The 57671-nt window shown below is 47.3% G+C and carries 59 protein-coding genes (2 of these 59 only partly in view); 33 read left to right on the top strand and 26 right to left on the bottom strand.

Annotated elements, in window-relative coordinates; all coding sequences use genetic code 11:
- Window positions 1-144, top strand: the 3' end of a protein-coding gene (locus tag N7U64_RS12765) for a class F sortase (RefSeq protein WP_318929983.1). It extends 477 nt beyond the left edge of the window; 144 of the gene's 621 nt are visible here — the last part of the coding sequence; the start codon falls outside the window, past its left edge; it ends in the stop codon at window positions 142-144.
- Between the two features lie 53 nt (window positions 145-197).
- Here N7U64_RS12765 and N7U64_RS12770 read toward each other — a convergent pair whose 3' ends face one another.
- From N7U64_RS12770 to N7U64_RS12810, 9 genes are all read right to left on the bottom strand, one after another.
- Window positions 198-1505, bottom strand: coding sequence for a globin-coupled sensor protein (locus tag N7U64_RS12770; RefSeq protein ID WP_012369165.1), 1308 nt, complete (start codon window positions 1503-1505; stop codon window positions 198-200).
- A gap of 207 nt (window positions 1506-1712) precedes the next feature.
- On the bottom strand, window positions 1713-1937 hold the full coding sequence (locus N7U64_RS12775; RefSeq protein ID WP_012369166.1) for a hypothetical protein: 225 nt from the start codon (window positions 1935-1937) through the stop codon (window positions 1713-1715).
- A gap of 84 nt (window positions 1938-2021) precedes the next feature.
- Complete coding sequence (locus N7U64_RS12780) at window positions 2022-2228, bottom strand: cation transporter (protein ID WP_214767056.1); 207 nt, start codon at window positions 2226-2228, stop codon at window positions 2022-2024.
- A complete protein-coding gene (locus tag N7U64_RS12785; RefSeq protein ID WP_318929984.1) occupies window positions 2225-4357 on the bottom strand; it encodes a heavy metal translocating P-type ATPase in 2133 nt (710 codons plus the stop codon). The genes N7U64_RS12780 and N7U64_RS12785 overlap by 4 nt, the downstream gene beginning before the upstream one ends.
- Before the next feature lie 12 nt (window positions 4358-4369).
- A complete protein-coding gene (locus N7U64_RS12790) occupies window positions 4370-4666 on the bottom strand; it encodes a metal-sensitive transcriptional regulator (protein WP_012369170.1) in 297 nt (98 codons plus the stop codon).
- 161 nt (window positions 4667-4827) lie between these two features.
- Window positions 4828-6360, bottom strand: coding sequence for a DHA2 family efflux MFS transporter permease subunit (locus tag N7U64_RS12795; RefSeq protein ID WP_318091234.1), 1533 nt, complete (start codon window positions 6358-6360; stop codon window positions 4828-4830).
- 231 nt (window positions 6361-6591) lie between these two features.
- Window positions 6592-6918, bottom strand: coding sequence for a bacillithiol system redox-active protein YtxJ (gene ytxJ / locus N7U64_RS12800; RefSeq protein ID WP_012369172.1), 327 nt, complete (start codon window positions 6916-6918; stop codon window positions 6592-6594).
- Between the two features lie 5 nt (window positions 6919-6923).
- Window positions 6924-8549 carry an acetolactate synthase large subunit gene (locus tag N7U64_RS12805; protein WP_318929985.1) on the bottom strand — a complete coding sequence of 542 codons (1626 nt, stop codon included), beginning with the start codon at window positions 8547-8549 and terminating at the stop codon, window positions 6924-6926.
- Window positions 8546-9985 carry an NAD-dependent succinate-semialdehyde dehydrogenase gene (locus tag N7U64_RS12810; protein WP_318929986.1) on the bottom strand — a complete coding sequence of 480 codons (1440 nt, stop codon included), beginning with the start codon at window positions 9983-9985 and terminating at the stop codon, window positions 8546-8548. Before N7U64_RS12810 ends, N7U64_RS12805 begins: the two co-directional genes overlap by 4 nt.
- 357 nt (window positions 9986-10342) lie before the next feature.
- On the opposite strand from N7U64_RS12810, the gene N7U64_RS12815 reads away from it, so the two are divergent.
- From N7U64_RS12815 to N7U64_RS12865, 11 genes are all read left to right on the top strand, one after another.
- A complete protein-coding gene (locus tag N7U64_RS12815; protein WP_318929987.1) occupies window positions 10343-12043 on the top strand; it encodes an alpha-glucosidase in 1701 nt (566 codons plus the stop codon).
- A 111-nt stretch (window positions 12044-12154) separates the two neighbouring features.
- A complete protein-coding gene (locus N7U64_RS12820; RefSeq protein WP_290829229.1) occupies window positions 12155-12577 on the top strand; it encodes a DUF1934 domain-containing protein in 423 nt (140 codons plus the stop codon).
- The gene (locus N7U64_RS12825) at window positions 12567-12986 is read left to right on the top strand and encodes a hypothetical protein (protein ID WP_290829231.1); all 420 of its coding nucleotides are present in this window, start codon (window positions 12567-12569) and stop codon (window positions 12984-12986) included. Before N7U64_RS12820 ends, N7U64_RS12825 begins: the two co-directional genes overlap by 11 nt.
- 72 nt (window positions 12987-13058) lie before the next feature.
- Window positions 13059-13499: an NUDIX hydrolase gene (locus N7U64_RS12830; protein ID WP_318091238.1), complete on the top strand. Its 441-nt coding sequence runs from the start codon at window positions 13059-13061 to the stop codon at window positions 13497-13499.
- 42 nt (window positions 13500-13541) lie between these two features.
- Window positions 13542-14597, top strand: a complete 1056-nt coding sequence (locus N7U64_RS12835; RefSeq protein WP_318929988.1) for a zinc-binding dehydrogenase — start codon at window positions 13542-13544, stop codon at window positions 14595-14597.
- 271 nt (window positions 14598-14868) lie between these two features.
- Window positions 14869-17001 (top strand): (Fe-S)-binding protein, encoded by a 2133-nt coding sequence (locus N7U64_RS12840; RefSeq protein ID WP_318929989.1) that lies wholly within the window; start codon window positions 14869-14871, stop codon window positions 16999-17001.
- A 160-nt stretch (window positions 17002-17161) separates the two neighbouring features.
- Entirely contained in the window at window positions 17162-17539 is a 378-nt protein-coding gene (locus N7U64_RS12845; protein WP_318929990.1) for a MerR family transcriptional regulator, read from the top strand.
- Window positions 17540-17573: 34 nt separating this feature from the next.
- Window positions 17574-18887: a hemolysin family protein gene (locus N7U64_RS12850; RefSeq protein WP_318929991.1), complete on the top strand. Its 1314-nt coding sequence runs from the start codon at window positions 17574-17576 to the stop codon at window positions 18885-18887.
- A 176-nt stretch (window positions 18888-19063) separates the two neighbouring features.
- Window positions 19064-20746: a LytS/YhcK type 5TM receptor domain-containing protein gene (locus N7U64_RS12855; protein WP_318929992.1), complete on the top strand. Its 1683-nt coding sequence runs from the start codon at window positions 19064-19066 to the stop codon at window positions 20744-20746.
- A 102-nt stretch (window positions 20747-20848) separates the two neighbouring features.
- The gene (locus N7U64_RS12860; RefSeq protein ID WP_318929993.1) at window positions 20849-21877 is read left to right on the top strand and encodes an aldose epimerase family protein; all 1029 of its coding nucleotides are present in this window, start codon (window positions 20849-20851) and stop codon (window positions 21875-21877) included.
- 71 nt (window positions 21878-21948) lie between these two features.
- On the top strand, window positions 21949-22803 hold the full coding sequence (locus N7U64_RS12865; RefSeq protein WP_290829247.1) for a DegV family protein: 855 nt from the start codon (window positions 21949-21951) through the stop codon (window positions 22801-22803).
- A gap of 64 nt (window positions 22804-22867) precedes the next feature.
- Here the strand turns inward: N7U64_RS12865 and crcB (N7U64_RS12870) are convergent, their stop codons facing one another.
- Together crcB (N7U64_RS12870) and crcB (N7U64_RS12875) are read right to left on the bottom strand one after the other, a co-directional pair.
- On the bottom strand, window positions 22868-23224 hold the full coding sequence (crcB, locus tag N7U64_RS12870) for a fluoride efflux transporter CrcB (protein ID WP_318929994.1): 357 nt from the start codon (window positions 23222-23224) through the stop codon (window positions 22868-22870).
- Entirely contained in the window at window positions 23221-23622 is a 402-nt protein-coding gene (crcB, locus tag N7U64_RS12875) for a fluoride efflux transporter CrcB (RefSeq protein ID WP_318929995.1), read from the bottom strand. Before crcB (N7U64_RS12875) ends, crcB (N7U64_RS12870) begins: the two co-directional genes overlap by 4 nt.
- Before the next feature lie 261 nt (window positions 23623-23883).
- Between crcB (N7U64_RS12875) and N7U64_RS12880 the strand changes: the two genes are divergently transcribed.
- Together N7U64_RS12880 and N7U64_RS12885 are read left to right on the top strand one after the other, a co-directional pair.
- Window positions 23884-25242: a methyl-accepting chemotaxis protein gene (locus N7U64_RS12880; protein WP_318929996.1), complete on the top strand. Its 1359-nt coding sequence runs from the start codon at window positions 23884-23886 to the stop codon at window positions 25240-25242.
- A 101-nt stretch (window positions 25243-25343) separates the two neighbouring features.
- Window positions 25344-26273: an NADP-dependent oxidoreductase gene (locus N7U64_RS12885; RefSeq protein WP_318929997.1), complete on the top strand. Its 930-nt coding sequence runs from the start codon at window positions 25344-25346 to the stop codon at window positions 26271-26273.
- A 53-nt stretch (window positions 26274-26326) separates the two neighbouring features.
- On the opposite strand, the gene N7U64_RS12890 is transcribed toward N7U64_RS12885, so the two are convergent.
- Together N7U64_RS12890 and N7U64_RS12895 are read right to left on the bottom strand one after the other, a co-directional pair.
- Complete coding sequence (locus N7U64_RS12890; protein ID WP_318929998.1) at window positions 26327-27097, bottom strand: nucleotidyltransferase domain-containing protein; 771 nt, start codon at window positions 27095-27097, stop codon at window positions 26327-26329.
- Between the two features lie 81 nt (window positions 27098-27178).
- Window positions 27179-27550, bottom strand: a complete 372-nt coding sequence (locus N7U64_RS12895) for a helix-turn-helix domain-containing protein (RefSeq protein WP_318929999.1) — start codon at window positions 27548-27550, stop codon at window positions 27179-27181.
- 120 nt (window positions 27551-27670) lie between these two features.
- Here N7U64_RS12895 and N7U64_RS12900 point away from each other — a divergent pair, with 120 nt between their 5' ends.
- The gene (locus N7U64_RS12900) at window positions 27671-28525 is read left to right on the top strand and encodes a VOC family protein (RefSeq protein ID WP_318930000.1); all 855 of its coding nucleotides are present in this window, start codon (window positions 27671-27673) and stop codon (window positions 28523-28525) included.
- Between the two features lie 54 nt (window positions 28526-28579).
- Here the strand turns inward: N7U64_RS12900 and N7U64_RS12905 are convergent, their stop codons facing one another.
- A complete protein-coding gene (locus tag N7U64_RS12905) occupies window positions 28580-29374 on the bottom strand; it encodes an NUDIX domain-containing protein (RefSeq protein ID WP_318930001.1) in 795 nt (264 codons plus the stop codon).
- Between the two features lie 193 nt (window positions 29375-29567).
- Here N7U64_RS12905 and N7U64_RS12910 point away from each other — a divergent pair, with 193 nt between their 5' ends.
- A complete protein-coding gene (locus tag N7U64_RS12910) occupies window positions 29568-30158 on the top strand; it encodes a DedA family protein (protein ID WP_318930002.1) in 591 nt (196 codons plus the stop codon).
- A gap of 111 nt (window positions 30159-30269) precedes the next feature.
- On the opposite strand, the gene N7U64_RS12915 is transcribed toward N7U64_RS12910, so the two are convergent.
- Window positions 30270-31640 carry a copper amine oxidase gene (locus N7U64_RS12915; RefSeq protein WP_290828361.1) on the bottom strand — a complete coding sequence of 457 codons (1371 nt, stop codon included), beginning with the start codon at window positions 31638-31640 and terminating at the stop codon, window positions 30270-30272.
- Between the two features lie 488 nt (window positions 31641-32128).
- Here N7U64_RS12915 and N7U64_RS12920 point away from each other — a divergent pair, with 488 nt between their 5' ends.
- Both N7U64_RS12920 and N7U64_RS12925 read left to right on the top strand, forming a co-directional pair.
- Window positions 32129-33508, top strand: a complete 1380-nt coding sequence (locus N7U64_RS12920; protein ID WP_318930003.1) for a PepSY domain-containing protein — start codon at window positions 32129-32131, stop codon at window positions 33506-33508.
- Entirely contained in the window at window positions 33501-33986 is a 486-nt protein-coding gene (locus N7U64_RS12925) for a FixH family protein (protein WP_318930004.1), read from the top strand. The genes N7U64_RS12920 and N7U64_RS12925 overlap by 8 nt, the downstream gene beginning before the upstream one ends.
- A gap of 72 nt (window positions 33987-34058) precedes the next feature.
- Here the strand turns inward: N7U64_RS12925 and N7U64_RS12930 are convergent, their stop codons facing one another.
- Window positions 34059-35072 carry a hypothetical protein gene (locus tag N7U64_RS12930; protein WP_318930005.1) on the bottom strand — a complete coding sequence of 338 codons (1014 nt, stop codon included), beginning with the start codon at window positions 35070-35072 and terminating at the stop codon, window positions 34059-34061.
- A gap of 257 nt (window positions 35073-35329) precedes the next feature.
- On the opposite strand from N7U64_RS12930, the gene N7U64_RS12935 reads away from it, so the two are divergent.
- From N7U64_RS12935 to N7U64_RS12960, 6 genes are all read left to right on the top strand, one after another.
- Window positions 35330-36703, top strand: coding sequence for a copper amine oxidase (locus N7U64_RS12935; protein WP_318930006.1), 1374 nt, complete (start codon window positions 35330-35332; stop codon window positions 36701-36703).
- 70 nt (window positions 36704-36773) lie between these two features.
- Window positions 36774-37349, top strand: a complete 576-nt coding sequence (locus tag N7U64_RS12940) for a copper resistance protein CopC (RefSeq protein ID WP_318930007.1) — start codon at window positions 36774-36776, stop codon at window positions 37347-37349.
- Window positions 37330-38349 (top strand): copper resistance D family protein, encoded by a 1020-nt coding sequence (locus tag N7U64_RS12945; RefSeq protein ID WP_318930008.1) that lies wholly within the window; start codon window positions 37330-37332, stop codon window positions 38347-38349. Before N7U64_RS12940 ends, N7U64_RS12945 begins: the two co-directional genes overlap by 20 nt.
- A 176-nt stretch (window positions 38350-38525) precedes the next feature.
- Window positions 38526-39578 carry a bifunctional transcriptional activator/DNA repair enzyme AdaA gene (locus N7U64_RS12950; protein ID WP_214767198.1) on the top strand — a complete coding sequence of 351 codons (1053 nt, stop codon included), beginning with the start codon at window positions 38526-38528 and terminating at the stop codon, window positions 39576-39578.
- Window positions 39575-40630: a DNA alkylation repair protein gene (locus N7U64_RS12955; RefSeq protein ID WP_318930009.1), complete on the top strand. Its 1056-nt coding sequence runs from the start codon at window positions 39575-39577 to the stop codon at window positions 40628-40630. Before N7U64_RS12950 ends, N7U64_RS12955 begins: the two co-directional genes overlap by 4 nt.
- The gene (locus tag N7U64_RS12960; protein WP_318930010.1) at window positions 40627-40956 is read left to right on the top strand and encodes a hypothetical protein; all 330 of its coding nucleotides are present in this window, start codon (window positions 40627-40629) and stop codon (window positions 40954-40956) included. Before N7U64_RS12955 ends, N7U64_RS12960 begins: the two co-directional genes overlap by 4 nt.
- Window positions 40957-41019: 63 nt before the next feature.
- Here N7U64_RS12960 and N7U64_RS12965 read toward each other — a convergent pair whose 3' ends face one another.
- Both N7U64_RS12965 and N7U64_RS12970 read right to left on the bottom strand, forming a co-directional pair.
- A complete protein-coding gene (locus N7U64_RS12965; RefSeq protein ID WP_012369206.1) occupies window positions 41020-41316 on the bottom strand; it encodes a hypothetical protein in 297 nt (98 codons plus the stop codon).
- Window positions 41313-41897 (bottom strand): shikimate kinase, encoded by a 585-nt coding sequence (locus tag N7U64_RS12970; protein WP_318930011.1) that lies wholly within the window; start codon window positions 41895-41897, stop codon window positions 41313-41315. The genes N7U64_RS12965 and N7U64_RS12970 overlap by 4 nt, the downstream gene beginning before the upstream one ends.
- 139 nt (window positions 41898-42036) lie before the next feature.
- Between N7U64_RS12970 and N7U64_RS12975 the strand changes: the two genes are divergently transcribed.
- On the top strand, window positions 42037-42561 hold the full coding sequence (locus tag N7U64_RS12975) for an NUMOD4 domain-containing protein (RefSeq protein ID WP_318930012.1): 525 nt from the start codon (window positions 42037-42039) through the stop codon (window positions 42559-42561).
- 164 nt (window positions 42562-42725) lie between these two features.
- Window positions 42726-43898, top strand: a complete 1173-nt coding sequence (gene tnpB / locus N7U64_RS12980; protein ID WP_318930042.1) for an IS200/IS605 family element RNA-guided endonuclease TnpB — start codon at window positions 42726-42728, stop codon at window positions 43896-43898.
- A gap of 81 nt (window positions 43899-43979) precedes the next feature.
- On the opposite strand, the gene N7U64_RS12985 is transcribed toward tnpB, so the two are convergent.
- A complete protein-coding gene (locus tag N7U64_RS12985; protein WP_012369209.1) occupies window positions 43980-44165 on the bottom strand; it encodes a hypothetical protein in 186 nt (61 codons plus the stop codon).
- 157 nt (window positions 44166-44322) lie between these two features.
- Here N7U64_RS12985 and N7U64_RS12990 point away from each other — a divergent pair, with 157 nt between their 5' ends.
- Window positions 44323-45408, top strand: a complete 1086-nt coding sequence (locus N7U64_RS12990; protein ID WP_318930013.1) for a diguanylate cyclase — start codon at window positions 44323-44325, stop codon at window positions 45406-45408.
- A gap of 54 nt (window positions 45409-45462) precedes the next feature.
- Here N7U64_RS12990 and N7U64_RS12995 read toward each other — a convergent pair whose 3' ends face one another.
- From N7U64_RS12995 to N7U64_RS13020, 6 genes are all read right to left on the bottom strand, one after another.
- Window positions 45463-46455 carry a DNA/RNA non-specific endonuclease gene (locus N7U64_RS12995; protein WP_318930014.1) on the bottom strand — a complete coding sequence of 331 codons (993 nt, stop codon included), beginning with the start codon at window positions 46453-46455 and terminating at the stop codon, window positions 45463-45465.
- A 233-nt stretch (window positions 46456-46688) separates the two neighbouring features.
- Entirely contained in the window at window positions 46689-47099 is a 411-nt protein-coding gene (locus N7U64_RS13000; RefSeq protein ID WP_318930015.1) for an NUDIX hydrolase, read from the bottom strand.
- The gene (locus N7U64_RS13005; protein ID WP_318930016.1) at window positions 47084-47755 is read right to left on the bottom strand and encodes a Type 1 glutamine amidotransferase-like domain-containing protein; all 672 of its coding nucleotides are present in this window, start codon (window positions 47753-47755) and stop codon (window positions 47084-47086) included. The genes N7U64_RS13000 and N7U64_RS13005 overlap by 16 nt, the downstream gene beginning before the upstream one ends.
- A gap of 147 nt (window positions 47756-47902) precedes the next feature.
- Complete coding sequence (locus N7U64_RS13010) at window positions 47903-49048, bottom strand: S8 family peptidase (RefSeq protein ID WP_318930017.1); 1146 nt, start codon at window positions 49046-49048, stop codon at window positions 47903-47905.
- Window positions 49049-49125: 77 nt separating this feature from the next.
- The gene (locus N7U64_RS13015) at window positions 49126-49545 is read right to left on the bottom strand and encodes a hypothetical protein (protein WP_318930018.1); all 420 of its coding nucleotides are present in this window, start codon (window positions 49543-49545) and stop codon (window positions 49126-49128) included.
- A 49-nt stretch (window positions 49546-49594) separates the two neighbouring features.
- Window positions 49595-50023, bottom strand: coding sequence for a hypothetical protein (locus tag N7U64_RS13020; protein WP_318930019.1), 429 nt, complete (start codon window positions 50021-50023; stop codon window positions 49595-49597).
- A gap of 331 nt (window positions 50024-50354) precedes the next feature.
- On the opposite strand from N7U64_RS13020, the gene N7U64_RS13025 reads away from it, so the two are divergent.
- The 3 genes from N7U64_RS13025 to N7U64_RS13035 are packed head-to-tail and all read left to right on the top strand — an operon-like array spanning window position 50355 to window position 51315.
- Window positions 50355-50657 (top strand): hypothetical protein, encoded by a 303-nt coding sequence (locus tag N7U64_RS13025; RefSeq protein WP_318930020.1) that lies wholly within the window; start codon window positions 50355-50357, stop codon window positions 50655-50657.
- A complete protein-coding gene (locus tag N7U64_RS13030) occupies window positions 50654-51037 on the top strand; it encodes a hypothetical protein (RefSeq protein ID WP_318930021.1) in 384 nt (127 codons plus the stop codon). Before N7U64_RS13025 ends, N7U64_RS13030 begins: the two co-directional genes overlap by 4 nt.
- A 14-nt stretch (window positions 51038-51051) precedes the next feature.
- Window positions 51052-51315 (top strand): hypothetical protein, encoded by a 264-nt coding sequence (locus N7U64_RS13035; RefSeq protein ID WP_318930022.1) that lies wholly within the window; start codon window positions 51052-51054, stop codon window positions 51313-51315.
- A gap of 37 nt (window positions 51316-51352) precedes the next feature.
- On the opposite strand, the gene N7U64_RS13040 is transcribed toward N7U64_RS13035, so the two are convergent.
- Window positions 51353-51742, bottom strand: a complete 390-nt coding sequence (locus tag N7U64_RS13040) for a RidA family protein (protein ID WP_318930023.1) — start codon at window positions 51740-51742, stop codon at window positions 51353-51355.
- 110 nt (window positions 51743-51852) lie between these two features.
- On the opposite strand from N7U64_RS13040, the gene N7U64_RS13045 reads away from it, so the two are divergent.
- From N7U64_RS13045 to N7U64_RS13055, 3 genes are all read left to right on the top strand, one after another.
- The gene (locus N7U64_RS13045) at window positions 51853-52176 is read left to right on the top strand and encodes a nucleoside triphosphate pyrophosphohydrolase (protein ID WP_318930024.1); all 324 of its coding nucleotides are present in this window, start codon (window positions 51853-51855) and stop codon (window positions 52174-52176) included.
- Window positions 52173-54485, top strand: a complete 2313-nt coding sequence (locus tag N7U64_RS13050) for a DEAD/DEAH box helicase family protein (protein ID WP_318930026.1) — start codon at window positions 52173-52175, stop codon at window positions 54483-54485. The genes N7U64_RS13045 and N7U64_RS13050 overlap by 4 nt, the downstream gene beginning before the upstream one ends.
- 182 nt (window positions 54486-54667) lie before the next feature.
- A protein-coding gene (locus N7U64_RS13055; RefSeq protein ID WP_318930027.1) for a DUF499 domain-containing protein crosses the window boundary here: on the top strand, window positions 54668-57671 show its 5' portion. Its footprint extends 95 nt past the window's final position; the window shows 3004 of its 3099 coding nt (coding positions 1-3004); it begins with the start codon at window positions 54668-54670; its stop codon lies off the right edge, out of view.

The following is a 57671-nucleotide window of genomic DNA, read 5'->3' on the forward strand; positions in this document are numbered from 1 at the left end:
TATCCCGTTGATCAGGCACCGGTCGGTTCTATTTTCGGAGCGACACTGGCGCAACGTTTGACGTTAATTACGTGTGTCGGAACGTTTACCCAATCAAAAGGATACGATCAGCGATTGGTTGTGACGGCTGAACAGGAAAAATAAACGAAGGGACCTCTCCGCTGACGGACAGGTCCCTTTTGTATGTGCTATTGGTTTTAAGCATTCACTTCAGAAGCGGCGACCAAATCCGTCGTTAAGGCAGATAACCCTTGCGTCGTCTGGCTGATACCTTGAATCGTTTGTACGATTTGGCTTAAATCATTTTTATTACGGCCGAACATCTCCAAGTAGTTCTCCATTTCCTGTTTGACGGTATGGATGCCGCTCTTGACTTGTTGCAGTTCGTTACGCGAAGCGGAGTTTGATCGTGTGATGTCTTCCATTTGCGAAACGAGTTCATTGATGTTGCCATTATTTTTTTGGATCAGGCTGTTGATGCTGCTGCTGAGCAGTTTTGCGTTTTCCGCCAGGTTCCGGACTTCAATCGCAACGACGGAGAAACCTTTCCCATGCTCTCCGGCACGAGCGGCTTCGATCGAAGCATTCAAGGCGAGTAAGTTCGTCTGGTTAGCGATGTCTTCGATGCCTTGTGTCATTTTGACGATCTCATCTGACGTCGTTTTCAGTTGCTGGATACTTGTTAATGACGTGCTGACTTGTGACGTGGCTTGAGCAAATTGATGTTCCATCTTTTCCATCTGAGTCTCGTTTTCCGAGGTCAGTCCGACCAGATTACGGCTTGTTTTTTCCGTTTGATCGGTTTCAGATAAGATTTGTGTCGCCCGACGACTTGTTTCAGAAATTGCACCTTCCGTCTGTTCGACAGTGCTTGCGACTTCCTGACTGACGCGTACGACATCCTGCAAGAGCCGGCTCCGGGATTCATTTGCTGCACTGACTTCGTGTAAGCGGGCATCGACATACTGGCTCGTCACGATTTGAGCATCAAGATTCATCGCGTGGTTCAGTGCAAGAATCGCATTCGTCAATTGTGCCGGCTCATGTTGAAAATGTTCGACGATTTTCGGAATCAATAACGTATTGAACGCCGCATAGGAAGCGATGAACCAGGTCACCGGGACAAAGTTACGGTTATGGGTTTTGCCCATCCGTGTCCGCATCGCAAGAAATTTATCATCCATGTTTCCCGTCAGTAAACTGCCGAAGTAGTCCGCGAAGACTTTTTTCAGACGTTCACGTGTCGAAGAAGTTTGAGCAATCTGTACCATTTCAGGGTGAAGCAGTAAATGATCAAGGACTTGTTCGAGTACTTCATCGAGGATGCTGTTGACGACAGGCGCCATTGCTTTTAGTGTTTGCAGATGTTCTTCCGTGTAGCCCATGTATTCTAAGCGTCCCGTTAAACTCGGATCACTTGTTTTTGTAATGAGTCGTTTGTCTGGAAATCCGATTGTCGCCTGATAGGCCGACATCGATGATTTAGCTTTAAATGGATTGCGCACGATATGCCCCCGATTTTCTTGGAATTAAGATTTTTAGTGTCTTATTTGTTATCGGTTGTTTTCAGAAATCCGATAATCTTTTTCTTCAAAAAGTACAGCGACAGACAAAATCATTGACTTAAAAACAAAAAACTCATGATCGGGGATCATGAGTGGAATGACCGCTTCTGAAATGAAGGGTACATGCTATATGTGTCACGCGATGAATTAAACAGGTTGATCTTCCTGAAACGCTTTTTGGGCATCGACAATTGATCGCATCCGACTTACACAAGTCTGGACGAATTGAATATCGATGGACGTAAACCGGGTGACAGGTCCTTTGGCTGATTCAGCACTGAATGTGAAGGTTCCGAGATTCCAAAGTTCGATTTTAAATCGTTTTCCTTTGTTGTCATCGAAGTGTTCTACGAATTCGATTTTCGGTACCATACGAACCCCTCCTTGTAGAACCATTCCCGTTTTTTTCAAAATAAAAAAGCCAAACTGCATGTTTCACGCAGTTTGGCTAAAAAATTATGCGGTCGGAACGTCATAGCCGATTTCTTCAATCGCTTCGACAAGACGTTCTGTCGCGACGTCTTCGTGTGTGACGGTGACATTGTTGTCTGCCAGTGAGACGGTTGCATTTGTGACACCGTCGAGTTCGTTTAACGCCGATTCGACGCTTGCTTTACAGTGATTACACGTCATTCCGACGACAGTTAAAGTTGTTTCTTTCATGATTGTTTTCCTCCTTTGGATAGTGGAATACGTTTTAAGCGTAACGCATTTGTGACGACAGAGACAGAGCTGAATGCCATCGCGGCACCTGCGACCCAAGGGGCAAGCAGTCCGAGGCAGGCAACCGGAATCCCGACTGCATTATAACCGAGGGCGAAAAACAGGTTCTGCCGGATGTTCTTCATCGTTTGTTCGCTGAGACGGATGGCTGTAATGACTTGCTGCAAATCATGTCCAAGTAACGTGACGTCTGCCGCTTCAAGAGCGACATCGGTCCCGCTGCCGAGGGCAATTCCGACATCGGCCGTTGCAAGAGCCGGTGCATCATTGATGCCGTCTCCGACCATCGCGACACGCTGTCCGTTTGCTTGAAGCGTTTTGATGTGATCGGCTTTTTCAATCGGCAGGACATCGGAAAAGACATGGGTCTGTGGAATCTGAAGTTCTGTTGCGAGTTGTAAGGCGACTTCGCGACGGTCTCCGGTCAGCAGGTAGACCGCTTTTGTCTGCTGAATCTCCTGAATGACCTGTTTGGTAGTCGGTTTCAATTCATCGCGGATGGCATATCCGGCTTCGATTATACCGTTGACGGTGACATAGACGACCGTTGCACCGCTTGATGTCCAGTCAGGAAGGGAAAGACCGTGCTCCTGCATCATCCGTACCGATCCGACCATGACATCGTGTCCCATAATCGACCCGCGGACACCGCGTCCGGGATCGACGGTGAAATGTTCGATATCAAAGACGACGTCGCGCTCTTCCGTGATCGCATGAGCGAGTGGATGTTCCGATTTTTTTTCAAGAGCCGCTGCAAAATCCAGTGCCTGTTCCTGTCCGAACGTCTCGATGACGACCGGACGTCCGATCGTCAATGTTCCTGTTTTGTCAAAGACAACCGCATCGACGTGCTGCAACGATTCGAGTTGGGCACCGCCCTTGAACAGAACACCGTGTTCCGCACCTTTGCCGGTTCCGACCATGATCGATGTCGGAGTGGCGAGCCCAAGAGCACAAGGACAGGCGATGACAAGAACGGCGATGGCTGGACGAATTGCTTCGGCGAACGAGCCGGTCGTCCACCACCAGACAGCAAGTGTCACAAGGGCGATGGCGACGACGATTGGGACGAAGATTCCGGAAATCCGGTCCGCCTGACGCTGGATAGGAGCTTTTTCCGTCTGCGCTTGTTCGACGACACGGATGATGCCGGCGAGCATCGTCTCCTGACCGACTTTCGTCGCTTCAATCGTCAGGTATCCGTTCGTGTTCAAGGTGCCGCCAATCACGACGTCACCGGTTCCTTTATGAGCCGGAAGCGGTTCGCCGGTCAACATGGATTCATCGAGATAGGCATCACCCGTTGTGATGATGCCGTCGACCGGGATTTTTTGACCGGGTTTGACGATCAACTGCATACCGGGTTGGACCTGATCGAGCGAAACCGTCCGTTCGACACCTTGTTCCAACACGACGGCATCCGTCGCTTGTAAGGAAAGGAGGCTTTTGATGGCACCGGTCGTCTGTTGTTTGGCACGATCCTCCAGTACTTTCCCGAGCAGCACGAGCGTAATCAGGACGGCACTCGTCTCGAAGTAGAGATTCGGCATCAATGGGTGAATCATCATTTCCGCAACGGAATAGAAATAGGCTGCGGACGTTCCGAGTACGACCAGGACATCCATGTTGGCACTTCCACTGCGAAGACTTTTATAAGCGCCGACATAGAACGGTGCACCGATGATGAACTGGACCGGGGTCGCTAGGGCGAACTGGAACCAGGGATTCATCAGCCAAGGCAGATGGACCGGGCTGTTCGGAATGTGCGACACCATGCTGAGCAGTAACGGCAGGGACAAGAAAGCGGCAATCCAAAGGCGGTAAAGCATCCGCCGGTTCTGCACCTGTTCGTGTGGTGCCGTCTTAATGGTGGCACCGTAACCGATTTTTTTGATTTTATCTAAAATCAGTTGTTCATCCATCTCTTCCGGAACGGCAATCCGGGCGGTTTCGAGCGGCAGGTTGACGGTGGCTTCGACTCCGTCCATCCGGTTCAATACCTTTTCAATCCGGGCGGAGCAGGCAGCACACGTCATGCCTTCGATATTCAGTTCCATCTTTTTCGACATGACAATCCCTCCTTACTTCTTAAGACGAGCAATGACGGCCATCAATTCATCAACGTAGACATCCGTATCCTGTTTGCCGGTTGCGGCATCGTGCATACACATTTTGACGTGGCGTTCGATGACCTGCAACTCGACTTGGCGGAGCGCCGCTTGAATCGATGCGGTCTGGGTCAGGATATCGATACAATACCGGTCTTCTGCGACCATGTTGGCAATACCGCGGACCTGACCTTCAATTCGTTTTAATCGTTTCATCAAAGCATCTTGTTCCTCGGGTGAACGGGGAACAAGGGGATGATCGTGTGTCATGAGGACACCTCTTTTCTGAATTAGTTGATACACCGAGTATATCATATAGGTATAGGGGGTACCAGTATAAAGGTTAAAGCTTGAAAAAACCAAATGAAAAAGGACTGACTCAAAAGTCAGTCCCTTGCTCTGGTACGCTGTTGGCTCAACAACGAATCATGTTATTGATTGGAAACTTGCGGTTTAATGATTTGTTCGTTCAATGAACGATTGCTGATGATATCTTCCGCTTGTGTCGACCGTTTGATGAAGAACGAGAGGACAAACGCAAGACCGGCGATGAACGTTGAGATGAAGAACGCATAGTTGATTCCATCAAGCGTTGCCTGCATCACGATTTGTTGTTTCATCGCGGCAGCAGCTTCCGCTGTTGGTTGGCTCGTCATGTTTTTCGCTGCTTCTTGTGCGAGTTCCGTACCACGCGTTTTTGCATGCGTCGACATAATCGTAACGAGCAACGCTGTTCCGATGGCACCCGAGACTTGTTGCAACGTATTATTCATCGCTGTCCCGTGCGGATAGTAACGGGTCGGTAATTGGTTCAAACCGTTTGTTGAGACCGGCATCATAACCATTGACATCCCGAACATCCGGAGGGAATAAAGGACGATGAGATGCGTATACGTCGTATCCATTTTAAGTTGGCTGAAAAGATAGGTTGTGACAACCGTAATGAACAGGCCGGTGATGGCGAGTGGACGACCGCCAATTTTATCGAACAGTTTTCCGTTGATTGGTGACATGACCGCCATTAGGATCGCACCAGGCAGTAACATCAGACCGGCATCAAGCGGAGAAATACCGCGAATCGTCTGAACATAAATCGGTAACAATAACATCCCGGAGAACATGGCGATCGTCACGACGATCGAGATGGCGGACGATAAAGCAAACATCGGATAACGGTAAATCTTGAAGTTGAGCATTGGGCGTTCCATTCTCAATTGACGCATGATGAACGTCACGAGTGCAACGACCCCGATGACTAACGCTAAAATGACTTGGAGACTATCCCAACCTTTTGAACCGGCAGAGCTGAAACCGTACAGAAGACCGCCGAATCCGAATGAAGATAAGACGACGGACATAAAGTCGAGTTTTGCGTCAGAACGTTCTTTGACGTCACGAAGCAGGACGAAGCCGGCAACGAGAACAATCAAAGCAATTGGTGTAATGAAGTGGAACAACATCCGCCAATCGTAATGTTCGATGATCCAACCGGATAGGGTTGGTCCGATTGCAGGAGCCCCCATCATGATGAGACCGAAGAAGCCCATCGCCGTTCCGCGTTTTTCAATCGGGAAGCTGACGAGCATGACGTTCATCAGAAGCGGCATCATGATTGCAGATCCGGAAGCCTGGATCATCCGTCCGGCAAGCAGGACCGGGAAAGCGTCCGCAAATCCGGCAAGAATCGTACCCGCAGAGAACAATGTCATCGCGAGCAGGAACAGACGGCGGACCGAGAATTTTTGAATCAAGAAAGCAGAAGTCGGAATCAAAATCCCGTTGACGAGCATGAAACCGGTCGATAACCACTGGACCGTTGACGTTTCAATCTCCAGATCCTTCATGATCGAAGGTAAGGCGATGTTGAGTAAGGTGTTATTTAAGAATGCAATAAAGGCACCGATCATCAATACGGCAAGGATGCCGTAAGGGGGGCGAGCGGTAGCAGATTTTTCATGTGACATGGTTTTCCTCCTTAATGAACTAACAGTACACAATTCTATACGGTCGTTATATCTGTTGTCTATCTTAATCTGATTTAGCTTGAATTACAAATATTAATAGCTAAGAAAGGTAATTTTATTTTTTGTGAAGGAGACGGGCGTGAATCGAACGTTGGTTCATTAAAAAACGTGCGCTTTCTCCTGTGTAAACTGCAACAGGAGAGAGCGCACGTTTGGCGAAACGGGGTCGGATTACCCGACATGTGTGTGTAAAGCGTCTGATGTGATGTCATAGTGAGAAGTCGTCCAGACTGCTCGTCCGTCTTGAATGTACAAGACCTGCGGTGATTCGTGCCGGACGTTGTAATGTTCTGCGATGTGATTCGATAACGTCCGTGCTTCCTGAATCAATAAATAGGCAGTCGGAACTGCTGTCTCATCCGCATATTTCGTATAGGCGGAAAAACCGGCCGAACTGATCGGGCACGTCGTACTGTGTTTACAAATCACAAATGTTGGGTGTTCGGAAACGAATTGGTCGAAGTCGGAAATCGATTGTAGTTTTCTGAGTTGAGTCATTTTTATCAGCCTCCATAAGTCCGTAGACGGTCACTTAACTTCAGATTTTCCCTGTAATCGACCGGACAGTCAATTAAAACGGGTCCGTCACTCAGAAAAGCCTGTTCGAGACAACTGGATAGAGTACCGTGTTCCCCGACACGCAGACCCAGTGCACCAAAGGCGGTAGCCAGTTGAACGAGATCCGGATTGTCGAATTCGATATAAGGTGCACGACCGTAAGCTTGCTGTTGTTTCCATTCAATCAACCCGTAGGTACCGTCGCGCCAAATGATGACGACGATCGGCAACTTGAGCCGGACAGCCGTCTCGAGATCCTGGCCGTTCATTAAAAAGGCACCGTCTCCTGAAGCGCAGAGGACACGTTGTTCCGGGTGCAACAGTTTAGCGGCAATCGCACTCGACAAGCCGTAGCCCATCGAAGAAAACCCGTTAGAGATGAACAATTGATTGGGACGGGTCGTCTGAAAATGTCGTCCGAGCCATATTTTATGCGCTCCGACATCGGAAAAAATCATGCCGTCCTCGCCGGTTGCCTGCTCGAGTTCACGTACGATGCTTTGAGGATGGAGCGGGAGGGCGAGGGAATACGTCGCCTGGATTTCTTGCCGCAAGCGCTCGCGGTCCTGTTGCCAGCCGGTCCAGGCACGATTCGGAATGCTTTCCGAAAGCAGGTGCAGAATATCCGGGATCGAGCCGATCAAATTTGCAACAACCGGATAAAATTGATCAATTTCATGCGGATTGGTATCAATGTGCAAAACAGGTGTCCGTTCCGGATTCCATTTCGAAGGCGGCAGTTCCGTGATATCGTAGCCGACCGCGATAATTAAATCGCTTTGATCAAGAATCCGTTGATTGTAATCGGCGTTCGGCAAGCCGATCGTATGGGCGGCCAGCTCGTGTAATGAAGACAAGGCGCCTTTTCCCATCATCGTCTCGACGACGGGAGCCCCCAATCGTTCGGCGAAAGCGCGGAAAGCCTCTGTCGCCCCGCTGCGGCTGATTCCGAATCCGGCAATCACGACCGGACGTTCTGCCTGTTCGATTCGTAACAGGACATCACTGTCCGCAACCGATGTCGGATGCAGGAAGGTTGGAGGACTGTCGCGTAAAATCGGTGTCTTGGCATCAACATCGGCTTTTGCGATATCTTCCGGGAACGACAGATGCGTCGCACCGGGCTTTTCGGAAACAGCCTTTGCGAAAGCCTGGCGAACGACTTCAGAAATGACTTCACCGGAAACAATCGATGTACTGGATTTGGTAATCGGCCGGTACATCTCGACCAAATCAAACATCTGATGGGATGCTTTATGCTGGCGCCACGTCGCACCTTGTCCGGTGATGGCGACGACAGGCGAGTGATCCATCGTCGCACTGGCGATTCCCGTCATCATATTGGTTGCGCCGGGACCGAGCGTCGACAGACAGACACCGGGACGTCCGCTTAACCGACCGAACATCGACGCCATGAAGGCGGCGTTTGTCTCATGGCGTGTCGTGATGAACGTGATATCCGATTTACTGATGGCTTCGAGCAGCGTGATGTTCTCTTCACCAGGTACACCGAAGATATGGGTGACGCCTTCGGCTTCCAGACACTGGACAAACCGTTCGGCCGCGTTCATTGGTCGAGTCCGCCAATCGATACATATTTTGTCTCGAGATAGGCTTCGAGACCTTCCGATCCGCCTTCGCGACCGACGCCGGACTGTTTCATGCCGCCGAAAGGAGCCTGGGCAGCTGAAGGCACACCGTCATTCCATCCGACGATCCCGTAATCGAGATGCTCGATAGCTTTAAAAGCGCGGACATAGTTGTTCGTAAAGACATAAGAAGCGAGACCGAACGGCGTTTGATTGGCGTAATGGACGGCTTCTTCGTCTGAACTGACTCGCTGGACAGGTGCAACCGGACCAAACGTTTCTTCGTTCATGATCAGCATGTGCGGCGTGACGTCAGCGAGCACTGTTGCTTCATAGTAGTAGACATCATTGTCGTCGTCGGTTTGTCCGGATCCGCCGGTCACGATACGGGCGCCGGCCGAAGTGGCGTCATCGACATGTTTTTTGACCTTATCGTATCCGGCCTTATTGATCATCGGACCGATTTTTGTGTCTTGGTCGAGTCCGTTGCCGGTTTTCAGTTTTGCTGTTTCCTGACCGAGCTTTTCGACGAATTCATCATAAATCGAGTCCGAGACATAAATCCGGTTACCGCAGACACACGTCTGGCCGCCGTTACGGAACTTCGATTTAATCGTTTCTCTGACGGCAAGATCGAGATCGCAATCGTCAAAGACAAGAATCGGAGCATGTCCACCGAGTTCGAGAGACATCGCTTTGATGGTCTCCGCACCTTGAGCCATCAACGTCCGACCGACTTCCGTCGACCCCGTGAACGTGATTTTGGCGACATGCGGATGTGTCGCTAGCGATTCGCCCAAGTCTTTCCCGCTTCCGGTCACGGCATTGACGACGCCGTCCGGAATCCCGACCTCCTGGCAGAGCTCAAGCAACCGGAGTGCCGTCAACGGAGTAGCCGTTGGTGGTTTCAGGACAAATGTACAGCCTGCGACAAGCGCCGGTGCTAATTTTCGGGTAATCATTGCAGCCGGGAAGTTCCATGGGGTAATCGCGGCGACGACTCCGACCGGTTGTTTGATGACATGGAGGCGTTTCGTTGCATCGTGTGACGGGATGATGCGCCCGTAGGCCCGTTTTCCTTCTTCCGCAAACCATTTGACGAAGTTTGCCGCGTATTCGACTTCACCTTCCGATTCCGCAAGCGGTTTTCCCATCTCGAGTGTCATCAAGCGGGCCAATTCATCTTTTTTCTCAAGCATCTTCGCATACAATTTTTCGAGAAGAGCGGCCCGTTCATAAACGGTTCGCTTCGACCAGTCGGGAAAAGCGTTATGAGCCGCTTCAACGGCATCGTTGACATCGGATTTTGTCCCGTTTGGTACACTGCCGACGATTTCACCTGTCGCCGGATTTTTGACATCCGTCCGTTCACGTCCCTGATCGAGCCATTGTCCGTTGATTAAAAACTTCCCATTCATCTTACAGAATCCCCCTTTTTAATTCGCATTGTTAAGGATATACCCGAAGATTGAAAAAAAGATTCGCTTTTCCGAAAAAGGTTGTGCAAAAGGCTAGAAATTGACCGATAAACAGTGTAGGATAATTCAGTAAATGTAATGTATTTTCTAAATAATAATTCGTAAAGAAATGAAATGTGAAGTGATGGAGAATGTCTCGAATCATTGACATTCCAACTAGGTTTGATAAGATGAATATAGGGTATTTGCGCAATCGGTTGCGCTTAAGTGAAATCTACCGAGAAACGACATAAAACATCGAGGATTACTATAAAAAAACGGACAACAAAGACTGAAATACGAGAGGATTTATCCACAATGACACAAATGATACCGCGCCCGGAAACGGCACAAAAAACACTTACACGAGCTTGGTGGAAAGAAGCCGTTGCTTACCAAATCTATCCACGCAGCTTTTATGATGCAAACAATGATGGAATCGGCGATATCCCGGGTATCATCGCAAAATTGGATTATCTGAAAGATCTCGGAGTCGATGTATTATGGATTTGCCCGATGTTTAAATCACCGAATGATGACAACGGATATGACATCAGTGATTACGAAGACATCATGGACGAATTCGGAACAATGGCCGATTTTGATTTATTAATGAAAGAAGCGCATAAACGTGACATCAAAGTCCTGCTTGATTTGGTCGTCAACCATACGTCGGATGAACACCCGTGGTTCCTTGAATCGCGTTCATCAAAAGACAACGACAAACGCGATTGGTACATCTGGAAAGATGCCGTCAACGGCGGCGAACCAAACAATTGGGAAAGTATCTTCGGCGGTTCCGCTTGGGAATACGATGAAAAGACCGAGCAGTACTTCCTCCACGTCTTCTCACGCCGTCAGCCGGACTTGAACTGGCGGAATAAAGACATGCGTCAAGCTGTTTATACGATGATCAACTGGTGGCTCGACAAAGGCGTCGACGGTTTCCGGATTGATGCCATCAGCCATATCAACAAAGATCAATCGTACGCGGATCTCCCGAACCCACTCGGGATGCCGCATGTACCGTCGTTTGAGATGCACATGAACGTCGAAGGTATCCACGAATACCTTGAAGAATTGAAAAACGAGACGTTTTCGAAATACGACATCATGACGGTCGGTGAAGCGAACGGTGTGACACCGGAAGAAGCGGATCTTTGGGTCGGCGAAGAAAACGGTAAGATGAACATGGTCTTCCAGTTCGAGCACATGGATCTTTGGCGGGCGGATGCTGAAAAAGGTGTCGACGTCGTCAAGCTGAAAAATGTCTTAACAAAATGGCAAAAAGGGCTCGAAGAAACGGGCTGGAATGCGCTTTATCTTGAAAACCACGATAAAGTCCGTTCCGTTTCACTTTGGGGAGATGAAGGGCAGTACTGGAAGCAGAGTGCGAAGTCGCTTGCGATGATGTACTTCTTCATGCAGGGCACACCGTTCATCTATCAAGGGCAGGAAATCGGGATGACGAACGTTCAGTTCCCGGATATCTCCGACTACGATGATGTCGCGACGAAAAACATGTATGACATGCAGCTCGCGTCAGGGAAAACCCATGAAGAAATCATGGAAGTCATCTGGAACTCGTCACGTGATAATTCACGGACACCGATGCAGTGGACGAATGAACAAAACGGCGGATTCTCGGAGCAATCGCCATGGTTCGGCGTCAATCCGAACTTTGCCGACATTAACGTCGCATCGCAACAAGCCGATGAAGATTCGATTCTGAACTTCTATAAACGGATGATTCAAATCCGGAAGATGGAAGAAACATTGATTTACGGAGAATACGATCTCATTCTTCCGGAAGATACAAAAGTCTACGGGTACACACGGACGCTCGGAAATGAACAGTTCCTGATCGTCACGAACCTGAAAGACGAAGTGGCGGAAGTCGATACCGACATCATTCTTCATTCGGATAATATCGTACTGGCAAACTATGAGACGACATACCACGAAGGAACAGAATTGACGCTTCAACCGTTTGAAGCCCGTCTGTACCGCGTACGTTAAAACAAAGCTGGATTTGGCAGACGCCAAATCCAGCTTTTGCTGTCGCGAAAAGAAATCAAGAAGATGCAGGACAGAAGAAAATCGTGTACGCTAGACGATGAGGTGATAGAAGTGAAACCAGTACGTTACCCGGTCCGCCTGCGCCAAGTGACATCGATTCAAGATGACGCGATGCGGGAGTCCGTTGAATTAGAAGCAGAAGGGACCTTGTTTGAAACAAAAGACGGGTTTGCTCTGAAATTCATGCAAGAAGAGGAACAACCGATTGATACGACCATCAAGTGGTCGCACGATCAGGTTGCCCTGAACCGGAAAGGTCCGGTCTCGATGCACCACGTCTTCATTTTGGGTCAAAAAACCAAAAGCGGTTACGAGAGCCAGTTTGGCCAAATGGTGATGGAGACGGAAACAGCTACCATCGAAATGACAGAACAACGGATGCAATTCCAGTACGATCTGATGATGAACCATCAGCCGGTCGGCCTGTATACGATTGAATTAACTTGGGAACGGAGTGAAACACATGGCGTTTGAACAAACCGTAAAAGAAATGGAACAGATGCTCGAAGAAGATTGGTTCGAGTGGCTCGAAAATGACGAGCCGAAATACAATGAATGGCGCGATCAGCTCGAAGCATTGGCAGAACAGGTCATGACAGAATACAATTCGAAGGTCGATTCCGACGCGATTGATTCGTTGCTGTTGATCAACGAAGACTTACCGGTCCTGTACGGAGAAGATACGGTCATGCTCTATACGGCATTGCTTCATGCCCGTAAAGAAGATGATTCGGTCTACGAACGGTACTTGACGATTTTAGGAGCGTTTTCGGAAGAAAATCATCCGGCCATCCGCGAAGTCGAACAGGCTGTCGCAAAAAAAGATTACAAAACGGCGTATGCGCGTGCTGTAAAATTACCGCAATCGCTTGGATTAGAATAAGTATGTGCCACGGCAGTTCCATTCAAAGAAATTTTGAAGGGAACTGCTTTTTTTAATAAAAGGAGGTTTCTCATGAGAACGTTATACCGGATTGTAGTCGGGATTGTCAGACAGCAGAACCAGCTTTTACTCGTTCAAAACCAGGCGGAAGGAGCGGAAGCCGTCTGGAGTCTACCGGGTGGTGTGATTGAAGACGGTGAGACGCTGAAAGAAGCCTTGGAACGGGAGATGAAAGAAGAGACCGGCCTGTCTGTTGAAACGTTCGAACTGGCTTACGTCACGGAAAATTTCATCGAACAGTTTAACGCTCACAGTCTCGTCACCTATTTTGAGTGCACAGTCAGAGGCGAGTTGTTACCAGATGATCCTGACCGGGAAGTCGTCGCTAATCAGTGGGTACCGATTGAGCAGCTCGGAGAGTATATCCTGAACCGTGACGTACTGGAACCGTTAAAAGATTATTTGAGCGGAACATCGAAATCTTATTATCTGTATGAACAAATGGTTTGGTAACGGGGTAAGAGAGTAGAGAAAGTAAGAGACGGAGGCGATAAGATGAAAACTGTTCAAGTCAACGGATACGGCGGTGTCGAGCAACTCGAAGTTGTGGAACGTCCGATGCCGAAACCGGATGCCGGGGAAGTACTGGTCGAGGTTAAGGCCTGCGGGATCAACAATACGGAAATCTGGATGCGCGAAGGGGCATACGGAACGGACCGTGAGTCGGGCTGGAAACCGGAAGGCGTTCAATTTCCGCGTGTCCCGGGTTCTGATATTAGCGGACGGATCATTGAAGTCGGGAACGGTGTTGATAAATCACGAATCGGTCAAGACGTTGTCCTATTTCCCTTTACCTCGGGCGGCGCAGACGGGACGGAACATATCAGTGAAGATATGGCGTTCATCGGATCGGAATATGACGGAGGATACGCCGAGTATGTCGTCTGGCCGGCAGCGCTCTGTTACGAGATGCCGCTTGACGATTACGTCAAAAGTGCTGTTTTCTCCGTCAGTGGCTTGACGGCATGGCATATGAACGAGCAACTCCAGCTGCAACCGGGACAAACTGTTCTCGTAACGGGAGCAAGCGGCGGTGTCGGCTCGTTGAACGTTCAAATCGCTTCGCGGGTTTTCGGGGCGGACGTCATTGCGGTTGTCGGCGACATGAAGATGGAACAGGAATTGAAGCGTCTTGGGGCGAAACACGTCGTGTCTTACCGTTCCGATCAATTGACAGAAGACATCCTTGCTAACAGCGGACCAGTTGACGCCGTACTCGATGTCGTCGGGGATGCGTTATTCAAGACGACTCTGGCGGTCCTGAAAAACGGCGGCAAGTTCTGTATTTCCGGCTCGGCCGGTGGACAACAGACGAAACTCGATTTCCGGACGCTGTATCTGAAGCATTTGACGTTTTACGGTTCAGTGCTTGGTACACGGGCTGAATTCGGACGGATGCTTAAAGCAATTGCGGACGGGAAGCTCGAACCGGTCATTGATCGGACGTTTCCGCTTGAAGAAGCGGCAGCAGCACAAAGCTACTTTAAAAAATCAGGAAAGCTCGGAAAAATCGTGTTGATACCGGATCAAGGTCAGAACAATCTTGCTTGAAAAATGTGTGTACTCACTCGACTCCTACAGGAAACAGCGCGTTTATCCGCGCTGTCAGAGGCAGGTAAGACCCGACTCCAAGTCCTTTGGACAAAGGAGGCGCGGCTTACGCCTCGCCTGAGGAAAGCGAGGGAGGAAACACATTTTTTTGTACGGAAGCTCCCATTCTAAAAGTCTGTCAGAAAAAACAGTAAAATAATGAATGAATAGCCATTCATTATATGCTATACTCATATCAAATAATGGCTTTAGGGGGAAAGGGGCTTGTTTCATGGGGACATTTTTACTGATTAACTGGATCGCCTTCCTGCTCGTCGCAGGGTACGCGGGCTATTTATTCGTCACGCTCGTCAAGAGTCGGTACGAAGCGATTCGCCGGGGGAAAAAAGCGGAATGGACGCTGACGAACAAAGAACGTCTGAACGCGGTTCTCGTCAACGTCTTCGGACAAAAGAAACTGTTGAAGGATAAGAAAAGCGGTACAATTCACGTCATGATGTTTTACGGATTTTTACTCGTCCAATTCGGGGCGGTTGATTTCATCTGGAAGGGACTTGCCGTCGGACAACGGTTCCCGCATATTCCGCTCGGTCCGCTGTATCCGATCTTTACGTTTTTCCAGGAAATCGTCATGCTCGTCATTTTGGTTGCGGTCGTTTGGGGATTCTACCGCCGCTATGTCGAGAAACTAGTCCGTCTGAAACGGAACTTCATGGCCGGTCTGGCCTTGATTTTCATCGGTGGTCTGATGGTCGCCGTGCTGTTCGGAAACGGATTTTTCCTGGTCTATGAAAATCATTCGACGTTCGGTGAACCGGTCGCGTCAGCAATTGCCTTCCTGTTCAGTTGGGTACCGGAGCAAGTCGCTTTCGGATTGTTTGTCTTCTTCTGGTGGGCGCATCTCTTGTTCTTACTCAGCTTCATGGTCTACATCCCGCAAGGTAAACACGCCCACTTGATTGCCGGAACTGCCAACGTCTGGCTCGGCCGGACATCAAAAGTCGGGCGTCTCGCACCGATCGATCTGTCGGTGATGGAAGAAGCGGAAGACGACGAAGCGGAATTCAGCTTCGGGGTGAACCGGATTGAAGATTTCAACCAAAAGCAACTCGTTGATTTATATGCCTGTGTTGAATGCGGCCGCTGTACGAATATGTGTCCAGCGAGCGGAACCGGAAAAATGCTGTCACCGATGGACCTGATTGTTAAACTGCGCGATCATCTCAATATGAAAACAGCCGCCATCACCCAAAAATCACCGTGGGCACCGGCGTTCGCCTTCGAAGGATCACAAGGCAATCAAATCGCGTCACTTGCCGCAGCCGGGCAGATGGATATCGTACCGGATTCATTAATCGGCAACGTCATCACGGAAGAAGAAATTTGGGCTTGCACGACATGCCGGAACTGTGAAGATCAATGTCCGGTCATGAACGAGCACGTCGATAAAATCATCGACCTCCGACGTCACCTCGTGATGATGGAAGGAAAGATGGACCCGGAAATGCAACGGACGATGGCCAACATCGAACGTCAAGGAAATCCGTGGGGAATGAACCGGAAAGAACGTGAAAACTGGCGCAAGACGCGCGAAGAGCTGGTCGTGCCGACGGCAAAAGAGAAGAAAAAAGCCGGCGAAGAGTTCGAATACCTCTTTTGGGTCGGAGCAATGGGGTCGTACGACAGCCGGAGCCAAAAAATTGCGATGGCGTTTGCGCGGATCCTGAACGAAGCGAACATCTCGTTTGCGATTCTCGGAAACGATGAGAAAAACTCAGGCGATACACCACGGCGGATTGGAAACGAAGTGCTGTTCCAGGAACTGGCAGAGGCGAACATCAAATCGTTTGAGAAATATGATGTTAAAAAGATCGTCACGATCGATCCGCATGCGTATAATACGTTCAAAAACGAGTATCCGGACTTTGGTCTCAGTCCGGACGTCGAAGTCTATCACCATACGGAACTGCTCGCCCGGTTGATTGACGACAAACGGATCACACCGATCCATGAGGTCAGCGAACGGGTCGTCTACCATGATTCGTGTTACCTCGGCCGTTACAATGATATTTACGATGCACCACGCTATATTTTAGAGAAGATTCCGGGCATCACGCTTGTCGAAACGGAACGTAACCGCGAAAAAGGCATGTGTTGCGGAGCCGGCGGCGGGATGATGTGGCAGGAAGAAAAAGTCGGCGCCCGGGTCAACGTCGCCCGGACCGAACAGTTGTTGACGGTCCAGCCGTCCGTCATCGGATCGGCTTGTCCGTACTGCCTGACGATGCTCAGCGACGGAACGAAGGCGAAAGAAGTCGATGAACAGGTCGCGACGTACGATGTCGTCGAGTTGCTCGAACGGTCGATCGTCGGAACACCGGTCAAAGAGGCCGTCACGAACTGATATCTGTGAAATTGAAAGGAAAATCCAAAGCGTATTCTCTCATCGGAGGATACGTTTTTTACTGTCTTCGAATAAGCATAACGTTGTTGTGTACGGTTTAACCGTGATATGATGAAATTACTATCTAACGGAATGGGAGGTGAGGATCTTTGGGAAGGCGTTGCTTAAAATCGGTCAGGTCGCGCAGGCCACCGGCTTATCAAAACGGACCATCGACTACTATACATCGCTCGGTTTACTAACAACAGAGCGGACGGCAGCCGGTTACCGGCTCTATACAGAAGATGTCATCCAGCATATTCAAAAGATTGAATATTTGAAGACACAACGGCTGTCCCTGCAAGAGATTCTTGCTTTCTTCACGGAGCGTGAAGTCAAAACGGGTGATGCCATTTATCAAGAAGTGCAGCAGCTTCAAGAGAGCGTCAACGGACTCGAACAGCGTTTATTGCAATCGACCGACTACGAGAAACAGGAGATTCGTCTCGAACTGTCTCAACGTCTGACATTGATTGCTTCCCTGATTGCGCAGCTGTAACAATAAAATGGAGGTGACCCCTGTTTAGGGGATTTTGGATACTATATTATTTATCAATTTATTTTTAGTGGTGTTATTGATTGTGTTGACAGCGTTTTTCGTCGGATCAGAGTTTGCAGTCGTTAAGGTACGGATGTCCCGGTTGGATCAGATGATTCAGGAAGGGAACAAGAGTGCCATCCTGGCGAAGAAGATTGCCGGGGACCTCGATTATTACTTGTCGGCCTGTCAGCTGGGAATTACAGTGACGGCACTTGGTCTTGGGGCACTCGGTGAACCGACCGTTGAAAAAATCCTGCATCCGGTGTTTGATGAATTCGGTGTTTCGGCTGCCGTCTCGACCTTGTTGTCATTCGGGATTGCCTTTATTTCCGTGACATTCCTGCACGTCGTCATCGGAGAACTTGCTCCGAAGACGCTGGCGATTCAATATGCGGAAAAAATGACGTTGCTGTTTGCCCGTCCGTTGTATATCTTCGGGAAAATCATGTATCCGTTCATTTGGTTACTCAATGGTTCAGCCCGATTGTTCCTTGGATTATTCGGTGTCAAACCGGCGGGTCACGAACAAGCCCACTCAGAAGATGAATTGAAGATCATCATGGCACAAAGTTTTCAAAGCGGTGAAATCAATCAGACGGAACTTGCGCTCATGCAGAACGTATTTGCGTTTGACGAGCACGTCGTCAAAGACTTGATGGTACCGCGGATGCGGATGGCAACGATTTCTGAAAGGTTGTCTAAAGACGAACTGATGGAAATTTTCATGGACAATCCCTTCACCCGTTATCCGGTGACGGAAGAAAATGATAAAGACCGGATTCTCGGTTACATCAACGTTAAAGAGATGTTGACGGACTTCGCCAATGGAAACAATCATCCGGTCACGCATTATGTGAAGGATTTACCGGTCGTCTCGGAAGTGACGTCGCTGCAAGATACGTTGCGGAAGATGAAGAAGACGCGTTCGCACATTGTGCTTGTCGTTGACGAATACGGCGGAACGGCCGGAATCGTCGCGATGGAAGACTTACTCGAAGAAATCGTCGGTGAAATCCGGGACGAGTTTGATACGGATGAAGTCGAAGAAATCCAGGAGTTGCCGAACAATGAATACCTCGTTGCCGGTACCGTGTTGCTTGAAGATCTCGAAGCCCGATTCGGTTTGACGTTTACGAACGATGAAGACGTCGATACGATCGGCGGCTGGATCCAGATGCACAACATCGATCTGCAACCGGGAGAACACATTGATACGGAATCCTTCTCGGTCGAAGTGATGGAGATGGAGAACTATCAAATCAACCAGATCAAATTGTGGTTACACCCGCTCGAACGAGCGGAATGAATGACAGCACCTTTCGTCCTCTACGAAAGGTGCTTTTTTTCTGGACAAATCATCAGGTGAAAACTTAAAAACCGACTGATTGTGTAAAGAAGGCAAATCGTAGTAGGGAAACGGGGGCGGGAGCGGGAAAGAGTAAGGAGAGGAAAAATTATTTTTTCTGAGAAGGGAGACGTCCAGTGCTCGAGCAAATCCCGTTTTTACTCAGCCGCTTAGGCATGTTAGCCCTATTGGCTTTTTTATTGTCACAATGGCGCATATCACGCCATTTGTTTCAAACGTCATCGCGCCGCAGTCATCGTTTTATTTTACTGAGTGTGTTTGTAGTATCGGGTATTTTGATGAACTATGCCGGAATCGGTCTTTCGACGGACGAAACGATTGATCCGTTACTCGGGTTAGCCGTTTCACCGGAGCAATGGATTGTCGACACCCGATTGACGATCATCGTCACCAGCGGTCTGCTCGGTGGTCCGCTCATCGGCGGTCTGACCGGAGTACTCGTCGGATTTCACCGCTACTATCTCGGTGCATCCGGTGCGGAATCGGCCTGGATCATTGCGGTCGGAACCGGATTGTTGAGTGGATTGTACAGCCGCCAGTGGCGCAGGAAAGACGGCTATTCCTTGCTCCAACCGATTGGCATCGTCTTAAGTGCCGTCATTCTGGATATCGGAGTGGCATTGATTTTGGCACCAGACCAGGCACGTGTCCTGGAGTTGACGCGTCAAGCTGTTTTCCCGATGTTGTTTACGAATGCAGTCGGAATCAGTGTCTTCATCGCCATCCTACGGACGCAATTGAAGCTCGAGAACGAATTGTTCGTTCGCGAATCCGCACGTTCCTATCGTTTACTGGATGCGATTCGTCCGCTACGTAAAAATGGCATGACGGTTGATGTCGCCCGGCAAATCGGATCGACCATCCTGGAAGAAACGAAAATCAATCGGGTCGTTTTGCTTGGACCGGATGGGATTTTGGCTGATGTCCGGACGGGACACGATACAGCCGATTTGTTCCGGCATCAGACGATTTTGGACTGGGTGGAGTCGGGGGTCGTCTACCGGTCGGAAGACGAGTTGACGCGTCAAATCGTCTCGTTTCATCCTTTACTGATCGAGGGCAAAAAGGCTGGTATCGTCTGCTGGTTTCCGGCCCATCTGTTCGACGATACGATGGAACGGACGATGGAACAGCTGGTGGAGCTCTTGGCACGCGAACTCGTTGTTCATCAAGAGGAGCAACTGAATCAATTTCCGAACACGAGCATTAAACCGATTCTGAGTCCGAACTACCTGCTCGGTATCGTCGATGAAATCCATCAGACAGCGGATCCGGATAGCCCGGTCAAACATCAGCTCGGTGCTTTGCGGCAGCTGCTCACGACGGCACGGCGAACCGATTTGTATCCTTTGCGTGAAGAATTACTGACCTTAAAATCGTACTTGTCGTTAGAAGGAATCCGCCGCCACCATCCATTGACACCGGCAGCGGTCACGATTGATTTAGACATCGAGACGACCGTTGAAGAACATTTTGTTTTTCCGTTGCTCGTGACACAGCTGGTCGATAATGCATTACGTCATGCTTTTCCACAAAACGGTCCGTATCACCGGATTGATGTCCGGGCATTTCAGGAAGACACACACTGGGTGCTTGAAGTATCGGACAACGGAGTCGGCGTACCGGCTGAATTCCTGAAGCGCTGGGAGCAGGATAAAAAAATGGATACAAGTAATTTATTTTTATTACGACGTGCCCTTCACCGGCGATACGGTGAACAGGCGAGTTGTATGATTCATTCCCGTCCCGGTGGAACACGGCTGAAACTAGTGCTGCCTCTTACGACTGACCAGGTGTAACAATCGTTTGATTCGGATTACCGGAATTGAACGATTGTTTTTTTTTAGCCAATCCTGGGTAAAAATGAAAGCAAGAGTAGATCGATACAGGAGGATAAGCGCGTGATTACAACAAAAGAAGTCGGTTTTTCCGGCGAACAGCCGATCATCGCTTTTACATTGATGAATCGTAACGGACACAGCGTGGAATTACTCAATCTGGGCGGGAAAATCACGGCAATCCGTGTTCCGGATCAACACGGGACAATTGAGAACGTCGTCTTGGCCTTTGATGATATGGAAGAATATTTAGAGGATCCCCATCACTTAGGGGCAACCATCGGCCGGGTTGGCGGCCGGATTGCCAACGGTGCGTTTGCATTAGAAGGGATGAACTACATTCTGGAACAAAATGAAGGCGAACATCACCTTCACGGAGGAAGCATCAACTGGTCGAACCGCTTTTTCGATTATGAAATCGACGGCGAACGGTTGCATCTGCTTTTGACGAGTCCGGAGGGGGAAAACGGTTATCCGGGCCAACTCGATGTCCGATTGACGATTGAGTGGACGGATGACGACGCGTTGATCATCACGTACCACGCGACGACGACGGCCTCGACACCGTTCAGTCCGACGAACCACACGTATTTTAATTTGACGGGAAATGCGAAAACGACGATTGAGCAGCACCGTCTCCGGATGGATGCTCCGTTTTATGTTCCATTGAATGCAGAGTCCGTTCCGACCGGCGAGATTTTATCCGTCAATGAGACCGTCTTTGACTTCCGGACAGCCCGACCGTTGTATGAAGTGACACATGCAAGTGACGAAGCGTTGCGTCAGGCCGGCAGCGGTGTCGACCATCCTTTTTTACTGAAAGAAGGCGGCGAGATTGTCTTAGAAGAGCCGGTCAGCGGCCGGGTGTTACGTGTTAAGACCGATCAACCGGGTGTCGTCGTCTATACCGGAAATCATTTGGGCGGTGATTTTACGATTGCCGGACGCCGGGCGACGCCGTATCTCGGGATTTGTCTTGAGACGCAAGGGTTGCCCGATGCCATCAATCAACCGGATTTTCCGTCTGTTGTCTTGCGGGCCGGCGAAGTCTATAAAAAGCGGACAACCTTCCAATTTAGTCGCGTGCAGTAACGTTTTTTTGCGAACATCCGAAGCGAATGTGGTAGGATAAAGCGAGAAGAATCTAACGGAGGCATAGGAAAATGACTAAAATAGCATGGGTGACCGATAGTATGGCCTATTTCAAAAAGGAAGAAGCGGAAGCCATCGGTGTCAATGTCGTACCAATTCAAATTTTACTTGGTGAGACAGCCTACAATGAAGACACGATTACCGTCGAACGGTTATTTCGGGCGCTTGAGGCAGACAAGAAGTTAGTCGCCAAAACCTCACAACCGATTTTCGGGGAATTCGTCGGAACGTATGAACGCCTGAAAGAAGAAGGATACGACTGTGCGATTGCGGTTCACTGTACGAACGGTCTGTCGAGTACAGTCCAAAGTTCCGCTTCAGCAGCGGAAGCAGCAAGCTTCCCGGTCCATATCATCGATTCCCATACGGCGTTTGAGAACCAGCAGGAATTCATCCGGATCGGAATGGCGCTTGAAGCAGAAGGCAAGTCAGTCGAGGAAATCACAACGGCTTTACATGAACTGGCGAAGAAAACCCACTTTTATATGATCGTCGGAAACATGGAGACGATGCGCCGCGGTGGACGCGTTTCGTCCGGTGATTTGTTCCTTGCGAACCTGCTCAGCATCAAACCAATCATTACGACGGATGAAGCGGGGAAAGTCGTTCCGTTTAAAAAAGCGCGCTCTCTGAAAAAAGCCTACATCGAAATCATTAAACAGGTCGAAGAAGCGATGCGTCAGCATACGTTTTACAAAAACCGGATTTATGTGGCGACGACGATGGCACCTGAGATGGCAGCTGATTTACGGACACAAGTCGCAACAAAATTCCCGGAACTGACGGTCCTCGATGGAACGTTTGGTCCGGCCATCGGCACACATGCCGGTGCAGAAACGGTCGGCTTGTTCTGGCTGAACGACTAAAAATAAGAACGAACAAGAATCAGGAATTGTTCCCGTGTGCCGGGGCAAGTCCTGGTTCTTTTTTTTAGCTATTCGATGAAACAATGATACCTGAAAAGGCGGCACTGATGCCAAGAAGATAGCTGAGTCCGAGGTAAAGGACCAGTGTTTTTCTGTTTTGATTCTGAACGAGCTGCAACGTCTCGAGCTTAAACGTCGAAAACGTCGTAAAGGAGCCGAGAAAACCCGTTCCGAGCAGTAACGTCCATGTCGAATCGAGATGCGAACCGATGACGAGACCAAGTAAAAAGGAACCGAGAATATTAATGCCGAATGTCGCGAGCGGAAAATCCTTTTTCCAAAATGTTTTCATCCATTGGCTGAGAGCAAATCGGCTGATGGCACCAAAAAAAGCACCAGTCGCAAGCGCAAGAAGATTCATGAAGCCTCCTCCTTTTGGAACAGACGTAACCGTCTCGTCCCGAGAGCGTAGCCGAAGTAAGACATCAATAATCCGCCGAACAAACTGATGAGGATATATATCAAGGCGTAACCGTAAAAGCCGGCCCGTAACAGTTCAACCGATTCGACACTGAACGTCGAAAAGGTCGTAAAGGAACCGACGAATCCGGTCCCGAGTGCCGTCATGGCGTATTGATGAAGCAACGTCGTCTTAAACAAAAAGTGCGTCGCATACCCCAAGACGAAACAGCCGAGCAGATTGATGCTTACCGTCGCCCATGGGAATGTTCCAGCAGCAAAATGAGTGATAAGAAGACTGAGACCGTACCGGGCAGAGGCGCCAAGGATCCCGGCCAGTCCGACTAAGACATATAACATCTGAAGCCGCCTTTCTGTCAGTTTTGTATTTACCATACGCTTTTCTGAAAACAAGCGTCAAGTTATGAAAGTTAGACGGAACGCTTCACGTCTGCTCCGAAACAGACGATAAGAAAGGGTACGAATCCAACAGAAGGAGTTTTGCAGATGGTCTCACCGCTTGAACGATTGAGTACGAAAATCCTCTCTCGTCTTATTGCCTCATTAATTACAATCGCACATCCCTTAATTTTCATTTTTGTTCAATTGGACTATGTCCCCATGAGTGTGTTTTATCAATTTTTAGCCGGAGGTCTCTTACTAACCATCGCCTTGTTGGCCGGAAACCGTTTTTTTGGCGATCAGCTCAGCGGAAAATATATTCAAATCGTCTTGACCTACCTGGTGCTGGCACTTGTCCTTGTGACCTTACCGTCTCAAAGTATCTGGACGATTGCTTATCTGTATTTGACGATTTCAGTCGTCTATCTTATTCCCCATTTAGTTGTATGGGCGGGATTGCTCGGATTACTGGAACTGATTCTCTTTACGGTTTTTGGAACGATTCAGTTTCCGAATCTGTTTGATATGATTGTCGCATTTGTCATCTACCTGATGGTCTTTTCGGCAGCTGCGTTTGTTGCTGTTTTCGGTCGAAATGTCATGCGGGAAGTCAAACGGCAACAAGAGAAAGCGGAGCATTACGCTACAAGCTCGCAATTGACGCTCGAGCAATCAGCTGCGACCGCGACTGATGTGACGACGTTTACGGAAGAAATGAGCGAAACCGTCGATACGGCCAAAGGGTCATTTGAAAAAATTGATCAGGCGATGCAGATGTTAGCCGCTAACTCGTCGAAAAATGCTCAATCCGTCCGACAGATTAAACAGATGAATACGGATAATGTCACGTTGATGACGGATGTGACGACAGCAGTCGACCGGGCACTGGCGCTCAGTTCTTCATCGAAGACTACAGCGGAAAAAAGCCGCGAGACGATCAGTGAAGCCGGTGAGTCGTTGCAGCAACTGACAGAAAGCATGGACGAATCCGTTACGGCGTTTGGTCAGCTGGCGGGACGTTTCAAAGAGATCGTCACCATCACTTCAAGCATCAATGCGATCGCGACGCAAACCAATCTACTCAGTTTAAACGCCTCGATTGAAGCGGCACGTGCCGGTGAGTTCGGGAAAGGATTCACCGTCGTCGCGCAGGAAATCCGTAATTTATCGGCACAGACAGCAGCCGCTTCAACGGAAATCAATCAAATCATCGAACGGGTCGATCGTGATGTCATGCAGACCGGCAATTCGATTGATGCCAGTACGAGCTTGTTGCGGGAGCAGGAAGCCCGGATGCAACGCAGCCAAGATGCTCTGCAGACGATTGCGACGGATTCGAACGATTCCGTGCAAGCAATCAGCGGAGCACAGCAACAATTCGTGACGATTACCAATAGTCTTTCGAATATTGCGCAGGCAACGGAACAACTCGATGCCTTCATGGATCTATTATTGACGAGCAGTGATCAACTCTCCGGTTTGACGCGTTCACAAGTCGAACAGATTAATGACCTGCAACAGGCCATTCATACATTAAATGCAACGGCCTTGACGCTTCAACAGACCGCTCATGCCTGACACATGTGTACCGATTCTGACGAGTCGGTACACTTTTTTCGTTTGTCACAAGTCTTGAAGGGGAACAGTTAAAAGGTAAAACAATCAGAGGAGGAAATGACATGAAAGCAGCTTATATTGAACAGTATGGCGGATCGGAACAATTTAAAGTGGGGGAACTCGAGCGTCCGGTCGTCGGCGCAGATGATGTATTGATTGCGGTTCATGCGGCAAGCGTCAATCCTGTTGATTGGAAACTGCGTGAAGGATACTTAAAGGAAATGCTCAGTTATGATATGCCGCTGATTATCGGTTGGGATGTCTCTGGTGTGATCGAAGAAGTCGGGGCGAACGTGACGGATTTCAAAGTCGGCGATGAAGTCTTCAGTCGTCCGGATATTGCCCGTCAAGGAACGTATGCCGAGTATGTGGCAGTCGACGCCCATCTGGTCGTCAAGAAACCGGAAGCCCTGACATTTGAAGAAGCCGCGTCGTTGCCACTCGTCGCGCATACAGCTTGGCAGGTCATGTTTGAAGTGATGGATGCAAAAGCAGGAGATAAAATCTTTATCGGGGCCGGTTCAGGTGGTGTCGGGACAGTCGCCATCCAGCTCGCAAAAGCACACGGTCTGCACGTCATTACATCAACCAGCACCAAAAACGTCGACTGGGTCAAAGCGCTCGGAGCGGATGAAGTCATTGATTACAAACAACAAGATCCGGCAGAAACTGTCCGTGATCTGGACTTTGTGTTTGATACGATGGGCGGCGACGGACAAGCAAAATTGTATCAAATGCTGAAACCGAACGGCATGCTTGTCTCCATCTCGACACCGCCGGATGAAGAACAGGCAAAACAGGCGGACGCGCGTGTCGCGTATGTCTTCATGCAACCGACAGGCGAGCGGCTGCAACATATCGCACAAGCCGTTGAACGCGGGGAATTAAAACCGGTTGTCGATCGGATTTTTGATTTGGATCAAATCAAAGAAGCACACGATTACGGTGAAGAAGGTCATGCGAAAGGGAAAATTGTCATTAAAGTGAAGTGAGCCAGATGAAAAGCCGGTTTCCTTTTTGAAGGAACCGGCTTTTTGTGTGTCATTTAACAGACTTGTTCGGATTCGAGCAAGCGGTCGAGTAACTGTAATGTGTCCGGATGCTCAATCAGCATCTGTTGCAAGTGTGGCAATTCAGCCTGTAACGATTCCCGGTAAAGACGAGCCGCTTCGTGATGCGTTGCTGGAACGAGGACGTTATAAATCGCTTCAAGACGCAGGCGCGGCGTGTCCGGTAAATAGTCAGCCACTGTTTTTAAGCCGAGTTGCGCCCGCTCGGGAACATACCGGTGCAATAAGACTTTCGCGAATTTAAGCAGAGCGCTGCGTAACATCTCGACCGCCCATAAGGCATTCCCGCGACCGGCTGCTTTTTGATACTGGAACAGGAACCAGACAGCATCAATCGCTTCATCAGCGGCTTCTTGTGTCCCGAGTGCCAAAGAAGAGGTCTCGACGTACGCATCGAGTTGTCTTTTCGGATCATACAGGACACGAATCGTATCGGAATGGTTCAACGATTCGCGGGTGACGGTAAACAGATCGACATGCAGGAGATCGTCGTACACGACAATCAGTTGCGGCGCGACAATGAAGATGTCGTCTTTCCAGATGATCGGACGATAGACGGACAGATGCGTCAACCTACGGGTTAGAAATTTCGCCATCCGCTCTTCGGATACTAAACAGTAAAGGTCGATATCCGAATAGACATCTTCTTCACCGCGTCCAAATGAACCTTTCAGAAAAATCGCTTCGACAGCCGGATCTTGCTTTAAGCGTGCTACTAACTGTTCAATCGCATGAAGTTGATGCATGGGTTTCGCTCCCTTATGTTAGTCTATTCCGTCAGTATACGTGAAATAAGGCAGAATATCCCATAAAAAAGAGCGATTCATTTAAAATGAATCGCTGGTACTAGAAATAGTGACATCTTGAAGCATGTCTTTCTGAGCCAAATGCTCGACATGCTTTTCACCCCAGGCATTGATGGCATTTAAAACAGGAATCAGTGTTTTACCGTAGTCCGTCAGCGAATACTCGACGCGGGGCGGGACGACCTGATAGATTTCCCGGTGGACGATATCGTTCACCTCGAGTTCCCGGAGCTGAGCGGTTAACATTTTTTGCGTGATGTTCGGGAGATTCCGTTTTAATTCACTGAACCGGAGCGTGTCGTGTGTAATCAATTCGAGTAAAATCGAGGGTTTCCATTTCCCGGTCAAAATCTCGAGTGCCGTCTCGACACGGCAGCTTGGTGTCTTTTCCATGGCGGTTCCTCCTTCATGGTATCGTTTAGGATACTATACCACTTCTTTGTGCCTACTTCCGTTCCTGTCACTTCTGACTGATAATGAAGATACGAAGCGAACTTATGAGGAGGAAGCAAGATGAACATCAATCCAAACATTACATTAGGACCGGTCAGCTTACGGATTACCAATCTGGAACAATCGATTGCATTTTACCGCGATGCACTGGGCTTAACGGTTTTAACACAAGACGAACAAACGGCAACACTCGGAGCGAAGACGACACCGCTCGTCATTCTGGAGCAACACAGTACGGCAAAACAACTTCCAAAAAATTCGGTAGCAGGCCTGTATCATTTCGCGATTTTATTACCGAACCGGAAAGAACTCGGGTTTGTCATCCGCAACTTAATTGCTCAAGGGATCGAACTCGGACAAGGCGATCATCTCGTCAGCGAAGCGTTTTATTTATCTGATCCGGACGGAAACGGGATTGAGATTTATGCCGATCGTCCGCGTGATACGTGGACGTATGAAGCAAATGGGGATGTCAAAATGACGACGGATCCGGTCGACTGGCAAAGTATGCTCGTCGAGGCGGGAGAGGAAGACTGGTACGGCATGCCGGCAGATACCGTTATGGGACATGTCCATTTCCATGTGAAGTCACTTGAAGCAGCGCGGAAGTTTTATGTGGAAACACTCGGATTTGATGTCGCAGCGGATGCTTCCCGGATGCGGGCATTGTTCCTTGCTGCCGGCGGCTACCACCACCATATTGGAACAAATGTCTGGGCGGGTGTCGATGCACCGAAAACACCATCTGATGCTGTTGGCCTGACCTACTGGACACTGATTTATCCGGATGCGGCTTCGCGCGAAACAGCAGTCGCAGCACTGGAGCAATCACCGTATGAAGTGACGCGGCAAGCAGACGCGATTTACGTGACAGATGATGCCGGTATTACCGCTCGTTTAATGGCTCAAACCTGATGATTCCATAGAAAAAAGCGATTTCGTCATCGAAATCGCTTTTTTTGACGTCTTTTAATTTTGACCGGATAAAGCTGATGGGGCATTGCCGTCATAACGGCTGATCAGTTCGTAAGGACGGACTTTATAAAGGGCATGCGGGAAGTAATGCGGATCCATCGCGTCAAGCGTCCGCAATTGGAAGTGTTCCCGTTTGATATACTTGTCGATGTTGTCCCGGCTCAAGTCGAAGAAACCGACTTCTGCCGTTTCGCCTTCTTGCGGCCGGAGCTCTCCGCCGGTATACGTACCGCGGAAGGCGACGCACAGGACGTGGCTCGAGACGTTTTGATAGATACCGGTGATGCCTTCGATTGCGACATCAGCTCCCGTTTCTTCTTTGACTTCCCGTTTAACAGCATCGAGAATCGATTCGTGGTTCTCGACCTGGCCGCCCGGCATTTCATACGTGTCACCACGATGGAGATTGCGGACGAGCAGGACTTCGCCGGCTTCGTTCGTGATATAAGCGGTGACGCTGACGATGGCACGTGGCGGAGCATAGACGCCGGTTGCCGTCAAAAAGTCTTCCGTTGATTTAATATAAAGGTTTTTCCCGAGACGGGCGCGTTTTTTCATGGCTTCGCGGCGTAACGTGCTGCCACGGACATCCCGGTCGACTTGTTCGTAATGTTCGCGATCGCGGTATTCCCAAATGGCGATGACTTCATCTTCTGCTTCATTCACCCAGCGACCGACAAGGCGGGCACCGTGACTGATTTGTAAAGGGTAGAGATACGTGTGAAAGAACTCGGTAAATTCCTGCAGTCGTTCCGGGCGAATCGTATAGGTCTTCCGGCGATGTAACATGGAAATTCCTCCTCTATCTTTTAAGCAGTTACGTTCCTTGACTACCTTCTCGTATCAGATGGAATATCCCTGCCTGTTCCTCCAATTCGACATGCATTTTGCGAGAAAAGAAAAACTAAAGAAAAGAAGAGGCCTCAACTCAAGAAAAAACGGGCATACTTTACTTATAGAGAGAAAAAAAGGACGTGAGAGAATGGTGGATGTTATGGCATTGGTCCGGCTAGCAGGAGGTATCATGTTTACCCCGTTATCCGACGATGTATTGATGATGGGATACGCCGCATTACGGATCCGCGAAGGCATGCATCCGATTTTAATTTGGTTAGTTGCATGGCCTGTCTTTTTCATTGCCTTTGCTTGGTTTTACTTGTTGGCACGCTTTTTCCGTGAAATTCCGCTCGTCAAACGGTTGATGAAATCAAAATTCCTGGAGCAGGCTGAATCGATTTTAGAACGCCGTGGATTATGGGCGATCGGTTTGTCCTTTTTCTTACCTGGAGTCCGCCATCCGATCCATTATGTTGCCGGATTACTCGGTTATCCGTTACCCCGTTATTTGGCGATGACATTCGTGGCGGCAGGGCTGTACACCGGATTATGGACATTCTTGATTGTTCGAATCGGTGAAGCTGTCACCTGGTCGGAACTGGGAATGTGGTTAAGTGAACATCCAAGTATGGTACTGCTGATTATTGCGGTGTTATTGACGATTATTATTTCCGGTGTCGTGCACGCGAAACGGCGCAATCGTTTAAAAAAAGAAGAAGAATTTGTCACGGAATAATGCTGTTGAATACTGTTTACATCCAGGATTCGACAGGATTGTTCTGTACAAAACAACATCCCCTTCAGAAATGAGTTCTGAAGGGGATGTTTATTGTTTAGGTGTACATTCTTATGCGTTTTGACGTTTACGTGCGAGGACGATTCCGGCTGCACCGAGTGCGAGACCGAAGAGTGCGATCGCACCAGTCGTACCTGCTGTATTGTTGTCGCTCATGCCGCCGTTACCTGTGTTCGGCATAGAACCTGGTGTACCATCCATGAATTTCTCAGGTGATTGTTTGACAATCGCTTCACCGAGGTTTTCACCGACACCGTACATGTAAGCATACGACTCACGGAATGTGTCGACTGATCCTTTGTAGTCGCCTTCGACATACTGCATGAACGTATCTTGGACGTATGTCTCATGACCAGAGATTGCTTCTTGTGCTGCTTTTGTCGGAAGGTTCTCTTCTGTTGCTGCGCCAAGGAACGCACCGAAGTCATTCGAGAACATTTTAAGCATGTCTTGCGCATCACCCATCAATTTCTTGTCGTCGTTGATCGCTGCTGTGACGAGGTTTGCTTGCGCTTCGATGTGGTTTTTCGTCCAAACTTGCTCGAATTGATCCGCGCCCGCTTGACCGTAGACTGATTTCATAGCCGCTTTGAAGTCAGCTGTGTGCATGTCTTCTGCCCAGTTCGCTGCATCGTAGTCTTTCGCTTGATCGACGCCCGCTGTCATGCTGATGTTCGCCAGTGCCACGTGTTCAGCTGCGAGGCTGTTGAGTGTTGACCGGAGGTCAGCTGCTTTTGTATCGGCTTTCGTGTTGTCGAACTTCTCAGGCATTTGTGTTGTGATCGCGACGGAGAGTGCTTTTGAGATATCATACATGCGGCTGTAGCCTTCCCGGAACGTGTTGTACGATCCTTCGTAGTCACCGGCTGCATATTGTTGGAATGTTTTATAGACGTCTGCTTCATGGGCACGGAGAACTTCTTCCGCTGCTGCCTTCGGCAGTTTACCTTCCGTTGCAGTGTCGAGGAAGCTCGAGAGGTCCTGTACGAACTCTTCTGTTTCTGCTTTCGACGCGTTGATGCCGTCCTGGTCATCCGCTTTTACAGCTTTAACGAGATCCGTTGTGTATTTGTTGTGGGCTACGAAGATTTTTTCGAATTGTTTTGCACCTTCGTCGCCGTAGACAGAAGCGATTGCCGGTGTCATGTCGAGTGCATTCTGTTTCAGTGCGGCTTCATAATACTTCGCATCTTTTGATCCGTCATATTGTTTTTTCATGTCCATGACGGCAAGCACAAAGTGCTCCGAGAGTAACTGATCGAGTGTTGCACGGAGGTCAGCGGCTTTTGTTTTGACCGTGACGTTCTTCGCGCTCTCCTCATGTTTCATGTCGTCTCCGCCACCGGAAGCGAATGCTGCCGTTCCTGGTAATACGAGTGCTGCTGCCATGGCTGTTGCTGCGAATTTTTTCGTGTTTTTCATCTTGTCTCATCCTCTCAAATTTGGGTGTTGTTTTTGTATATTTGGTAGTTGTTGTCTGCATCGTTCTGAACAGCATACGCGCCCGGATTGGAATTGGATTTGAAAAAAATTAAAAAATATGAAAAAAATTCAAAATCATTTAACTCACTTGCAAAGAAACTGAGTGTTTTCCTATTATATGTACGAAATCATTATGTGGAATTTAACGAATCAACTACTTAATTAACACGCAGAGATATCACCGGATTGGCAAAAAATCGCCATAGTGTCAGCGGTCCGCGAATTGTGTAACCGCTTATACTTAATGAGCGTTCACAAGCTGGACATATTTTTCGCGGATGTACGGAAAACTGAAATCACTGAAGGGGTGAGGAGTAAGCAGAAGACGTAGAATAAGACAGCGGACTTATGACAAAACATGTGCCATTATCATTCATCTTACATATGGTCATGAGGACATTTACTTAATGAAGAAGCGGGGATTGAACATGAATCAACTCGAAACCAGGGGAACAGAACAGAAGGCGGAGAACCGCTCCGCAGCATCTTTTTACCGTACGATCTGGCGGTGGCACTTCTATGCCGGAATTATCTTTGCACCATTTCTCGTCATGTTGGCCGTGACGGGATCAATCTACTTATTCAAACCGCAAATCGAGAACGTCTTGTATCAAAAATATTATGAAGTGAGTCCGCAAGAAGACCGGATTTCAGCGACGGCACAAATCAATGCTGTCAAAGCAAACTATCCGGACGCAAGTATTACGAAGTACCGCCCCGGAGAAACCGATGCACGGTCGAGTGAAGTGAAGATTGCGACGGCAGAGGCCTCGTCGACGGTCTTCATCAATCCGTACACCGGAAAAATTATCGGCGAACTGGCGGATGATGACCGGATCATGAATAAAGTCGAAGAAATCCACGGCGAACTGATGGCCGGGACAATCGGAGATCGGATTGTTGAGCTCGTTGCCTGCTGGGCAATCGTCTTAATCGTAACAGGATTATTTTTATGGTTCCCGCGTAAAAAATCAACAGGGTGGGCTGGTATCTTGATTCCGCGTCTGCGCCAAGGGAAAAAAATCTTTCGCCGTGATTTGCACGCGGTGCCGGCATTTTGGATTACGGCCGGGATGTTATTCCTGATTTTGACGGGATTGCCGTGGTCCGGTTTTTGGGGCGCCAATTTCCAATCAGTTGCCACCAATCAAGGACTTGGTTATCCACCATCGATTTGGGGAGGGGAGGCTCCGGTATCAGCCGTTCAAACGAAAGATGTCGCAGAAGTCCCGTGGGCGGCCGAGACGCTTGACGTTCCAAAATCAAACGTCGAAGGACTTGTTCCGGCATCAATCGATGACATTGTATCAATCGCCAAACAACAGGGGATGGACCCAAGCTTTACGATCAGCATTCCGAGTGATCCGGCAGGCGTCTACACACTGTCGGCGTATCCGGCGAAAGCGGAAAATGAAGCGACGATTCATCTCGATCAATATTCCGGTGCTGTTTTAGCGGATTACCGTTTTGACAATTACGGGCTTGTCGGTAAAATCGTTGCACTCGGTATCACGCTGCACAAAGGAACGGAATTCGGTTGGATCAATCAATTGATCAGTTTAGCGATTTGTCTTGGAATCATCCTCGTTGCGGTCAGTGGATTCTATCTATGGTTGAAACGGAAACCGGGCAAAGGGATGGGGGCACCGAAAGGACCGCCGGCGAAATCCATCAAGTGGTTTATTCTCGTGCTGATTATCCTCGGTGTCCTGTTCCCGCTGGTTGGTCTGTCGTTAATTGTGGTCTGGCTGGTGGATTTCATCATCATCCGGCGGATTCCGGTTCTAAGGAGGTTTTTGAATGCGTAAGTCCATCCAATGTCTTTTAGTAAGTGGACTGATTGTCACCAGTACCGGTCTTGCAGGATGTAGTGTTACGTCTGACGCGGCAGAACATTACGCAGTCTCAGCACCGCTGTCTGTAAAGTTTGAAATTCCGAAAGTACTGAAAGCAGATCAGGAAAAACAGTACCGATTCGGAGCAACACTGTGGCAGGATCAAAAAGCAGTTAAAGAAGCGGAATATGTCCATTTTGAAATCTGGAAAGCAGATGGAACACTTCGGTACAGTATGGAACCGGCAGATGAAACGAAACCGGGAGTTTACTCGATTGAGAAGAAATTGCCGAAGGAAGGTCTGTATTACATCAAGGTCCATGCCAGCAGTAACGGAGCGATGATTATGCCGACACGGCAATTCATTGTCGGTCAACTGTCCGCCAACGATTTAAAAATCTTACAGGGCGGTGCCAAACCTGCCGGTGGAAGCAGCGGGCATCATCATTAAAAAATAAGACAAAAAAACAGGACGACGGATCAAAAATCCGACGTTCTGTTTTTTTGTGGGCAAGAGATTAGATTAATCGTCTTCTCCGTGAGATCCATGGTCATCCCCTTGATCGTCTGAATCATCATCCGACTCGTCGTCATCTCCGGAATCATCGGATTGTCCATCATCATCCGATGATTCATCTTCTGATTCCATCTCATGGCCATTCATGAACTTGACTTCGACTTGTAAGCTTTTGATTGGCGTCGGAAGTTGTAAGGCTTGAGTGACCTGTGCTAAGAGTTCTTCTTTCGTCATCGAGGCAGTCAGCGTTAACCGTTCACGTAACGTAGCAACATCCTTGATGCCGATCTCATCCTTGATTCGTAATACGTTCCGGTGGTGTTCACTGCTGTAACGCCATTCGAATTTTTGTTTGTTCATATTAGTCAACTTGATTGTCATTCGTTTGATTTCTTGACTGTTTTGGACGCCGTCCTGATCTGCATCTTCCTGATCATCGCGAACACCGTCATGATCGCTATCGGCATGAGTCGGGTCTGATCCCAGTTCGAATTCGTCCTCGTTATTCAATTGATCTTTGTCTCGATCTTCTTCCCCGTCTTTTAGACCGTCTCGATCAGAATCAGCTTGGATCGGTTGTGTGCCGACAATGAATTCTTCTTCCGTCGTCAGGTTGTCCACATCTTGATCTTCTGCCGCATCGGAAATCCCGTCTTGATCCGAATCTTTTTTCAAGGGATTAAGCTTGGCAAGATATTCCTGTTGATTCGTCACGCGATCACGGTCTGCATCTTCTTGTCCATCAGCCAGCCGGTCATCGTCTGTGTCTTTTTTGGTCGGATTCAACTGCAATTGATACTCCTGGAGATTGGTCAGACGGTCACGGTCACGATCGGCCGTCGCTACGGTTTTTCCATATCCTAAATGATACTTACTCTGCCAAGAATCCGGAATCTTATTTTGATCCCGATCGACTTGAGTCACTGCCTTTTTCTTTGGTTTTGTCTTGGCGTCGACAGATGAGACCGACTGAGAGAGACAGACGGAGGCCAGTAATGCTCCGATGATAATACGTTTCATAAATTCACTCCTGTTCATTTTAAAAGATAGTTTAAAAGCGATGTTAACAAGAGTTTAATCAAATTTTTCTAATCTAAGGGCTGTATTTCGAAAAACGAGTAAGTGAAAATCAAATAATTAAGGACATTACCTTTCAAACCCACTTTAAATTTATGTACCAAAAATATTTTTAATAAAAAAATTAAAAATATAAAACTATTTGTGAACTCCTTACGTTATCTATGTGTACTTCAAAAAACCAAAGGGGTGTTCATAAGATGAAGATGAAAAAGTCGTATCTCGCCGTCCCACTCAGTGCCGCATTATTGATTCCGGCAGCAGGTGTCAGTGCCCATGGTCATGAAGATCACAGCAAAATGTCACACAGTTCGGGCAAAGTATCCTTAGATGTCTCGTCTCCTGCATCGGATTTACGAGCGACGCTCGATCAGCTTTTATCTGAACATGCGTATTTAGCAGTCGTCGCCATGCAAAAAGGCATTGACGGCAAAAAAGATTTTGATCAGGCGGCCACTGCGCTAAACCAAAATACGGATGACTTATCGGCCGCTGTCGGATCCGTCTACGGAGATGAAGCCGGCGAAGCGTTCAAAAAGATTTGGTCGAGTCATATCGGTTACTTCGTGGATTACGTGAAAGCAACAGGCGCTAAAGATGAAGACGCGAAACAAAAAGCGTTGAAGGAACTCGATGAATACCGCGTCGAACAGGCCGCTTTCCTCGATAAAGCGACGGAAGGCCGCTTGAAAGCAGCAGATCTAGAAGGTGGATTAAAAGTCCATATCACGCAATTGTTGACTTCATTCGACAGCTACGTCGCCGGTGATTATGACGCTGCCTACAGCAACATGCGAAAAGCGATCGAGCATATGTATATGGTCGGAGAAGGATTATCGGGCGCGATTGTCACACAGTATCCGGATAAATTTAAAAATACGAAAGTCGATACACCGGCTGCCGACCTCCGTGCCGGATTAAACCGGAACTTCTCGGAACATGCGGCACTGGCAGTACTCGCGATGCAAAAAGGAATCGATGGGGCGAAGGACTTTGATGCCGCAGCAGGTGCCTTGAATGCCAATACAGAAGATTTATCGGCCTCGATCGGCTCTGTCTACGGCAGTGAAGCCGCGCAACAATTCAAGAAAATCTGGTCGAGTCACATCGGCTACTTTGTGGATTACGTGAAAGCAACAGGTGCGAAAGACGATCAGGCACGTGACATGGCCGTCAAAGAACTCGATGAATACCGTGTGGAGCAGGCCGCCTTCCTAGATGCTGCTACAGAAGGTCGTCTGAAATCAAAAGATCTCGAAGAAGGATTAAAGGTCCACGTCGATCAATTGTTACTCGCTTTCAACAGCTACAACGAAAAAGATTATGACAAAACGTACCCGGCTATCCGTGAAGCATACGGTCACATGTACGGAGTCGGTGAAGGAACGGCGACAGCCATCGTTGGTCAGTTCCCGGATAAATTCAAAGGCGCACCGGCTGGTATGCCGAACACCGGTCTTGGTGGAACAGCGGAATCGCAATCTTCAAACGGTATCCTCTGGTCATTACTTGGAATCGCAGCTGCTTCAATCCTCGGATTCTTTGGACTCCGCGGACGTCGCTCACAACAATAATCGGACAACCGAACCCGCTGGAAACAGCGGGTCTTTTTCTACACATTTTCGGTCAAAGGAGGAGTTTACGATGAAAATCAAATGGTTTGTGCTGTTTATTCTGGTCTTATTCGTCGTTCAGCCGTTCTCGGTCTCGGCTCACACGAGTCTAAAGAATTCAAATCCTGCAGAAGGGGAAGTCATCAAAGGAGACTTAACAAAAGTCCGTTTGAATTTCGATACGGCGATTGAAAAAATCAGTACGGTCGAACTGAAAACAGCTCAAGGTGACGTGATTTCACTTGAGAAACCCCTGATCATCGGTAATGAATGGAGTGCAGCCGTTCAACAAAAACTCGAAAGCGGAACATATCTCATACGCTGGAAATTGATTTCGGAAGATGGACATCCGGTCGAAGGCACAATTCGTTTTGACGTAAAAGCAGCTGTTGCGTCAAGCGATGCGACGGACGAACAAGTGGAAGCAAAAAAACCAGAACCGCAACAATCCAATCAAGCATCGTTCCAACTGAATCAACAGAAACCGTCGAACCGGGACTGTTCCCGACGTTCTTACCTTGGCTCGTGGCTGTTTTGGTTTTGGCAATCATCATCACGTTCTTCCTGCTCCGTCGTCAAAAACGATCATGAGTGGCATCATCAGTGAACTGCTGATCTATATCGGCGGGGCACTTTGGGCAGGTCGGCTCCTGCTTCTGTTTGTGGCAGAAGATAAAAAACCGACAATCGGTTCATTAGACGGTCTTGCGTGTGCCGCTCTCATCAGCATTGTAATTGGATCCGTCCTTCCGTTGTGGCGTGTATATTCTTATTTTCAGCAGGAAATGGACTTCTCCTTCCGTGAAGCGTTACGGGCAAGCTTATTTGATGTCCGGATCGGTACGTATTTTTTGATGGTGTATTTTTCAGCACTCGTGGCACTCATCATCGTGTTCATGAAACGAATCCGGCTCATCAAACGGTGGTTGCTGCTTGGTGTGACAACCCCGCTGTTTCTGGGAATTTCCGGAACCAGTCACGCCGCAGCGAAGCATGGCCTGCCGGGGCTTGTGTTACAGACCAGTCATTTTAGCCTAATGGCGTTGTGGGTTGGCGTCGTATTCGTCATCGGTTGGTGTGCCCGGGACTCTAACCACTGGTTGTCGTTTTTACGCTGGTTCAGTCCGTTCGCCCAATTGACGTTTTTAGGGGTCATCGTGACCGGCTTCTTCGTGATGCGTCAAAGTGTTCCGTTAAGCGAGTACCGTAATGCCTGGAATGTCCCGTACGGACAGGCTTTATTATGGAAACATTTATTACTGATTCCTTTGCTCGGTTATGCATTTATCAACGGGACACTCGTCAAACGGCGGTTACAGAAGGAACCGGTCTTTGATCCGCGGCACGGTCTACGCTTTGAGAGTCTGATCCTCTGTTGTGTGTTTCTTGCGACAGCAGCACTCAGTAATCTGGAACCGCCGGATTTGCAAACTCTTGGAGCAGTCAAGCCGATTCTTTGGTCGAACATCGTTCTCCTCTTAACAGGTGGTGGCAGTATCGGACTGTTGCTGTTGACCTATCAAAAACGCCTGCCGTTTCTGCTCGGCAGTCTGTTCAGTCTGCTTGGTGTCAGCCTCCTCTATATCGGATTGTTATATACGCTCTAGCACAGTCACCTTCGGAATCCGGGAATGGTGGCTTTGTTGCGTCCGGAGAAGTGACAGAGCGATCATTTTAAAAATTAAAAGATAGTTTTTCTGAAGAAAACATCCGTGCCTGATTTTCGGCGACATGACTAACGGCAAACTCGGTATACTGAGGAAAAGAAGGGGAGGAACACGTGATGAATACCTTACCGGAAACGGATTATTATGAAGCGCTCGTCCGTCGTGATGGTTCGTACGAGGGGACATTTTTTGTCGGGGTCAAGACGACGGGGATTTTTTGCCGGCCGACCTGTCCGGCACGGAAACCGAAGCAGGAGAATTGTGAGTTTTTTGAGACGGCGAAAGAGGCGTTACTGGCTTCGTACCGGCCGTGTTTACGCTGTAAACCGCTCGCTTACCCGGGGGACAGTGAGGTCATCACCCGCTTGATTGCAGCGGTCGAAGCAAATCCCGAAAAACGCTTCAAAGACGCCGACTTTCGTGAACTGGGACTCGATGCCTCGACCGCACGACGGCAGTTCAAAAAACGATTCGGGATGACGTTCGTCGAATATGCCCGGTCACGCCGGATGGGACTGGCGATGAAGGAAATCCGGAAGGGGCAACCGGTCATCGAAGCCCAACTGGCAAGCGGTTATGAATCGAGCAGCGGTTTCCGCGATGCCTTTGCCCGCATTTTGGGCGAGACACCGAAACGTTGGAGTGGAGCCTATCTGCAGGCGAAGTGGCTCGATACGCCGCTCGGACCGATGCTGGCGATTGCCGATGAAGGAGGACTGCACTTACTCGAGTTCGTCGATCGACGCGGACTGGAACGGGAAGTGGAACGGTTGCGGCTGACAGCCCGGGCTGTGATCATTCCCGGCGACGCCCCGGTGTTTGAACAGGTGACGGTTCAACTGGAAGAATACTTTGCCGGAACGCGCGACCGATTTGATCTTCCGCTCGTTCTCTACGGGACGCCGTTTCAACGGCAGGTCTGGGAGCAATTGTGTTTAATTCCGGCGGGCGAGACAATTTCGTATCAGGAACTGGCCGTCCGTGTCGGAAATCCGGCAGCCGTCCGCGCCGTCGCCCGGGCGAACGGTGCCAATCAACTGGCGATTCTGATTCCCTGTCACCGGGTGATCCGGCTGACCGGAGATCTTGGCGGTTACGCCGGCGGCTTGGCGCGAAAAGCTGCGTTACTCAAACTAGAACGGACGAAAAGGGGATTGAATCATAGATGAGTTTGATTAAAGATGTCTTTACGAACGAGTGGCTCGACCGGTTGGGCAAGGCGTTAAACGCTACCGATTTCAGAAAAACGGTACAACAGGAGGACTGGGAGGAACTGGCGTTTAAACAACGGGTCCGTCGGATTGCGACCCGACTGGAGCATCATCTACCGGCTCAATTTGAACAGGCGGCGACCCGGCTCGAGACGATTGCTCCGGACTTTCCGGGATTACCCGGAATCGTTTTTCCAGATTACATTGAAATCCGGGCGGAAGAAGGCGACTGGGACCGGGCTATGTTGGCGCTCGAACGATTAACACCGCATTCGACATCGGAATTTGCCGTCCGTCGGTTTTTACTCGACGATCAGGACCGGTTTTTAGAGGTGGCGACGCGATGGAGTCAGTCGAGTGACGAACATGTCCGACGGTTGGCGTCAGAAGGAACCCGTCCCCGCTTGCCATGGGGACAGATGATTCCATCGTTGATTGCCGATCCGAGACCGGTCTTGCCAATTCTCGATGCACTGCTCGAAGACGATGCGTTATATGTCCAGAAAAGTGTTGCCAATCACTTGAATGATATCGCAAAGACCAATCCGGAACTCGTCATTGAACGGCTGGAGCGACTCGGAACGCATCCGCATACGGATTGGATTTTACGGCATGCGTCACGGACCCTCTTGAAACAAGGACATCGGGACGTCTTGACGGCATTTGGTCTTGTCACGCGGGGAACAGTGACCGTCGACGAACTGACGGTGACGCCGACCTTGCCGATTGGCGGTGAACTGGCTTTTTCGTTTCACGTGATGACAACAGAACCGCAAATCCTCAGAATCGAATATGCGATTGACTACGTCAAACAACGTGGGACGAGTCAAAAGGTCTTTCGGATCAGCGAACGACAGGTCCGTGACAAGGAAAGCTTTACGAAACGGCAGTCGTTCCGGAATTTGACGACACGGGTCCATTATCCGGGAACACATCAATTAACGATTTTAATCAACGGAGAAGCTTACGTAACGGCTCCATTCGACGTGACAGAGGAGGAAATAAAATGAACGGTCGCCATCCTGACTTTACGACATCCCGCTTATCTGTCGAGGCAACCGATACGGCGGACGGCTGTATTTGGACACTGCAGAAACGGGACACGCAACAACAGCTTGCAACGATTGAGTTAACCGATCAGCACCTCAGCTATGACGCAATTGATCCGTCCGACCGTGACGCCTACATCGGAGAAGCCTTGACCGTCATCCTTGCGTATCTCGCGCGGACGTTGCTGTTGCCATTCGTGACAGGAGAGGGTGGAGAAGCAGAGATTTGGCTTGAGAATGAATTTTATAAGGACGGTCCGGTCTTTCGTCGTGACTTGACACATTGAATGAAAAAAAGAATCGTCTCATCAGAAAAGCTGCTTCTGATGAGACGATTTTTTGCATCCGGATCATGGTTCTGAAATGCCGTTTGCGAGTAATAACATAAAGGTGATGACCGATAGTGACAGCAAAAAGGCGGTGTTCGCCAACATACTGAACCATTTGACGTAGTTATTTGTCGACCGGAGACCCATTACCAGCGAAACGATATAGCCGAGTCCGACCAACACGTTGAGACCGATCGGCACCCACAGGCTCAGGTTCGGAAAAAATTGTCCGCTCAGCAAGTAGGAAGTCAGCATATTGAACAGAAGCAAACCAAGCGTCAGGAAAACCGGCAAATATGTCTGCTTGGATTGATTCATCGTTCGACCAGATTCGTCGACCAATTAAAGTGTCGGCAAATCGTTTCGGCACTTTCGCCGGCCGAACGTCCCTCGGTATCGAGCCGTAAGTAGTTCGGATACGGCAACTCACCCGGAAGTGAATGCGTCCGGTAGTGTTCGGCGGTTTCAAGCAGGTTGGCTTCCGACGCGGCAATGTCCCGTTTCGTAAACTTATGTAGTAAGCGGTTTTCCGTCTGATTCCGGGCAAGACGGGTCGACAGGGCAGCTTCGAGTTCAATGATGAAGACCTCGGCACCGGCTTCTTCGAACAGCTGAACGGTCTCCTCGATAAATTCGAGACCTCCACCTTCGACACCGAACAGGCATAAAAACGTAAAGACGACCCCCTCGAGATCACTGACGGCCATCTCTTTGAACATCTCCCGCCGGATCAAGTCCTTCAGCTTATGGTGCGCCGGTTTCGTAAAGTCAAAGTACGGATGCAGCAGGTCAATCGTCTGGTGGTTATGGAATAATTTCATTCCTGTTTTTTGCTCGAGTTCCTGACCAATCGTCATTTTGCCGACGGCTTGCGGACCAAGTAACATGACAAACTTCATCCCTGACACCTCTTCCTTTTTTTGTTAATACTAGCATAGAAAAACAGAGTGTTCACATTAGAACGTTTGTTCGTGAAATGATATAATGACAGTAAGAAATGCTGCTGTTTTTTTCGACCGAATGGAGGTCATTGATCATATGGAACACTGGAAGATGATTAAAGGATATGAAGGGATGTATCAAGTGTCAACAGCGGGCAACGTCCGCTCGCTTGACCGGACAATCGAGACGAACCGGGGAGTTAAACAACGACGGAAAGGCGTCGTCTTACGGCCGCGGATCAATCAGGAAGGCTACCGGAAAGTGACGTTATACAAACAAGGACGGGGCGAACGATATTATGTCGGAGAACTTGTCGCGAAAACATTTATTGATGGCGAAGCGGTACAAGAGCGGGTGATCCGGGCAGATGGAAACTGCTTGAACGACAACATCGACAATTTGACCGTTAAACCGTCGACGAACCAGGCATATGCGTCATTACTTGATGAATTCGAATCATTGCTCAGTCAACACATCGAATTATCGCCCCGACAGATTCGGGCAATCCGCTACCGTTACCAAACAGGACAGTCAATCCGACGCTTGGCACTGACGTATCAGGTGACGGAAAATCGGATCCGCAATATTATCGACAAAAAGGAAGCGCAGTATGTCATCTGAATCCGAAACAAATATCAAAAAAGGCGGACCCGAATCAATCGAGTCTGCCTTCTACTTTATCAAAAATTAGGCGAGAATACGCCCACTTCTAAACGAAGTGAAAGTGGGAGATGAATCGCCAACCTCCCTTTCGGGTATATTTCTTTTAAGGGAGGTGAAAAATGGTGTTGAAGCACAAAGCCTACAAATTCAGAATCTATCCCACGAAAGAGCAGGAAATCCTGATCGCGAAGACGATCGGGTGCTCGCGCTTCGTCTTCAACCACTTCCTGGCGAAGTGGGAGAAATTATACAAGACCACTGGGAAAGGACTGTCCTACGGTTCTTGTTCCAAAGAGCTTCCTTTGTTGAAGCAGGAGTTTGACTGGTTGAAGGAAGTCGATAGCACATCTGTTCAGATCAGCGTCAAACATGTTGCCGATGCGTTTGACCGCTTCTTCAAGAAGCAGAACGAACGTCCTCGATTCAAGTCGAAGCGTAATCCCGTCCAGTCGTTCAAGACCAACATCCAAGGCGAAAATCAGCTTCCTGAAGTGTCAATCGTCGGAAACAAGCTCAAACTTCCAAAGCTGAAATGGGTACGTTTCGCCCATTCAAAACAGATCACAGGTCGTATCTTGAACGCCACGATCCGACGTAACGCTTCAGGGAAATACTTCGTCTCCCTGCTCGTCGAGCAGGAGATTCACGAACTGCCGAAGACCGGTTCATCCGTCGGCGTCGACGTCGGACTCAAGAACTTCGCCATCCTGTCGGACGGCACGGTGTACCAAAACGACCGTTACTTCCGTTCGCTTGAGAAGAAGTTGGCGCGCGAACAACGTAAGCTCTCCCGCCGTCAACGCATCGCCCTGACCAAGAAAGTGAAGCTTTCCGAGGCGAGGAACTATCAGAAGCAGAAGCGTAAGGTTGCCCGTATCCACGAGAAGATCGTCAACAAGCGCACTGACTTCCTGCACAAGGTATCGACCGAGATCGTCAAAAACCACGACGTCATCGGCATCGAGACTTTGCAGGTGAAAAACATGCAGAAGAACCGCAAGTTGAGCAAGGCCATCTCTGACGTCAGCTGGTCAGAGTTCTTCCGTATGCTGGAATACAAGGCGGACTGGTATGGCAAAACCGTCGTGAAGGTCGGAAAGACCTTCGCATCGAGCCAACTCTGCTCGAGTTGCGGCCATCAACACAAAGACGTGAAACATCTCGGCTTGCGAGAATGGACATGCCCGAGTTGCGGGATCCACCACGACCGGGACGTGAACGCAGGACTGAATCTCAAACGAGAAGCGGAACGTATCTTAGCTTCTTCAACCGTCGGGACGACGGGGTTAGCCTGATCATTTTTCGACCGATAGGTCGGATAACTCAGGAATCCTCCACCTCTTAGCGTAGCGTAGGTGGAGGTAGTTCAAAAGAAATTAGCTTGCGACAGGCAGATAAGCCGAGACGAAACTCGTCGTCATTTGCATGAACTGAAGAGTTTCTTCTTTTGGTTCTGACGTGACATAAATAATCAGGGCAGCGGCGACGGCGACAAAAATGATGATGACGAGAATGACGAAGAACGGCATCTTGCTTTTCTTTTTTTCCTCTTTCATATCCATGATGCGATTACCCCCTTATGAAGTAGAAACAGTCTCTTTGAACTGATTCCCTGATGAAAAAAATGGAAACCTGTCAGAGTGCTTGAAACAGGTAAGAATTAGTCCGATAAAGAACTATAACGTGTAGGGAATTAGTTTTATATAAGGGGCGTGCAGCATGTTGAGTCAGTTTAATCAGTTTCTGTTGAATTTTTCGTTATTGATTACGTCACTGTTATTTGCCTTTTTACCACTTCGACACGTCAAACGCATTTCACCGGCGTCACCGGTCAAGCTTCGTATTCTGGTCGGATTGATTGCCGGGTTTATCAGTGTCTTGCTTGTTCTGAACAGCGTCACCTATGATGGCGCAAAAATTGATTTACGGCTCGTCGCGCTTGTCACGGCGTTTTATTACGGCGGCTGGGTCAGTGCCGGCATTACGACGCTCGCGATTCTTGGCGCCCGGTTTGCCGTTACGCCGCCGGGGGCTTACGAAGGGTTGATCCTGACCGGTTTAATTTGTATCGCTTTACTCATCACGGCAAGCATTTATCGTCGATTTGCGTCGCATACACTCAAAGGTTATTTAGTCTTAATCGGTATCGGGATTGGTTACAGTTTACCTGCCCTTTATCTATTAACGGAGACATTTAACCGATTTCTTGAAATCGCCTTGGTCTATATCATTTTCATTTTACTGGGCGGTTATGTCACGTACCGTTTCCTGCAGGAACTGCGCAAACATTTCCAGTTCGTTCAGACCCAGCAGGAGCTGGCATTGACGGACGGGCTGACGAATCTCGCCAACCGGCGGAAACTGGATGAGACGCTGGCTCACTATGATCAACACGGCTATGCGTTTTCCGTTCTGATTGTCGACATCGACTTTTTTAAATCGGTCAACGATACGTATGGACATGACGGGGGTGATGTCGTTTTGCGACAATTAAGCCACCTGCTCGAACACTGTTGTCCGGATCAGGCGCTCGTCGGACGTTACGGCGGAGAAGAGTTTGTCGTCCTGTTACCGGACACACCGCTTAAAGAAGCCGGACGGCTCGGCGAAACGATCCGTTCTGCTTGTGCCGATCAGCATTTTGTCTTCGGCACGTATCCGGCATTCCATGTCACGTTATCAATCGGGGCGGCCTCATCGGACCAAGGCGAGACATCGTTTGAAGTCGTTCAAAAAGCCGATCAGGCATTGTATCATGCGAAACAGACGGGACGGAACAAGGTCGTCGGCTACAGCGAAGAATAATCCAATATAAACAGGCGGGCTCTCCGGAGTCCGCCTGTTTGTTTTACCTATCGGTTATTCGCCGACCATCCCGTCATGGTCGTTGTCCCGCATGTATGGATAGAGCCAATGGTCATCTGTAATCGGCATCGTGAAACCGGCGTCTTTGGCTTCTTGGATCGTGACTTGTCCGTTGCCGTTCGCGTCGACGGTTGAGACGTCATTTGTCGCGTCGGAAGTCGGTTCTGGATCGGCAGAAGCTTGTACCGATTCTTCTTTGTCTTCGGTCAGACCGAGTTCGGCATTGACTTCATCCGGGTTGACGTTATCGAAGTCATCGACGATTTTATTTCCTCGTAGCGTATACGTATAGTGATAATGCGACGGGATTTGTGTGTTCGTATCCGGATACGTAATCGTCGCTTCGAAGTCTGTCACCTCACCGGCCTTGCGGATAGTGTTTTCCATATAGGCCTGATCACCGTGCCGGTTGAGCGTACTGTCCTGCGGCGTGATGTTATAGGCGTTTGAGACCCCGCCGAGTGAATCGGCGATAACGTGGCCTTCGTCGAGTTGCGGACTCTCGACGCCCGGGACTTTTGCTTCGTCTGAATAATAGCGACCGGATGACGTCGTTTCCTCGGAATCATTTTGTAAGGTGATTTTTTTCGCGATCACTTTGACGAGTTGGGCATGTTCATTTGTAAACGCCCAATATTTCCGATTGCCGAATCCGATATTGACGACAGCATTCGGTTCCCGATCACCCGACATATCGCCCCCGTCGACGTTCAGTTTTGTATAGCCCGAAAAAACGGAGTTCTTCGAAGACTTGGCTGTCGCCTCAGCAGTGGCCGTTTCGGTGTTCGCCGGTTTTTTCGTGACGGGTTTCTCAGACGTTTGGTCTGCTTCGACCGATTTGGTTTCTGTTTCTGCCTGCTTCGGTGAATCCTTCTGAATGTTTGATTGGTCGGTCTTTGGTTCTTGCGAAGCTGTTTCTTTACCGGCACATCCCGTTAAGAGAAGGGCAGCCAGTGGTAACGCAAAGTAAGTAAAGGATAGTTTCATAAGTAGACTCCTTAAATGGCATGACATACTTGTTCATTTTAGGAATCTTTTATCCTGAATACAAGCGGATTTTAAATATCTAACTAAATGAGAGATATATTGGCAGGTGATTTATCAAAAGTAGTGTTTCAAGAGACGGCCGTTTCACAATAAAAAAACACGCCACTCACAAGTGACGTGTCCGAGCCGGTGACTTGAATTAAAATCGCGCAGTTTTATAGGAATAACTGTTTTTAAGAGGAAATCAATTGCGGGAAAATCTGATACCGCTCAAAATCAGCGAGGATATTGGGTGCAATCTGTTGGCGGAGTGTCGATTCATCTGCCCAGATGTAGTCGTCGTGCTCGTCGGACAATTCGACGGTCTGTGTCGTAGCGGTGCAGAAGTAGACCAGCAAAATGACTTGGCGGTCCGGGTGCGTCATGAGACTCGAAGCATACGCAATCCGATCGACGGTGACCGTTAACCCTGTCTCTTCCTGGATTTCCCGAATCAGGCTGTCTTCCGGCAGCTCACCGAAATCGATTTTTCCGCCCGGGCATTCCCACGTGCCGCCACCGGAGTCGGCAGCGGCACGTTGAACGATTAAACTGTGAGTGCCGTATTGAACGATTCCTTTGACGGCAGTTACGATGGTCGACATGACATCTCTTCCTTTCTTTGCAGGAGAACGGGTGAAGGTCCTTCCTGTTGGACCAGTTGATTGTTCTTCAGATGAATCCCAGCTCGTTCCGGTAAGCCGTAACCGAAGGTACTTTCCGTCTTTGAGAATGCCTCGAACAAGTTCGTCTCTTCCTGCCATGTATCGTAATGGACGGAAACTACGGCGTCCGCTAACAGTCCGAGACCCTGCAGGACTAAGGCTTGACCGTTCCGTTGATCGATTGCGGGAATCCGACACTCGTCCGGCGTCAGTAAGGCACCGGCTGAAAATCCGGCGACGGGAACGCCGTGCTGAAACCGTTCGTGAATGACAGCACCAATTGGTGTACCGACGATGAACTGTTGATACCGTTCCGTTTCTCCGCCCGAGATGATGATCCCGGCACTTCCTGCTAATTGTTCGAGTTGTTCAGGTGTCGGACGCGCAGATAACGGAAAGTGGAAGAAATCTGTCGCACCATTTGCCGTTAACGCATCCGTATAGATCGGGGCATAATCGTCCCAGTTTGAGCCGGGACGCGGGACATAAAGTAAGGCAACCGGTCCCGATTGGTCGAGACAAGAGACGAATTGTTCGCAAAGCATTGGAGTGAACGGCGGACCGCCTCCGAATAAAAAGAGTTGTTGATTGACCATGCCTGCTGCCTCCTTGCTAAAAATGCAGATTATAAAATAGTAAGTGAGAAATCAATTACTATTTCAATTCCTTAAAAAGCAATAGTCTGTTCTGGAAAGGTTATATTCAAGTATACAAAAAGCTGTTTACTATAAAATTCAAGAAAACTATTTTTGATTGGATTCAATGAGTTGTATAGCCTGATTCAAATTGATTTTTCCGTTACCATATTCATCATGTTTACCTAAAGGTGATGCTGAGGATTTTAAATAGTGTCTAATTTCTTTATTTTTTAATTTTGGATATTTGCCGAATAAAAGAGCGGCTTCTCCTGCGACATAAGCTGCAGCCATAGAAGTTCCACTTTCTCTTTTATAAGAATTTTTTATCCAAGTACTTTGTATATCGACACCTGGTGCCATAAGCTCTAATTGAGATCCTTTACTTGAAAGATACCCTCGCTCATTGTTTGAATCTAAAGCACCTACAGCAATCGTCGAATTATATTTTGCAGGATAAGTAATAGTGTTGCCTTCCTTGTAACCGTAGTTTCCTGCGGATGAAACTAATAAAGAACCTTTTTTATAAGCTTTATCTATCGCTTTTTTGAAAAAAGTAGACTCGGTTAATCCACCTAAACTCATAAGAATCACGTCTATGTTCTTTTCGATTGCCCAATCTATCCCTTTTACAACGGTACTATATTTCCCGCTTGCTTTATTATCCAAGACTTTTACTGCATAAATATCAGCGTTGGGAGCAATCCCTGTAATCCCTATTTTATTTTTTTGTGCTCCTATTATGCCTGCTAGATGTGTACCATGACCATTATCATCTTCATATTTTTTATTACCTTCTATAAAGGATATGCCGCCTTTTATTTTTAAGTCTTTATGTTTTGTAGAAACTCCAGTATCTAAAATTGCTACTGAAGATCCTTTTCCGGTCAAAGCTAAGGTGCTATTTTTTGTAGAAATTAAATAGTTATTAGTACTAAAAAGATTTGCGGTGGTCAAGTTTTGATTTTTTAAAAGTATGTCTTCTTCCACAGAAAGTATATTTCTATCTTTCAGTAATTCCTTAGTAGGATTGTAGCCGAAACTTGCTTTAACAAATGAAAAGTTTTTATACTGTTCCAAAATAGTCCCTTTATATTTTTTTATGATGTTGCTATCGATATTTTTTTTAAATGAAATCAAATAATCTTTATTTGAATGAGATGATGTTGTCATAGCTTCTACTGCAATATTAGAGGCGGAAAATGTTGACATGGTGATCGATGTAATAAGAATAAGAGTTGCTGATTTCTTCATTCAAAAACTACCTCCGGTTATCTTCAAAAAAAATAAGACATGAATTGAAAACTCATGTCTTATTTTTAATCGATTAGTCATTTTTCAATTTTGGCATCTTCTATTAGATGAGTGCATAGTTCTTGAAACATTTGTTGATTCTTCATAGCTTTTAACATATAGAGATTTTCCGTATCAGCAGGTAAGTTTTTTGAGATGACAGCATCGAATTCTTTAAAAGTAGGAAGTTTGATTTCAAAAAACTGATTAAAATTCATTTCTGTAAATTGATAATCCTTTGAAAACTGATCTGTAACAGAATTATAATAGTCATCAGTAGCATCTTTTACATAACTAAAACGGTAGTTGAGAATTTTCATGACATCAATGATCCATTTATGTTGTTCTTTTGAGATGTCATGATCAATTAAAAAATCGTTAAAAGGCATTTCATCAATATTTACCATCTGTTTTAATAAAGTGATTTGATATTTAAGTAGTTCTAATTCTTTCTGCATCTTTAACACTCCTTTGGTTATATTACGATTTCACATTAATAACTATCGATTAAAGTACAAAGAAAAGAATAGCTTCAGCAATAACATCTGAAGTGGAAGGTGAAATGTCACATTCATTTATCAGGAAATTTTTAAGACCTCGTTTAGCAACATTTTCAGTTCTTTCAAGATATTTTGCGATAGATAGTCTATTTTCTTTTACTGCTTTTTTGTATGAATTTTTGCCTAAATATTCTAACAGTTCTTCTAGACCTTTACCTCCATACTTCAGTGCATAAATAAACACTTCTTTTTTCCAACCTTGAGCTGACACGTTACCATCTTCTGATAACCTCATATTCTTGTTATTTTTCTTTGATACTTGCTGAATTTGATTTTTATTTTTTTCTGAAGCGAATACATTCGATAAAGGTGTAACAGTTGATAAAAATACACCGAAAGCTAATGTTGCACACAATATTTTTTTTGAAGTAAACAAACAAATTCCCCCTTGGCAGATTATTTCCTTATTCGTCTATCATCATATCCATTTTAAGTATTTTTTTGTAATTACATTATTGTAAGATAAAATAATTATGATCAGGTTTCTAAATTCATTAGATTAATCAAAGTTGATGAAAAATCAACTGTCGATTGGAAATCAATCCATAAGCAACACCTCGTCATTTTTTGAGATAGGTAGAAAATGGAAATTTAATTATACTGGAAATAACAGGAGTGAACGAGGAAGGACGGATAAAAATGAGCGACCATCCAATCCAACAATTCCATTACCGGGAGTCCGGCATGGGAGAAGAACAACTATTTACGTGGACGGCCGCGACCCGGGAATTGCGGCTGGAAGAGGGAACGGGAGAAGAAACGATCGTTCTCTTGTCCCGACAGCAACAGCAGGAGCTGACACGACATTTAGAGAAGGCCGGGGTCATCGACTGGCAACCGGAATACACGACGGAATGGCTGATTCTCGACGGACATATTGGGAAATCAGTTGGACCGGATCAGAGGGAAACGGAGCGTCTCAGGGCAGTAACGCCTATCCGGAACGCTGGGAACTGCTTCGGGATTGGCTGTACCGTCAGTTTGAAAAGGGTGAGGGGGAATTTGGATGAAGAAGTGGTGGATCGGGTTAGCTGTCTTAGCCGGCTATTGTATTCCATTCGTCTACCTGGCGTTGCTCGAAGACTTCAAGACAGGGACATTACTTGGTTATCTACTGTTACTTGTCGGATTCACGGTTCTTGCTTTCACCGGTCAGCGATGGGGTCATCTGCTGTTTGTGGTTGCTGGTAATATCGTGTCCTATTTTATATCGATATACTTTGCAGGTCAGATGGACACTTTCGGATGGGACGGTTATTTCAAACCGTTGACGGCGGAACAACTGATTTTGCTCGTCAGTCTCTTGATGCTCATTCCACAGTGGATTGCGATAGTGGTGGCGATGTCACTGGAAGCGAAAAAGCGGGTTAAGGAACAAATGACAGAGTGAAGGGAGGTAGCCCGATGAATGAAAGCAGTGAAGCACTTTTAGAAGCAATCATCGAGATTTTAGATGCAGGACAACTGGATTTGACAGAGCTTTATCAGCGTTTACGAGAGCGGAGTGATTTGGATCTTTCTCGTTTTTCGACGGAAGCGGGATTAGACGCACGCATTCGAAAATTGATTTATCTTCATGCGAGTGAATGTGAATTATATGAAGGAACGCAGGATTTGTTCTACAGTGAGACCGGAATAGGGACAGGACGTTGGGGATTACGGAGGTAAAAAAAACACGCCACTAAACGTGACGTGCTCCAAAAAATTAGACTAACCCTAAAATCTCAACTTCAACCAAAGCATCTTTCGGTAACTCTTTGACGGCGATACAAGATCGTGCCGGGAAGTGGTTATGCGGAGCAAAGTAATCGGAGTAGATATCATTAAACGCAGCGAAATGATCCATGTTCGTTAAGTAACACGTCGTCTTGACGACACGATCCGGTGTCAGACCGGCTTCTTTTAAGATGGCATCGACGTTTTTCATGACCTGCTCTGTCTGCTCCGTAATGCCACCGACGACTATTTCACCCGTTGCCGGATTGATCGGGATTTGACCGGATGCGTATAATGTACCGTTGGCAATGAAACCTTGCGAATAGGGACCGATGGCAGCCGGTGCGTTGGTTGTTTCGATTTTCTGGAATGAACTCATGAAAACTCCTCCTCTAACATAAAATAAATCGTATGTAGAACGTGCTATCTGCCTTGAACTATAGGATAATTTTTACAACACCATCACCATACTTACAAGGAGTGAATCCAATGCCTCTTTATCATAAATTAGTCCGGGATCAGATTCCAACTATCATTGCTCGGAACGGAAAAAAAGCAACGTTCCGGACACTTAACGAGGAAGAATTCCTCATCGAAGCGAAACGGAAGTTGCATGAAGAAGTAGCGGAATACGAAGAAGCAACGACGACCGAAGAAGCAGTTGAAGAATTGGCCGACTTATTGGAGCTGGTTCACGCGCTGGCGCGGACGCACGGGACGACACCGGAACAACTGGAAGCAATCCGGCTTAAGAAACACGATAAGCGGGGCGGCTTTGATGACAAGCTGTATCTGATTGAGGTCGAAGATTGATTTCGGCTGCAAAACTGACGACGCACGACCTGTATGCATCGTTGGTCACTGCCATTGACCAAGCTGATGAAGTCTATATCGTCGCCGCCTTTGCGCAACGTTCTGGTGTCGAACTGTTGTTACCGGCGTTACGGCGTGCCGTCGAACGGGGCGCTGATGTGCATTTTTTGATTGGCGACTACTTACATATTACGGACCCAGAGGCGTTGGCAGAATTATTGAAACTGGACGGTCTGTCGCTCCGGTTTTATCGCTCCGGCGGACGAGCGTTTCATCCGAAAGCCTATCTGTTCCGCAATGCAGAGACCGGTCTGTCGATTGTCGGCTCATCGAATATCTCTAAAAGTGCATTCCGAACCGGTGTCGAGTGGAATCTCCATTTGCCGCAAGCCGTCGCACCGCATATTTTAGATGATGCGATCGAGGCATTCATGGATCTTTATTTAAGTGAAGCAGCTCAAGATCTGAATCCGATTGTCCTCGAAGCGTACCGGCAAGAACATGACGCACGGCAATATGTTGCGGAACCGGAAGTTGACTATGCGGAGCAACAGCTCGTCACGTTCGATGAGATTTTGCCGCACCGGGTGCAGGAGGAAGCATTACGGGCACTCCGGGAAACGATGGAAGAAGGACGCACGCGTGCTTTGACTGTGCTTGCGACCGGTCTTGGGAAAACGTATCTCAGTGCGTTCTTTGCACGTGGTTTTAAGCGGATACTGTTCCTCGCACATCAACGCGAGTTGCTGGAACAAGCGGAACGTTCGTTTGAAAAGGTCGAACCCAATTGGCAGACGGCTTTCTATATCGGATCAGACCGCACGAACGATGACCAGACGGACGTGCTGTTTGGATCGGTCCAGACGTTATCCCAAAACCGTCATCTTGAACGGTTCGCACAAGATTATTTTGATTTGATCATCATCGATGAGTTTCATCACGCAGCAGCTAAAAGTTATCAAAAGATCCTGGCGCATTTCGAACCCCAATTTTTACTGGGACTGACAGCGACGCCGGACCGGATGGACGGAGCGGACGTCTATGCACTGTGCGACAATCACGTTGCCTTTCAAATGCACTTCACGTCAGCGATCAACGAAGGATTTCTGACTCCGTTCCATTATTACGGGATTCATGACGTCATCGATTATTCGCAACTGCGGCGGATGGGACGGAAATATGATGCGATGGAACTGGAACAGGCGCAGATTGATCGGGCAGTCTCAGAAAACATCTATGCCGCTTGGTCGAAGCACCGGCAGACGAAGACGATCGGCTTTTGTTCGTCGATCCGCCAAGCCGAATACTTAGCGCAGACATTCCGGGAAATGGGACACCAAGCGATTGCCTTGACCGGACAGACCGTCAATCGACGGGAACGGATTCAGGAGTTTGAACAGGGAACGTTAGATATCGTCTTTACGGTCGATTTGTTTAATGAAGGAGTCGACATTCCAAAAGTCGATACGTTACTGTTTTGCCGACCGACGGAATCAATCGCAATCTACACCCAGCAAATTGGACGGGGCTTACGTTTAGCGAATGAGAAATCACATTGTGTCATCATCGATTTGATCGGCAACTACAAAAATGTCGAGACGAAGCTGATGTTGCTTGGAACAGTAAAAAACAAGATTAAGCGTGGAGATAAGGAGCCGATTACCCCACCAAAGGGATGCATCATCGAGTTCGATACACAAGCACTGAATATCATTCATCGCATGCGTCAACCGAATCAGCGGAAACTCCGCTTGATTGAGAGCTATGAACAATTGAAGCTCGATCTCGGGCGTCGTCCAACCTACGTTGAGATTGGTCAACTGACAGCCGTGCCGACTGGCTATAAACAAGAGTGGGGCTCGTACGTTCGTTTCCTGAAGGAACAAGGTGAATTGACGGATGAAGAAATCGAGACTTACGATGCTAACCGTGAACTGATTGAACAGGTCGAAAAGACGGTCATGAACCGGAGCTATAAGATGGTTGTGTTGCTAGCGATGCTTGAGCGGGGCGAAGAACGTTGGATGGAGTCGATTACCGCAGAGGAAGTGGCGCCGTTCTTTTATGAGTATTTGCATGCGGAGAAGTACCGGGAAGTAAAGGATGCGCAAGGGAAGGTTTTTGAGAATGGATACAATGAATCCAAAATAGTGGCATTGCTGAAGCAACAGCCATTTCCGAAAATAGGGTATCCGTTTATTTTTGAATGTGATGTTTTATATATATCAATAAACATATTTCAGAGCAGAAAACTATACGAATTAATAAAAGACATCGTGTTGTATCGTTTAGAAATTTATATTAATTAATTTGTAAATATAAATGTTAAAATATCACTAAGAAATAAATTTATATCATTTTTTATAACATTTATAGAAAGAATAAATCTTTTAAATTAGTTTATTGACTATGATGCAAATAATTTCTCTAAATTAGACAAAAAATCAATAATTTTTTATATGAATACAAAACAATATTATGGAGGATTAAGATGAAGAACCTTTACGAAATATGTAGACCAAGAGATAGTGTTTTCGATGAGTCGAAACGTGATGATACTTTAGATTTAGCAAATTTAATTGACAACTCAATTGAACCAAGAGAATTTTTTAATGAAACCTATATTACTGAAGGAATGGAACTAGTATTTGAAACAGCTTTTAAGCGATTCGAAGGTAAAGCACCAAACGGTATCATAAAACTCACTCAAAGTATGGGTGGCGGGAAAACACATAACATGGTGGCATTAGGTTTGTTGGCTCAAAATGAGGATCTTAGAAAAGAAAAAATTTCTCACTTAACATCATTTGATGAACCTATACAAGTTATAGCTTACACCGGACGTGAAAGTGATATTCCTTATGGTATTTGGGGAGAAATTGCTCGTCAACTAGGAAAAGAGGAAGTATTTAAAGATTACTATGCTCCATTGAAATCACCAGGTCAATCAGCTTGGATTAATCTTCTTAAAGGTCAGCCTACTTTAATTCTTTTAGATGAATTACCACCGTATTTAGAATATGCACGTACAATTACAGCGGGAACTGGTACTTTAGCTGATATAACAACTAATGCTTTAGCTAATTTGTTCAATGCTCTTAGTAAATCGGAATTACATAATGTATGTCTTGTCATTTCTGACCTGCAGGCAACATATGAAACTGGTTCAAGTTTGATTCAAAAATCATTTAAAAATCTTGAAAATGAGATTGCGCGTAGTTCTATTAATATTGAACCAGTAGGGACAACTTCGGATGATCTTTATCATATCTTAAGGAAGAGACTTTTTGAGACAACAGCGACCAAAGACGAAAAGCATGAAATAGCAATAAGTTATAAAGAGAATATACAAGAAGCAAAGCAAATGAATTATACTAACTTATCTCCAGAACAGCTATACACAGGTATCATGGATGCCTATCCTTTTCATCCCTCCATTAAAGATTTATTTGCTAGATTTAAAGAAAACCCTGGTTTTCAACAGACTAGAGGCTTTATTAGACTTACAAGAATAATGGTTAAAAATTTATATTCTGGAGATGTACCCAAAGCAAAGTCCAACTTTTTAATAAATGCTTTTGATTTGAATTTAAATGATGCAGAAACATTTTCTATGATACGAAGTATAAAGCCAAAGTTATCAAATGCTATCTCACACGATATTGCTCAAAAAGGACGATCCATATCAGAAGAAATTGATTCGGTGACTCAAAGTCAAGACATGCAAGACCTTAGTAAGCTTTTATTAGTTTCTTCTTTAGGAGATGTAACAGGTGTTCTAAATGGACTTTCTATTCAAGAAGCAATTGGAATAATAGCTAGTCCTGGTAGAAGTATTACAGAAATTAAAGGAGCATTAGAAGAGTTTAAAGTAAAAGCTTGGTATCTTTATGCCGACAGAGATAACCGTTTGTATTTTAAGGACGTTAAAAATGTCAATGCTGAGTTACTTTCGTTAGTAGATACGTACTCAGATGAGATTGCTAAACAGGAAATTAAGCGCATTTTAGGTGCTAAATTTTTGCCGGAACTTAAAGATTGTTATCAAGAAGTAGAGGTATTTCCTGCAATTGATGAAATTGAAATACGTCAAGACAAGATTACATTGATTCTATTTGAACCGAACCCTAATGGAGTTGGATTGCAGCGAGATTTAGCAGATTTCTATGAAAACGTAAAATATAAAAATAGAGTTATGTTTTTGACGGGGCAAAGAAACTCGATGGAAAATCTATTAGAAGTTTCAAAACAGTCGAAAGCAATTCAATCAATTATTAGTCGTATGAAATATGAAGATAAGATAGCTGAGAGTGATACACAATTTCAGCAGGCACAGGATATTCTACATAAAGTAGAATTAAATATGCTACAAACATCAAGAGAGACGTTTATTACATTGTATTATCCGACTACTGATGGTTTTGAATCTAGTGATTTTAAAATGGAATTTAAAAATAATCGTTTTGATGCTGAGGAACAAATTCGTAATCTTCTAATGGAAGTAATGAAATTTGAAAAAGATACAGCAAACGATACATTTAGAAGAAAGTTTGAAGCTCGAATTTTTACGACTCGTCAAGCAAGATGGATTGATCTGAAAGAACGAGTTGCTACAAATACGTCCTGGACCTGGCATCACGCCAAAGCATTAGAAGATTTGAAAAATGATTGTTTAAAAAAAGGTATTTGGCTTGAAGAAGGGGGTTATCTTGACAAAGAACCACCTGCACCAGAAACTTCTGTTAACGTTAGAGAAGTGTTCAGAGATGAACGAAATGGTGAAGTGACCTTGAAAATCACACCCCAAAATGGTGAAACAGTCTACTACGAGATAAATGATGAAGCTACTACAGGATCGTTGGAAGTTAAAGACTTGAATGCTTTCAAAACAACCGAGTTATTACTGACGTTTTTATGTGTTGATACCTTAGGTATTCATGAAACTGGGCCAGTTACTGAATGGAAAAATGATGTTCAATTACAGTATAATGCATTCGATAAGAGTGGGAAAAATTATATTGAGCTCAAGGCATCTTCACCAAAGGTAAAAATTAAGTACACTACAGATGGCTCTAATCCTAAAAGTAGCGGTGGTTTTTATGAAGAGGCTTTTGAAGTTCCAAGCGGAACAAAATTTGTACAAGCAATTGCTGTACATGAAGAATTGAGTATTTTCTCTGAAACGATTTCAATTCCTGTAACAGAAACAAAATTTGAAATAGATAAAGATATTTCATTGCTATTAACACATACAATTAAATCTTCTATTACTGCCGATGTATATAAAAACCTGGAATCATTTAATAATCATAAAGTGAAAATAGCTGGGGTTAGTTTTCAATTATTTGAGAAGAGCAACTTAACACAACAAAGTTGGATCGAACTATCGTTTGACAACCATACTTTCTACGAACCTGCTATATTCATTAATCAATTAGATGAGTTGAGGAATTCTTTCTTCAAAGAAAAAAGTGTTGAAATTTCAATGAGTATTG

Origin of the sequence: Exiguobacterium sp. K1 (genome assembly GCF_033721435.1) — a bacterium.
GTDB classification, from domain to species: domain Bacteria; phylum Bacillota; class Bacilli; order Exiguobacteriales; family Exiguobacteriaceae; genus Exiguobacterium_A; species Exiguobacterium_A artemiae.

What these genes read in the sequence shown, in the direction of transcription:
- N7U64_RS12775 (WP_012369166.1), bottom strand. Translation starts at nt 1,937, where the DNA reads ATGGTACCGAAAATCGAATTCGTAGAACACTTCGATGACAACAAAGGA.
- N7U64_RS12780 (WP_214767056.1), bottom strand. Translation starts at nt 2,228, where the DNA reads ATGAAAGAAACAACTTTAACTGTCGTCGGAATGACGTGTAATCACTGT.
- N7U64_RS12785 (WP_318929984.1), bottom strand. Translation starts at nt 4,357, where the DNA reads ATGTCGAAAAAGATGGAACTGAATATCGAAGGCATGACGTGTGCTGCC.
- N7U64_RS12790 (WP_012369170.1), bottom strand. Translation starts at nt 4,666, where the DNA reads ATGACACACGATCATCCCCTTGTTCCCCGTTCACCCGAGGAACAAGAT.
- N7U64_RS12795 (WP_318091234.1), bottom strand. Translation starts at nt 6,360, where the DNA reads ATGTCACATGAAAAATCTGCTACCGCTCGCCCCCCTTACGGCATCCTT.
- ytxJ (WP_012369172.1), bottom strand. Translation starts at nt 6,918, where the DNA reads ATGACTCAACTCAGAAAACTACAATCGATTTCCGACTTCGACCAATTC.
- N7U64_RS12805 (WP_318929985.1), bottom strand. Translation starts at nt 8,549, where the DNA reads ATGAACGCGGCCGAACGGTTTGTCCAGTGTCTGGAAGCCGAAGGCGTC.
- N7U64_RS12810 (WP_318929986.1), bottom strand. Translation starts at nt 9,985, where the DNA reads ATGAATGGGAAGTTTTTAATCAACGGACAATGGCTCGATCAGGGACGT.
- N7U64_RS12815 (WP_318929987.1), top strand. Translation starts at nt 10,343, where the DNA reads ATGACACAAATGATACCGCGCCCGGAAACGGCACAAAAAACACTTACA.
- N7U64_RS12825 (WP_290829231.1), top strand. Translation starts at nt 12,567, where the DNA reads ATGGCGTTTGAACAAACCGTAAAAGAAATGGAACAGATGCTCGAAGAA.
- N7U64_RS12830 (WP_318091238.1), top strand. Translation starts at nt 13,059, where the DNA reads ATGAGAACGTTATACCGGATTGTAGTCGGGATTGTCAGACAGCAGAAC.
- N7U64_RS12835 (WP_318929988.1), top strand. Translation starts at nt 13,542, where the DNA reads ATGAAAACTGTTCAAGTCAACGGATACGGCGGTGTCGAGCAACTCGAA.
- N7U64_RS12840 (WP_318929989.1), top strand. Translation starts at nt 14,869, where the DNA reads ATGGGGACATTTTTACTGATTAACTGGATCGCCTTCCTGCTCGTCGCA.
- N7U64_RS12865 (WP_290829247.1), top strand. Translation starts at nt 21,949, where the DNA reads ATGACTAAAATAGCATGGGTGACCGATAGTATGGCCTATTTCAAAAAG.
- crcB (WP_318929994.1), bottom strand. Translation starts at nt 23,224, where the DNA reads ATGAATCTTCTTGCGCTTGCGACTGGTGCTTTTTTTGGTGCCATCAGC.
- crcB (WP_318929995.1), bottom strand. Translation starts at nt 23,622, where the DNA reads ATGTTATATGTCTTAGTCGGACTGGCCGGGATCCTTGGCGCCTCTGCC.
- N7U64_RS12880 (WP_318929996.1), top strand. Translation starts at nt 23,884, where the DNA reads ATGAGTGTGTTTTATCAATTTTTAGCCGGAGGTCTCTTACTAACCATC.
- N7U64_RS12885 (WP_318929997.1), top strand. Translation starts at nt 25,344, where the DNA reads ATGAAAGCAGCTTATATTGAACAGTATGGCGGATCGGAACAATTTAAA.
- N7U64_RS12890 (WP_318929998.1), bottom strand. Translation starts at nt 27,097, where the DNA reads ATGCATCAACTTCATGCGATTGAACAGTTAGTAGCACGCTTAAAGCAA.
- N7U64_RS12895 (WP_318929999.1), bottom strand. Translation starts at nt 27,550, where the DNA reads ATGGAAAAGACACCAAGCTGCCGTGTCGAGACGGCACTCGAGATTTTG.
- N7U64_RS12900 (WP_318930000.1), top strand. Translation starts at nt 27,671, where the DNA reads ATGAACATCAATCCAAACATTACATTAGGACCGGTCAGCTTACGGATT.
- N7U64_RS12905 (WP_318930001.1), bottom strand. Translation starts at nt 29,374, where the DNA reads ATGTTACATCGCCGGAAGACCTATACGATTCGCCCGGAACGACTGCAG.
- N7U64_RS12910 (WP_318930002.1), top strand. Translation starts at nt 29,568, where the DNA reads ATGGTGGATGTTATGGCATTGGTCCGGCTAGCAGGAGGTATCATGTTT.
- N7U64_RS12915 (WP_290828361.1), bottom strand. Translation starts at nt 31,640, where the DNA reads ATGAAAAACACGAAAAAATTCGCAGCAACAGCCATGGCAGCAGCACTC.
- N7U64_RS12920 (WP_318930003.1), top strand. Translation starts at nt 32,129, where the DNA reads ATGAATCAACTCGAAACCAGGGGAACAGAACAGAAGGCGGAGAACCGC.
- N7U64_RS12925 (WP_318930004.1), top strand. Translation starts at nt 33,501, where the DNA reads ATGCGTAAGTCCATCCAATGTCTTTTAGTAAGTGGACTGATTGTCACC.
- N7U64_RS12930 (WP_318930005.1), bottom strand. Translation starts at nt 35,072, where the DNA reads ATGAAACGTATTATCATCGGAGCATTACTGGCCTCCGTCTGTCTCTCT.
- N7U64_RS12935 (WP_318930006.1), top strand. Translation starts at nt 35,330, where the DNA reads ATGAAGATGAAAAAGTCGTATCTCGCCGTCCCACTCAGTGCCGCATTA.
- N7U64_RS12940 (WP_318930007.1), top strand. Translation starts at nt 36,774, where the DNA reads ATGAAAATCAAATGGTTTGTGCTGTTTATTCTGGTCTTATTCGTCGTT.
- N7U64_RS12945 (WP_318930008.1), top strand. Translation starts at nt 37,330, where the DNA reads ATGAGTGGCATCATCAGTGAACTGCTGATCTATATCGGCGGGGCACTT.
- N7U64_RS12950 (WP_214767198.1), top strand. Translation starts at nt 38,526, where the DNA reads ATGAATACCTTACCGGAAACGGATTATTATGAAGCGCTCGTCCGTCGT.
- N7U64_RS12955 (WP_318930009.1), top strand. Translation starts at nt 39,575, where the DNA reads ATGAGTTTGATTAAAGATGTCTTTACGAACGAGTGGCTCGACCGGTTG.
- N7U64_RS12960 (WP_318930010.1), top strand. Translation starts at nt 40,627, where the DNA reads ATGAACGGTCGCCATCCTGACTTTACGACATCCCGCTTATCTGTCGAG.
- N7U64_RS12965 (WP_012369206.1), bottom strand. Translation starts at nt 41,316, where the DNA reads ATGAATCAATCCAAGCAGACATATTTGCCGGTTTTCCTGACGCTTGGT.
- N7U64_RS12970 (WP_318930011.1), bottom strand. Translation starts at nt 41,897, where the DNA reads ATGAAGTTTGTCATGTTACTTGGTCCGCAAGCCGTCGGCAAAATGACG.
- N7U64_RS12975 (WP_318930012.1), top strand. Translation starts at nt 42,037, where the DNA reads ATGGAACACTGGAAGATGATTAAAGGATATGAAGGGATGTATCAAGTG.
- N7U64_RS12985 (WP_012369209.1), bottom strand. Translation starts at nt 44,165, where the DNA reads ATGGATATGAAAGAGGAAAAAAAGAAAAGCAAGATGCCGTTCTTCGTC.
- N7U64_RS12990 (WP_318930013.1), top strand. Translation starts at nt 44,323, where the DNA reads ATGTTGAGTCAGTTTAATCAGTTTCTGTTGAATTTTTCGTTATTGATT.
- N7U64_RS12995 (WP_318930014.1), bottom strand. Translation starts at nt 46,455, where the DNA reads ATGAAACTATCCTTTACTTACTTTGCGTTACCACTGGCTGCCCTTCTC.
- N7U64_RS13000 (WP_318930015.1), bottom strand. Translation starts at nt 47,099, where the DNA reads ATGTCGACCATCGTAACTGCCGTCAAAGGAATCGTTCAATACGGCACT.
- N7U64_RS13005 (WP_318930016.1), bottom strand. Translation starts at nt 47,755, where the DNA reads ATGGTCAATCAACAACTCTTTTTATTCGGAGGCGGTCCGCCGTTCACT.
- N7U64_RS13010 (WP_318930017.1), bottom strand. Translation starts at nt 49,048, where the DNA reads ATGAAGAAATCAGCAACTCTTATTCTTATTACATCGATCACCATGTCA.
- N7U64_RS13015 (WP_318930018.1), bottom strand. Translation starts at nt 49,545, where the DNA reads ATGCAGAAAGAATTAGAACTACTTAAATATCAAATCACTTTATTAAAA.
- N7U64_RS13030 (WP_318930021.1), top strand. Translation starts at nt 50,654, where the DNA reads ATGAAGAAGTGGTGGATCGGGTTAGCTGTCTTAGCCGGCTATTGTATT.
- N7U64_RS13035 (WP_318930022.1), top strand. Translation starts at nt 51,052, where the DNA reads ATGAATGAAAGCAGTGAAGCACTTTTAGAAGCAATCATCGAGATTTTA.
- N7U64_RS13040 (WP_318930023.1), bottom strand. Translation starts at nt 51,742, where the DNA reads ATGAGTTCATTCCAGAAAATCGAAACAACCAACGCACCGGCTGCCATC.
- N7U64_RS13045 (WP_318930024.1), top strand. Translation starts at nt 51,853, where the DNA reads ATGCCTCTTTATCATAAATTAGTCCGGGATCAGATTCCAACTATCATT.